Annotated in this window: 35 protein-coding genes (1 of these 35 running past the window's edge); 4 read left to right on the forward strand and 31 right to left on the reverse strand. The window is 42.6% G+C overall.

All coding sequences use genetic code 11. The annotated features are described in order from the left end of the window. Nucleotides 1–474 precede the first annotated feature (474 nt). From T344_RS0113715 to T344_RS0113745, 7 genes are all read right to left on the reverse strand, one after another. Entirely contained in the window at nt 475–1,587 is a 1,113-nt protein-coding gene (locus tag T344_RS0113715) for a DUF4432 family protein (RefSeq protein WP_027629186.1), read from the reverse strand. Then, a complete protein-coding gene (gene pgmB / locus T344_RS0113720; protein WP_004628884.1) occupies nt 1,580–2,275 on the reverse strand; it encodes a beta-phosphoglucomutase in 696 nt (231 codons plus the stop codon). The genes T344_RS0113715 and pgmB overlap by 8 nt, the downstream gene beginning before the upstream one ends. Before the next feature lie 16 nt (nt 2,276–2,291). After that, on the reverse strand, nt 2,292–4,556 hold the full coding sequence (locus T344_RS0113725) for a glycoside hydrolase family 65 protein (RefSeq protein WP_027629187.1): 2,265 nt from the start codon (nt 4,554–4,556) through the stop codon (nt 2,292–2,294). Between the two features lie 34 nt (nt 4,557–4,590). Then, complete coding sequence (locus T344_RS28255) at nt 4,591–5,412, reverse strand: carbohydrate ABC transporter permease (RefSeq protein WP_242842086.1); 822 nt, start codon at nt 5,410–5,412, stop codon at nt 4,591–4,593. A 23-nt stretch (nt 5,413–5,435) separates the two neighbouring features. After that, nucleotides 5,436–6,308, reverse strand: coding sequence for a carbohydrate ABC transporter permease (locus tag T344_RS0113735; protein WP_004628764.1), 873 nt, complete (start codon nt 6,306–6,308; stop codon nt 5,436–5,438). A gap of 88 nt (nt 6,309–6,396) precedes the next feature. Continuing rightward, nucleotides 6,397–7,740: an ABC transporter substrate-binding protein gene (locus T344_RS0113740; protein ID WP_027629189.1), complete on the reverse strand. Its 1,344-nt coding sequence runs from the start codon at nt 7,738–7,740 to the stop codon at nt 6,397–6,399. Nucleotides 7,741–8,026: 286 nt separating this feature from the next. Next, entirely contained in the window at nt 8,027–14,977 is a 6,951-nt protein-coding gene (locus T344_RS0113745) for an S-layer homology domain-containing protein (protein WP_027629190.1), read from the reverse strand. Between the two features lie 502 nt (nt 14,978–15,479). Between T344_RS0113745 and T344_RS0113750 the strand changes: the two genes are divergently transcribed. After that, entirely contained in the window at nt 15,480–17,315 is a 1,836-nt protein-coding gene (locus T344_RS0113750; protein ID WP_034861519.1) for a sensor histidine kinase, read from the forward strand. Then, nucleotides 17,308–18,912, forward strand: a complete 1,605-nt coding sequence (locus tag T344_RS0113755) for a response regulator (protein WP_027629192.1) — start codon at nt 17,308–17,310, stop codon at nt 18,910–18,912. Before T344_RS0113750 ends, T344_RS0113755 begins: the two co-directional genes overlap by 8 nt. Nucleotides 18,913–19,089: 177 nt before the next feature. Here the strand turns inward: T344_RS0113755 and T344_RS29785 are convergent, their stop codons facing one another. The 9 genes from T344_RS29785 to T344_RS0113805 form a co-directional block, all read right to left on the reverse strand. Further along, nucleotides 19,090–24,066: a chitobiase/beta-hexosaminidase C-terminal domain-containing protein gene (locus tag T344_RS29785; RefSeq protein WP_051571864.1), complete on the reverse strand. Its 4,977-nt coding sequence runs from the start codon at nt 24,064–24,066 to the stop codon at nt 19,090–19,092. 165 nt (nt 24,067–24,231) lie between these two features. After that, nucleotides 24,232–25,920: a glycoside hydrolase family 13 protein gene (locus tag T344_RS0113765; RefSeq protein ID WP_027629193.1), complete on the reverse strand. Its 1,689-nt coding sequence runs from the start codon at nt 25,918–25,920 to the stop codon at nt 24,232–24,234. Between the two features lie 112 nt (nt 25,921–26,032). Beyond that, nucleotides 26,033–27,349 (reverse strand): ABC transporter substrate-binding protein, encoded by a 1,317-nt coding sequence (locus T344_RS0113770; RefSeq protein ID WP_027629194.1) that lies wholly within the window; start codon nt 27,347–27,349, stop codon nt 26,033–26,035. Between the two features lie 157 nt (nt 27,350–27,506). After that, nucleotides 27,507–29,114, reverse strand: coding sequence for a response regulator transcription factor (locus T344_RS0113775; protein WP_027629195.1), 1,608 nt, complete (start codon nt 29,112–29,114; stop codon nt 27,507–27,509). Nucleotides 29,115–29,191: 77 nt separating this feature from the next. Next, nucleotides 29,192–31,024: a sensor histidine kinase gene (locus T344_RS28265; protein WP_034861523.1), complete on the reverse strand. Its 1,833-nt coding sequence runs from the start codon at nt 31,022–31,024 to the stop codon at nt 29,192–29,194. A 261-nt stretch (nt 31,025–31,285) separates the two neighbouring features. After that, complete coding sequence (locus T344_RS0113785; protein ID WP_027629196.1) at nt 31,286–32,116, reverse strand: carbohydrate ABC transporter permease; 831 nt, start codon at nt 32,114–32,116, stop codon at nt 31,286–31,288. Continuing rightward, nucleotides 32,116–32,994 carry a carbohydrate ABC transporter permease gene (locus T344_RS0113790; protein ID WP_027629197.1) on the reverse strand — a complete coding sequence of 293 codons (879 nt, stop codon included), beginning with the start codon at nt 32,992–32,994 and terminating at the stop codon, nt 32,116–32,118. The genes T344_RS0113785 and T344_RS0113790 overlap by 1 nt, the downstream gene beginning before the upstream one ends. Before the next feature lie 492 nt (nt 32,995–33,486). Further along, nucleotides 33,487–33,735: a sporulation transcriptional regulator SpoIIID gene (gene spoIIID / locus T344_RS0113795; RefSeq protein ID WP_004631103.1), complete on the reverse strand. Its 249-nt coding sequence runs from the start codon at nt 33,733–33,735 to the stop codon at nt 33,487–33,489. Nucleotides 33,736–34,069: 334 nt separating this feature from the next. Then, nucleotides 34,070–37,150 (reverse strand): alpha-mannosidase, encoded by a 3,081-nt coding sequence (locus T344_RS0113805; protein WP_027629198.1) that lies wholly within the window; start codon nt 37,148–37,150, stop codon nt 34,070–34,072. Between the two features lie 433 nt (nt 37,151–37,583). On the opposite strand from T344_RS0113805, the gene T344_RS0113810 reads away from it, so the two are divergent. Then, nucleotides 37,584–38,447, forward strand: coding sequence for an AraC family transcriptional regulator (locus T344_RS0113810; protein ID WP_027629199.1), 864 nt, complete (start codon nt 37,584–37,586; stop codon nt 38,445–38,447). A gap of 325 nt (nt 38,448–38,772) precedes the next feature. Here T344_RS0113810 and T344_RS0113815 read toward each other — a convergent pair whose 3' ends face one another. The 9 genes from T344_RS0113815 to T344_RS0113855 all read right to left on the reverse strand — a co-directional run bounded on the left by T344_RS0113815 (nt 38,773) and on the right by T344_RS0113855 (nt 47,608). Then, the gene (locus tag T344_RS0113815) at nt 38,773–39,360 is read right to left on the reverse strand and encodes a chromate transporter (protein WP_027629200.1); all 588 of its coding nucleotides are present in this window, start codon (nt 39,358–39,360) and stop codon (nt 38,773–38,775) included. Continuing rightward, nucleotides 39,361–39,924: a chromate transporter gene (locus T344_RS28270; RefSeq protein WP_084331226.1), complete on the reverse strand. Its 564-nt coding sequence runs from the start codon at nt 39,922–39,924 to the stop codon at nt 39,361–39,363. An 87-nt stretch (nt 39,925–40,011) separates the two neighbouring features. Next, entirely contained in the window at nt 40,012–40,806 is a 795-nt protein-coding gene (larC, locus tag T344_RS28275) for a nickel pincer cofactor biosynthesis protein LarC (RefSeq protein ID WP_034861527.1), read from the reverse strand. A 187-nt stretch (nt 40,807–40,993) separates the two neighbouring features. Beyond that, a complete protein-coding gene (locus T344_RS0113830; RefSeq protein ID WP_027629201.1) occupies nt 40,994–42,427 on the reverse strand; it encodes a lactate racemase domain-containing protein in 1,434 nt (477 codons plus the stop codon). A gap of 78 nt (nt 42,428–42,505) precedes the next feature. Continuing rightward, nucleotides 42,506–43,138, reverse strand: a complete 633-nt coding sequence (locus T344_RS0113835; RefSeq protein ID WP_027629202.1) for a sulfite exporter TauE/SafE family protein — start codon at nt 43,136–43,138, stop codon at nt 42,506–42,508. A gap of 65 nt (nt 43,139–43,203) precedes the next feature. Further along, a complete protein-coding gene (locus tag T344_RS0113840; protein WP_027629203.1) occupies nt 43,204–44,133 on the reverse strand; it encodes a triose-phosphate isomerase family protein in 930 nt (309 codons plus the stop codon). Nucleotides 44,134–44,155: 22 nt separating this feature from the next. Continuing rightward, a complete protein-coding gene (locus T344_RS0113845; RefSeq protein ID WP_034861531.1) occupies nt 44,156–45,502 on the reverse strand; it encodes an L-fucose/L-arabinose isomerase family protein in 1,347 nt (448 codons plus the stop codon). A 30-nt stretch (nt 45,503–45,532) separates the two neighbouring features. Next, nucleotides 45,533–46,387, reverse strand: a complete 855-nt coding sequence (locus tag T344_RS0113850) for a class II fructose-bisphosphate aldolase (RefSeq protein WP_027629205.1) — start codon at nt 46,385–46,387, stop codon at nt 45,533–45,535. Between the two features lie 33 nt (nt 46,388–46,420). Continuing rightward, nucleotides 46,421–47,608: a 6-phosphofructokinase gene (locus T344_RS0113855; protein WP_027629206.1), complete on the reverse strand. Its 1,188-nt coding sequence runs from the start codon at nt 47,606–47,608 to the stop codon at nt 46,421–46,423. A gap of 236 nt (nt 47,609–47,844) precedes the next feature. On the opposite strand from T344_RS0113855, the gene T344_RS0113860 reads away from it, so the two are divergent. Further along, nucleotides 47,845–48,699, forward strand: a complete 855-nt coding sequence (locus tag T344_RS0113860) for an AraC family transcriptional regulator (RefSeq protein WP_034861535.1) — start codon at nt 47,845–47,847, stop codon at nt 48,697–48,699. On the opposite strand, the gene T344_RS0113865 is transcribed toward T344_RS0113860, so the two are convergent. The 6 genes from T344_RS0113865 to T344_RS29790 form a co-directional block, all read right to left on the reverse strand. Next, a complete protein-coding gene (locus T344_RS0113865; RefSeq protein WP_034861537.1) occupies nt 48,694–50,703 on the reverse strand; it encodes an alpha-L-arabinofuranosidase C-terminal domain-containing protein in 2,010 nt (669 codons plus the stop codon). The genes T344_RS0113860 and T344_RS0113865 overlap by 6 nt on opposite strands. A gap of 102 nt (nt 50,704–50,805) precedes the next feature. Further along, complete coding sequence (locus T344_RS0113870; protein WP_027629209.1) at nt 50,806–53,151, reverse strand: family 78 glycoside hydrolase catalytic domain; 2,346 nt, start codon at nt 53,149–53,151, stop codon at nt 50,806–50,808. Between the two features lie 89 nt (nt 53,152–53,240). After that, entirely contained in the window at nt 53,241–55,496 is a 2,256-nt protein-coding gene (locus T344_RS0113875) for a glycosyl hydrolase family 28-related protein (protein ID WP_027629210.1), read from the reverse strand. Nucleotides 55,497–55,500: 4 nt separating this feature from the next. After that, entirely contained in the window at nt 55,501–56,385 is an 885-nt protein-coding gene (locus T344_RS0113880) for a carbohydrate ABC transporter permease (protein ID WP_027629211.1), read from the reverse strand. 9 nt (nt 56,386–56,394) lie between these two features. Further along, on the reverse strand, nt 56,395–57,306 hold the full coding sequence (locus tag T344_RS0113885; protein WP_027629212.1) for an ABC transporter permease: 912 nt from the start codon (nt 57,304–57,306) through the stop codon (nt 56,395–56,397). A 76-nt stretch (nt 57,307–57,382) separates the two neighbouring features. Continuing rightward, nucleotides 57,383–57,671, reverse strand: the end of a protein-coding gene (locus tag T344_RS29790; RefSeq protein ID WP_027629213.1) for an extracellular solute-binding protein. The gene runs 1,337 nt beyond the window's last position; 289 of the gene's 1,626 nt are visible here — the last part of the coding sequence; the start codon falls outside the window, past its right edge; its stop codon occupies nt 57,383–57,385.

A 57,671-nucleotide genomic window follows, 5' to 3' on the forward strand; every position in this document is an offset into this window, starting at 1 on the left:
ACCGTTTTGCAAGAGCCACTTTCGCTGCTGCTAATATACATCTGGATGCTTGGATCAAACACAAATCCTTTAGTATTCTGAGTCTATTGCAATAGTACAAGAACTTTTCAAACAGCATTTAAAAATCTTTGAATTTCAAAGGTTTATTTGCTGTCCCAAAAAATCTGGGCTCAAAATTACACAACTATTAATTTCTCAAGGTACAATGCTTTTTCTACAAATAGCTCCATTTCACAAAGAAAATGGAGTGAAGTATTGGTTTTTCTCGAAATTACCAATTACTTTTCGAGAGTATTCTTAATATTTACTTTTTAAATGGTATAAAATTATAATATCTCAAGTCAGATGACTATGAATATGTTAACATAATTATATAACTCATATTTAGAGAACAAAATCAGAATGTTCTTACTTTTCTTGTGTTATTTTTACTTGTTTTAATTGTATTCCGTCAGCGGCTCTCCTTGCCATGCACTACCTGCCTGCCGCTTCGATCAGGTCTTCCAGCAATAGAATTGATGAAATGTTTGAGGCTGCACCGATAATAATCCACGAATCAGCTTGTTCATATGGCTCCAGATACGCCAGTTCACCATCGATGGCTTTCTGCCTTAAGGAATTGGGCCTTGTCCTGCATGGTTCCAGAGCATACATGGGAGTCTCATCGGCTCTTTTGGCAATCAACGACCTGGGAAAGCTCTCCAATGGTCTTATAACAAAAGCAGCTTTATCTTTTTCGGCATTTACTATCATTTCAGCCGTCATTTTGCCGCTTTCCTCAATCAAATCCAGATAACCGTTGAGCTCTTTGACCTTTTCCAGGCAATTTACCGGTTCAGGCACATACTGATAGCACCTTATGGGCTGGAGAGGCAAACTGAAGCCGTATATCTCAAAAGGATCCTTTTCTTTGGGTGCCGAATCCCTGAGCAGCATTTTATCCACGGCAACAGGCAGAATATACCTTCCTCCCTTTGAAACAAACTCTCCGGCCGGCTGGATATGAAAACCGTCATCCAGCGGCTGCCTTTCACCGGTTAAATTCCTTGTGGAATCTTTTCGGACTATGAGGGGTGAGTTGTACCTTGTGAGAATTTTGATATTTTTTTCATAGACAGGTTCTGCCCGGTAACCCTTTATGGGAACAATACCTTTCAGACAAATCTGCTCCCCGTCCCATGAAATACTTATGGATTCCAATATTGTCCTTGAATAGGAGCCTGTCCCGTGTACAGTCCTTACCTCGTCGGGAGTACCGAAAACTTCTGGTCCCAGGGCCGCAACAGCGGCATAAAAACCCTTTTCCCAGCCTCCATTTTCGTGAAGGTTCACATTGTCCGGATGAAGAAGATATTCCTCTCCCCTGTCCCAGGTGATTTTTTCCTCACCCAGGAAGATTTCTCCCATATCCATACCCCTTTCGGGAATAGCCGTAAAGGTCAATAATCCGTTGGATATACGCAGGATATTGATACTGCTGCCATACCTGTCTTTAAATATCCTCTTTTCAATAAAACCGCCATGAGGCAGTTCTCTCCGGGCACCTGCCGCCAATTCCCCAAAATGAATTATATTTTCCTTACACATGACCATACTCCATTGCACAGGTGTCCTTCAGCTCAATGCAGCTTAACAGGATTACCGGTTCTATTTCCGGAAACCCGCTCACAACGATTTCGGCTTTTTGCAGGATGTCTCTTTTTCCTATTCCTACAACTCTCATGCCGGCCCGCTTTGCGCCTTCCACCCCCGCCTGTGCATCTTCAAATACAAAGCATTCGGACGGATCGATCCCCAGCTTTTCCGCCGCCTTCAAAAACACTTCGGGATCCGGTTTTGCCTTTGAAACACTGTTCCCGTCCACAACAGCATCAAAGAGCTCTGTTATGTCAAGCTTTTCAAGTATTATAGGGGCATTTTTGCTGGCCGATGCCAGGGCAGTCCTTATGCCTCTGCGTCTCAGATACTCCATGAAATCCCTTGCCCCGGGCAGTATATCCGCCGGGGTCATTTCATAGAGATATTCCTTATACCATTCATTCTTTTTAGCAGCCAGTTCCTCTTTTTTCTCCGGGGATAAATTTGTACATCCACCCACTTCAAGGAGTATTTCAAGAGATTCCATACGGCTCACGCCCTTCTGCCGCTCATTATCCTTTTCTGTAAATTCAAAGCCCAATTCCTGTGCCAGCCTTTGCCAGGCAAGAAAATGAAATCTTGCCGTATCCACAACCACGCCGTCCAGGTCAAAAACGGCCGCTTTAAATGGCTTCATGTGTTACCTCCAGTTCTTATGCTTCAAGTTGATCCTGCATTTCAAAAATCTCGTACTTTTCTTGTGTAATAGCAGCCTTATACCATTTGCCATGCCATGCCAGAGTAAACTCAAGCTTTTCCCATTTTTCGGGGAGATGCGGCTCCAGACGTATTTCACTGCACCACATGGCGCTCTTCAAGCCTGCAAAACCATATACAATCATCTGCCACAGGCCTCCGCAGTTGGCAATGTGAATACCTTCGGCAGCTCCCTTTTTTTCAATGGACATGTCGGTTTCCATAACTTTTTTAAGGAATTTTCCGGCCTCCTCCAGCCTTCCCAGCCAGGCTGCCGTGATTCCGTAAACCGATGCCGAAAGCGATGAGTCGTGAGTGGTGATGGGTTCGTAGTAGTCATAGGAAGCAGACAGCTGCTCCCGTGTGAAATCCTCGGGATAAAGCATTATCAATTGAAGTACATCGGCTTGTTTTAAAGCCTTGGAACGGTAATTCCTCTCCTGGGATATAAAGTGTCCGAAAGGCCTTGTCCTGTCCTTCCAGATGGTGTCAAAATCCAGATCGGCATAATCCTGAAAATCTTCCGACTGGGGAATTATCCGGGTATTTGCATCAAAAGGAATTTTCAATTTCTCTCCCACATCCTTGAACCGCACTAAATCCTCCGGTGTGAGAGCAAGCCTTTTTTCAATATCCCTGTATTTATTTGCATCCTGTTTCCTGACGGTTTCCAGGTATTCAACTGTTTTTTCCAGGCTGAATTTAACCATCCGGTTGGTAAATGCATTGTTCCTGGTCATGGGCAGGTATTCATCCGGACCCATAACGCCCAAAAGCTCATAATAGCCATTTTTATTGATATCCACCCGCTCAACCCAGTACCTGGCGGTTTCAACCATTATATCGATGCCATGATTCCATATAAATTCCAGATCCCCGGTACCATTTACATAATGGCACAACGCGTATACAATGTCTGCCGTAATATGTATCTCATGATCGGCATATTGCCAGCATGGGCATTGCTCCTCTCCTGAAACCGAAGACTCCCAGGCATATCTTGCCCCCTGGTAGCCGTAAGCCCCGGCATTTTTACGAGCCCCCTCCAGCGTGTTGTACCTGAACATTATCAGGTTCCTGGCAGCCTTTGGATTTGAATGGATAAAAAATGGCAGCATGTTTATTTCGGTATCCCAGAAATACCGGCCAAAATATGCTTCACCTGCATATCCCTTGGCACATATGGCAACCCTGGGGTCATTTTCACAGTTAGACCGGATCAGGTGATATATGGATGTACGCAGCGCCAGCTGCGCTTCAAAATCTCCGGTAATTTTTATGTCACTGAATTTCCACTTTTCGCTCCAGACTTTCGCATGATTTTCATAGAGCTTTTCCCAACCATTAGCATCGAAAGCCCTTAAATATTTAAGCCCTCTCTCCAAAAGCTCTCCGGCCTCATTGTCCCTGCCGGTTACAACTGAAACTGCTTTCTGAACCTCCAGACAATCTCCGGCTTTTAAAAGCTTTGATCCCGAGTAAAAAACATTTTGGCCTTTCTGCTGCCTGCTCCATAAAATATTTTGGGAGGCCTTTACACTGTACAGCATTAAAATCCTGTCCCCGCCATCGGTAAGAGTTTCTGCCGAAATACAGCCGGTCTCAGGTTCTGCTGTCAATACCTCCCGGAAATGGTTGTAACCGTTGGTCCTTACGCCGGCATCTATTCCGCAGGCAATATCAACAACGCCCTGTCCCGACAGTGCTTCAATACCGAGCTGCTGCAGGCACAGATGCTCATGGGACATACTGATGAAGCGCATATATGTAAGCCTCAGACTCAATCCGGCTTTTGTTTCCCATATGAGGGTCCTGTAAAGGCAGCCGTTTCTCAAATCCAGCCATCTTCTATATTCCTTGACATTACTGAGTTTCATATCCAGCTTTTCGCCGGCAATAACCAAATTCATACTTAGAAAATAAGGAAGATTAATTATTTCTTCTTTAAGCAGCGGGTGCTTACCAACGACACCGGGTATGAAGGTGCCCCATTTGGATTCGGGATGCCTGGGCTTTTCAAGTGTGACATTTGCCGGCATCCGCAGGTATTCTTCATCCTGGGCTGCTCCTTCAAGCCCTTCTTCAAAACTCCCCCTGACATGCATATAGCCGTTGCCCTGGGTAAAAAGTCCTTCATAGTGCTTGGTGGTTTCACCGCTGAACCTGTCTTCTTTTATACACCATAATTCATCTATATCAAGCAATTGCTTCCCTGTATTCATTAAAATTCAATCCTTTTTCAAATAATGAAGTTTTTCAGCCTTTTACGGCGCCTGCCGCCAGTCCTGATACAACCTGCTTCTGAAGCAGCATATAAACGATTATGCTTGGAATGATTACAATAACCGTAGCTGCAAACATTACACCATAGTCACTGGCAAACTGGCTTTTAAAGTAGTAGAGTGCCAGAGGAAGTGTCCGGCTTTTGTTACCTGTTGTGAGGGTAATTGCAAACTGGAATTCATTCCAGCATAAAAGAAACTGCAATACGGCTGCCGTTCCAAACCCGGGCTTTGCAATTGGAAGAATGATTGAGACAAAGGTCCTGATGAAACCCGCCCCATCCAGGCTGGCCGATTCTTCCATTTCCTTTGGTATTGTCTGAAAATAGCTTGAAATTATATAAAGTGATGCGGGAAGCCCAAACCCTGCATAAACAATAATCAAACCAATCAGTTTGTCATACAGTCCCAATGTATTCACTGTCAGATACAATGGCTGCAGCATTGCGGCGCCAGGTATCAGCAGAGATAATGAACAGATACCTACTATGGCTTTTTTTCCTTTAAAGTCAAACCTTGCAATAACATAGGCCGACATCCCTAAAATAATCAGATTCAATATTGTACCGAAAATACCTACGATAACACTGTTCAGGTAAAACTGTGTCAATGGTGCTATTTTAAAAGCCATCAGATAATTTGATATTTTGAAGCTTTGCGGCCATCCAATGGAATAATTGAGAATCTCCGCATTGGTTTTGAACGAAGATATGAACACCCATATAAACGGTCCGATTGACAGAACCATTATAGTTAAAACAAACAAGTATTTTAAAATTGATAAAAGAAATTTCATTCCTTTCAAGCAAGTCACTCCTTTCATGTATCAGAATTGCCTATTTTAAAGATTCTCCTGTAGAGTAGTACCAATACAATTCCAAATACAACAAGGAATGTACCAACAGTATTTGAGTATCCGAAATTATTGTCCATTAAAGCTGTCTTATAGATATACATTGGAAGATTCATTGTCTGATTTCCAGGCCCTCCGCCTGTGGTCATCATGATGATATCAAGCTTTTGCAGCATACTTGTACCCGACAGAATTACACAGGTTCCGATAATGTTTCTGAGCAGCGGCAGTACAATATACAAATTTACTTTTATTTCGCTGGCACCGTCAATCCTGGCCGATTCGAAAAGTCCCTCCGGAATTGCCGCTATTTCAGCCAGAACCAGAATGGTAACTACGGCGGCATAGGGCAGCCAGGTCATGGTTACCGAAAAGAAGGATGTCCTGTAGTCCATAAACCAGTTTTGTGAAAAATCCTTAAAGCCGAATAACCTGATAATACTGTTTATCGCGCCAAACTCAGGATTCAATATGCATAAAAACAGCATTCCCACGGCAGCTCCCGAAATGATATTCGGTATCATAAATACCGTTCTTGCAAACTTCCAGTAAAATTCCTTCATATTGAGAATAATGGCGAACAATACACCAATAAAAACATGAGCAGTGGACTGCAATATAATCCATATAACGGTATTAATCAAACTCCGGGTAAAATCCGAGTCATCGGTAAACATTTTTATATAATTGCTTAAGCCGATGAAAACAGGTTTTGTTCCGGTGGCCCATTCTGTAAAAGAAGTACCGGCAAGTATAACAATTGAAACTGCATAAACTACTACAAACAGTATAATTGTCGGAATCAGGAATAAAGCTATGTAACCTTTATTTTTCGCCATTTCATCATCTCCTTAAATGCAATTCTCCCCGGAACCTTCCGAGGAGAATGCATTACAACTTCTATTAAATATTCAGCATTCATTTAAGTTATTTGTTCTTTGCAGCCACCTCAGTAAGCTTCTTGGCAAACTGTTCGGCAGTCAGCTTATCGAAAGCCAATTCCGGATATAAATTCTTCCAGGTATCAGTTACATTTGGGAATACAATAGTGTCAAAGTACTGGTACTTCACTTTTGCACTATTTCCTACATCAATGGTCTCTACAAATACCGGATATTTCTGTTTGAATTCTTCCGAAGGCTGTACCTTGTCTGAAACGGGTAACACGTTACCGAGTTCCAGTGCTATGGATTGCCCTTCGGCGCTGGTCTTGTACTTGATAAATTTAGCTGCGGCATCTTTTTTATCCTGGGCATCCGAACCAATCATGTACCCGACTTCATAGGACAAAAATGCTCCGCTTCCAGGGTATGCGGCAACACCCACCTTCTTGTCGAAACCCTCCGGAGACTTGCTCTTATCACTGAAATCACCGATCATCCAGGGACCGTTGGCGATAATGGCAGCTTTTCCCTGTTCGAAATTATTTGCCGCATTTGCATATACTGCTCCTATGGCATCCTTTGTTGTGTACTTCTTCAGCATTATCTGTATTTTCTTCAATCCTTCGATCATTTCGGGAGTTTCAAAACTTGCAGGATGAAGAGTATTCATAAATTTATTTCCGGCTTCTCCGCTTGTACCTACAATTGAGGAAAGCATAAGGTTGGTGGTCCATGCATTTTCACCTGTCATCAAAGCCAGGGGGGTAAAACCTGCCGACTTTAATTTGTCGCAGTTGGCCAAAAACTCATCCCAGGTTTCAGCAGGTTTTATGCCTGCCTTTTCAAACATCTCCTTATTGTAGAAATACCCTATAACCTGTTTTTGATCACTGATGGACCATACCTTTCCGTCACGTGTATTTGCGGCAATTGCTTCATCGCCGATATCAGCTTTCCATTCTGAATCCTTATCCAGATATTCATTAAAAGGTGTTGCCAGATTGCCTTTTATCAATATTTCATTTATTCCGTTTTTACCCATGACAACATCGGGAAGATCCCCTGAAGCAGCTAAAATTTTCATCTTGTCGTTATATGCCGTATCGCTTGGAATCTCTTCTACCTGGACTTTTACTTCATTACCGAACTTTTCATTAAACTTTGCGATCTGCTCCTTCTCGAAAGCAGCAGAGTAATGGGTACCTACCCTGTATGTAGGATATTTTATTGTAACCGGGCCCTTTGCCTCTGCACCGGTCTGTGCACTGGTTTGTGTACTGGTTGATACTGCGGCGGATGTTGTGCTCTCGGAAACTGTATTTGTACCGCATGCAGCTAAAGAAGCAACCATTAATGAAGCTAATAATAAAGCTACAGGTTTTTTCATCTCAATTCCTCCTTGTATGTTCAAATCATTCACTAGTAGCGCTACGATTACATTATAAGATGCCGGGCCAAATAAGTTAATTTATTATTTGTACTTGTTTTTGTAATATTTCTAATTAAATTCCTCTATGCCGGAAGATTAACAGTTAAATTCCAAATTAATTGTAATATCTTTACTATTGTATGATTTTTTTGACTTCATATTTTCTATAGCCAAAAAGTGCACCTCAATATAATAGAAACATTTGGTTTACTATCATTTGGGTGCACTTTTCAGTTCAGGTTATTTATCTGGAAAGCAGGTTATACAGTACCTGTACAGCCTCTGCCCTTGATGTATCTTTTTTAGGCTTCAATTTATTGTCATCTCCCGAAACAATACCTGCCTCAACAAACAGCCTCATTGTATCTTTTGCGTAACCGGATACATCCTTTGAATCGCTGAAGCTGTCAAAGTTTCCTGTTTTTGCAGCCGGTAATTCACCAAGTATATCCAACACACGATAGAGTATAAGAAGCATATCCTGTCTGCTTATAGCAGCATTCGGCATGAATTTGTTATCTCCGGTACCTGAAACCAGACCCAGGCGTTTTGCAGTACCCAGGTAATCAGAATAGTATTTGCTGCCGGCATCTGCAAAGTTGTCGGTTACCGCCCTATCAGCCTCAATTCCGTAAGCGTTCATTACCATTATGAGGAAGTCAGCTCTTGTAACTTTATTTTGAGGAGCAAAACTGCCGTCCCCCACACCATTTACTATACCTCTGGCCGACATGAATCCCACCGCCCTGTCAAACCAGTCCCTGGATGTAACATCGTTGAATTCAACCTCATTATAACCTGCGGCATACTGTGAACTGTCAGCGGTTATAAAATCAACCGTGCCTGTCACAGGATTATATATACTTCTGACAACCTTTGAGTTTCCGTCATTGTCTATTTTGTATATTATGATAGAGTTATACTTCTCATTGGGTTTTGGAGCATATGGTATACTTATCCGGGCAGTTCCTTCGCCAAGCTCTGATATAACTTTATCACCAGCCTGGACTGAGAAATTATAAACCGGCCGGTCACTCACTTTGGTCTTTATTTCTTCCGGCAGCAAAGAATCCTCCGAATTTTTCAGGATAATGCTTACTTTTCCGGATGCAGCAGAAGCACTGATCGAAGCTATTGCTTTTGCATCTAAAATAACACTTCCGATTCCTGTACTAAGCTTAATAGAAGTTCCAAGGGTTCCGGCTATTTCTTTAAGCGCATCTGCTGGGAATCCTACCTCGACAGATTTTGTATCTTTTGCAGAGTCGAGTTTTATTTCAACAATAGCTTTCTGTCCGTTGATTTCAGCTTCTCTGGCTTTTTCTGCAAGACTATGGATAGCAGCTTTTTCTACATTGGCTACGGCTTTTCCCGATTCATTGCCGGCTTTTATTGAAATGGTTAGTATTGTTTTATCACCGCTTATAGATGAACCAATTGGATTTACAGTCGTTTCTTTATTTCCCGAACCGGTATTTCCAGTATTACTTCCGGTACTGCCGCTGTTGTTGCTGCCGTTGTTTCCGGTATTGCCTCCAGGCTGATCGGCAGGAGTTATGGTAATACTTAAAGCTTTACTTTCACTTAATACGGGATTGCTGCTGTCCCGGACCTTTAAGCTGACACTAAAGGTACCTGCTGCAGTTGGAGTACCTTCTATCACCCCGGCATTTGTAATTTTCAGTCCCGACGGAAGTCCTTCAGCACTCCAGGTGTATGGCAATGTTCCGCCTGCTGCGGCTAATGCACTTGAATACGCCGCCCCAACCTTACCATTGGGTAATGATGTTGTATCTATTGACACCGAGCTTCCCAATAAATCTTTCAGCACAATAGTAACTTCCTTTGTTTCTATCGGAACTGTAACAATACCATTGGCATTGTCCGCTTCTCCGGCAGAAACCCATGAGATATTGTCTACCATGGCTGGCAGTTGAATACTCCATTGTTCTGCAGTGCCTGCAGCTATTTTGGAATTTTCCCTATTGCAGTTCATGGTAATTTTCAGTTTGCTGCCGTTTCTTTCAATTGTATAGCCTGCTCTGCCGCCTTGAAGAACCGGATAATTTTCTACTGCCGCAACTATGTTGTTTTCCCTGGTGGCATTTGTTACCCATTCTTTTGGAACACCACGGCCGATAATTATTTCTGCATTTTTGTTATCATTAAAAATTCTTTCGGCTATAAGTGCATCATACAAGACTTTGGATGCTGTTGCCTGTCCCCACATGTGCTGGTTGGAACCACCGCCTCCTGCCGCATTATCACGGTTCCAAAGCGGAGTTGAGGGATCCTGGTCGGGATAATTTGTGGGTCCTACACCTTCCCACCAGCCAAAGGGCGAGCCCATGGCACTGTTTATCTGAAATTCATAAGCTTTTATTCCCATATCCCTGTAAGCTTCACCACGAAGTGCGGCAATACCGTATCCTGCATTGTAGGCACTTGAATACCAGCCATGAGGATAACCTCCAAAATTATAAGGTGAAGCTTCCGGCAGGCTTTTACGCCTTTCAATGCCGTATGCATAAGTCTGGTCGATCATATCTATATTGGCTCCTGCCCTGGTTTGATCTGCACCATACAGATACCCGTCCCAGGGGAATGATCCGAATAACAGCATTGATGCCCAGTTTGCATCTCTGATATCATTACATCTGTTTTTAGTGTTGGGTTCAACTATTGAAGCCGGAATATAGTTTAAGTTATTACTGCTGATTGTATTTTCAAGTGTCTCGGTTACTGCTTTTAACAAACTGTCGTATTCGGCATTGGCCCACTGAACTTCTGTTAAATAATAGTCTTTTTTGTTCGGGTCGGTTTCCTTTAAAGCCAATTCATTACAAATATATTTATACGCTGTAAGCCCCATAAGTGCGGCCTGGTCGTCAACTGTCCACTGGCCGTAGGAATCAATGGCCAGAGTGCTTTTCATAATTCCGTCATGGTTTGCACCTGTACGGTCGTCATGAATAGAATGAGCCATTTTTTTAATTACTCCTTCAAATTTTCCCTTTATGTAATCCAGATCTCCCGTTTTGCTTAGATATACGGAATATGCCCATGGCAATTTCCAGTTTGCATCCCAGTATAAATCGGGATCTACCTTACCGTTTTCAATGTTTATACCTCCGGTCATGGGAACACTTTCAAGATAATTTTTTGCGTCCTTGAAATCACCGGCTGTAATAAGGGACTGCAATATTCCGATTGTGTCATGTGAAAACAACCTGTCATAGCCATTTTCGCCAACATGCAGGAATGTGTCGTCTTTGATAATAAGAGTATAGATATAACCTGCCTTATATGCGTTTACCAGACTGTCCCTATTTTTTGCATCCTTGCTGTTGGGCAGCCTTATATCTATTATTCCTGCAAGTCTGGTATCCCAGTAAGTCTTCATGGCAGCATAGTTATTTTCAAAAATGCTGTTTTTACCTGTATCTGCGACACTCCTTGCGGCTTCAACGATCTTTTGGTCAGTGGGGAATTCTGCCTTAGGAGATACTTCATGTTGATTCCCTGTATGTCCTTCATTTTCAAATCTATCTGCTTTAATTGCATATTCTCTTACAACTGTTTCTCCGGCATTAATGACAAATGCAGATTCAGCTGCTTCATTCAAAGGCAGTAATTCCTTTGAAACAACAGGAAGCAATCGTTTCTCACCTGAATTGTTTGTGGCCGTCATTTTTGCATATGCAACTTCCACAGGGTTGCCATCAATGATATGCTTATTGGCAAACTCTTCAATTTTATATGTAACATTATCTGTCGTATACTCACTTACATAGCAGGGCAAATATCCGTCCCTGTTGTACCAATCGATTGAAACACCTTTTTCCTTAAGGCCTGCCACACCGAATCTGATCATCAGGTTTCCCCTGCTGGCAAGCTTAAAGGAGCCATCAATAAACGCAATGGGAGCATTCATATCACCTTCAAAACCAAAAGAACCGGTTAATCCGCCGTCTGTTTTTGATGAATATTCTCCTGATACCTGAAGCTTTGCAATAGCGTTCAGAACATCGGCGTAGGCCTGCAGCTTTTCATGATCGGAAGCAATGCCGCTCAATTGTTTTGCATTTGCAAGTGCACCTGTCAATACTGCCACAGAAGCTTCAGTGTAACCCTTAACCGCCACATTATCAAAACTTGAAACGAAAGCATTAAAATCAGATATGTTTATATTTGTAACCAAATTATCTTTTGCGGCTTGAAGTTTTCCGGCTTCAGCATCAATTTCCTGCTGAGTGGCATCGAAGTTATCCAGGCAGCTTCTTGCGGATTCCGCAGCACCCGCCAAAGCCAGCCAGGATTCCACCGTATAAATTTTTTCATTGTAGTTGCCTGTCTCGGATACCAAAGCCTCCAGTGCGCTTCTATCAACACTTACTTTTTTTATAATTTTCATCAAACCTGTTCCAAGCCATGCTTCAGCTACAAAATTTCCTGAAACGGTCTTACCGTAAAATTCATTTTTTGTATAATAATTTTTAGGCATGACTGTCCAGCAATATATACCGTCCTGAAGAGCAGTCTGAGTTACATCAATTGCATATCTTTTATTTGCGCTTATATCATAACCAAGCTTGACTGTGGTTAATCCTCCGCTTACAACAGCTTTTTTGCCGACGGTAGTTTGTGCAAGTACAGCTCCGGTGGGCAGCCCATTGCTATCCGCAGCATACAGCTTTACCACCAGATCACTTCCGTCATCCGATGCCTTCGTCAATCCAAGCTGAACATATTCCATCCTGAAAGCTTCACCGGCTGTAAAGGTCTGGTATCTGTCCTGTTGATCATTGAGATGACCCAGGGCATAGCTTAAGCCTCTCTGATCGCTTGTGTAGTCTATCATCACATTGGTGTCCTTTTTTACAAGCTCACTCTGGGCTTGACCAAGTGCTGCTTTTGCATTATCAGCCTCTGCCTGTGTGGCGTCAATTTTTTCAAGAATTGCCTTTGCCGCAATTTTTGCATTATTAAATTTGTTCCATGAAGCATCTGTAAAATAGCTTTTGGTTATTCCGTCAAATTCATCATAAAGAGCTTGTAAAGCTGATTTGTCCGCAATTTCTTTGCTGCTTACTGCTATATTTGACAGTGAGGAGTTGCCATCACGTGCATTTTTATATTTTTGCACACCCTCAACCCTGAGCTCCTTATTTGCAGGAACAACCACCTGATATTTGAATACCTGGGCAGTACCGCCTGCCTCCATATGTTTGGCAGCGGCATATTTGCCATCCAGAAAGAAGTTTACATCTGCTTTTGCCTGCCAGATACCCGTACTGAATACCACGGTTGTTTGAGTTGGCTGTGCTGCTACCGAAAAGTTCCAGCCTACATTTTCATTGCAGGCGCCGGGATTTCTATCCTCCGGTAAAGGCAGGAAAACACCGAAGCCGGTATCATTGGCCAAGGATTCATAACCTGTCATTCCATCCGTCCATGATGCAGAAGCATGGTTGGCATCACCATTAACCTCTTTTCCCTCAGGAACAGTATTCACAAGTGCGCTGAACGAAATTGCGTTTTGAGTATTCTTCCTGATCTGTATAATTCCGTTCGAACCATTTCCTTTCAAATGCAGCCAGTCAATATTTCCAACTGCAGTCAGATCAATGGCAAACACACCACTCATCTGGCTTTGTGTAATGGACAGTTCATTTGTATTGTACTCAAGGGCACTCTGTGCCTGTACCAAAGCGGTTTTTGCGCTGTCAATTGCAGACTGCGCTGCAGCCGGATCGTCAAGAACAGCTTTTGCAGCAGTTCTTGCATTATCAAAAACCGTCCATGTCGTATCTGTATACGAGCCCTGAACTAAATCCTTAACTTGATTATATAAGCTCTGTAAAGCCGTCTTATCAATAGCCGTTTCACTGCTGACCGCTATACCTGAAAGTGAAAAATTACCCCACTGGGATAAAGTCTCCTTTTGTATTCCCTCAACCTTCAATTCTGTATTTGCAGGTACTGTTACCTCATATTTATATACCTGGGCGCTGCCACCGGCAGATATGCTTTTGGTATCATACAGCGCACCATCCTTATAAAATTTTACATCTACTTTTGCCTGCCAAAGTCCCAGGCTGAATACTACCGTTGATTCCTTCGGCTGTGCCGCTGCCGTAAAAGTACAGCCCACGTCATTCCCCCAGACAGCCGGGCCTCTGTTGCTTGCCGGGAAGAAAACACCAAATCCGGTATCCTTGCTGCCGGTTTCATAGCCTGCCATACCGTCATACCAGCTATAGGACATACGGTCTGCGTCACCATTGTTTTCTTTGCCCTCAGAGCCGGTATTTGATAATGTACCAAAAGAAATTGTACCTGGAGAAGCTGCTTTCCTGATATGTACGATATTACCGGAACCGTCTCCCTTCAAATGCAGCCAGTCAACATTTCCGGCAGATGAAAGATCAATTTCGGCTTCACCGCTCACCTGGTTTTGCAAAATATTAAGTTCTTCGGTACTTCCCGCACCGGCAGTACCCACAGCTATGTTTGATATTGAAGAATTGCCGTCCTGCCACAAGATATCTGTTTGAATGCCTTCAACCCTCAGTTCCCTGTTTGCAGGTACCGTCACCTGATATTTAAAGGTTTGTGCGCTGCCACCGGCAGATATGCTTTTCACATCGGCCGGCATACCATCCATGTAGAAGTTTACATCCACATTTGCCTGCCAAAGCCCTACAGTGAATATTACCGATGTTCGGACAGGCTGCGGTGACACGGAAAAATTCCAACCGACGTTATCGCTGCAAGTGCCGGCACCCCTATTGCCTGCCGGTGGTAATAAAACAGCAAACCCGGTATCATCGAAACCTGATTCATAGCCTGCCATACCATCGGTCCAGGTGCTGGCTACACGGTCTGGATCGCCATTACTAACCTTGCCTTCCGGGACTGAATTTGGGAGTATATCAAAGGATATGGCACCCGGAGTAGTTGCTTTACCAACCTGTATAACACCTCCTGAGCCGTTGCCCTTAAAATGCACCCAATCAATATCTCCAGCCTGTGTCAGATCAAGATCATACTGACCGCTCACCTGGCTTTGATCAATAATAAGGGTTGCATCACTGCCGGCAGCATATGTCATTCCGCCCTGAAGTACAGCTGAAAGTAGCATGCAAACACATAATGCTGCCGAAACCATTTTTAAAACAGTTCTCTTTAACATTTTTTCCCTCCGTTAAACTTTTTTAAATACCTTATTTTTATAAAATGCTACATTTAAGTATATTGTCTATCTTGTATATAGTTAATGAAAATTAAGTACATGTTTTTGTGATATTTTGCTATATTCAGTCTTTAGATCAGCCCAATAAATTCAACTTGTATTATCTTGAGAATTCTTTAGTTTTTTTTACTACTTATGAATTTTTAAAGGAATTTGTTGGGTTATGTTGAACTGGCATAGTTATGTTACATAATTTTAATTTAACCTGTTGTACTAATTGAAATTTTGTATTGCTTTACAGATAAATTTAATTAGGATCAACTGGTACGTAAGTACAACTTCATTGTAATATCTTTACTATTGTATGACTTTTTTTACTAACTTTTTCTTTATTAAAGGATTATAAAGTATTTTGTTGAATTATGTAGAATTATATGGTCGTTATATTATACAATAATGTATTGTGTAATTCACATGCTGATAAGGAGTTGGAAAATTTCTAATGAGTAAGCTCAAGAGACTGTTTAAGCCCCGACGTAAATTTCAAATATTGCGATACATTCAAAGAGCACCCATAAGGCACAAGATCACATTGGCCATAGTTCTTCTACTTCTGCTCCCCATGTCCATTGTCGGTTTTTATTTTTATTGGAACATGGCAGCAGTACTGACTAAAAATGCCAATGACAATCTGAGCCAGCTTATACGGCAGGCAAATGAAAATATAGAAAATTCCTTTAAGATAATCGACACAACCTCACTTCATTTTCTCTCCAATAAAAATATAAGAGCCTGGACTTCAGGCGATACGTCTTTTGATGGAGATTTCTACAGCCTTTTCATCAATAAGAGTCTTATTGAAGAAGACCTCAGGTACAGCCTGATGTTTAACAATGCCTGGGATATGAACCTTATCTCCACAGCCTACGTGTTTTTGAATGAGGACACCTATTGCTCCATATTCAAATCCACACCCAATATCGACCTGATAAACAACAATAATATTAATGTTTTTAAGAAAATCAGCGGGAGTAAAATCAGGGGCAAGACAATACTTCCGCCTTCTTTAACAGATAGAACCATCTATTTTACCCGCATTGTCACCAACATTAATAATCCTAAACAAAGGCTGGTTATGATTTTCGGAATCGAGGAAAATGAACTCTATAAAAAATATGCGGAGCTTCTGTCATTTGAAGGTTCAATGGTATATATCACCGACGACCGGGGCGCAATCTACTCCAGCTCGGACAGGAACCTGCTTGGAGGCACCGTTGCTTCCTCCATTCTCAATCTTAACAATGACACCGACGTTTCCGAGGTCACATTGGGAAATACCACCTATCTGGTTGCCCATAGGAAAATAGGTGACACCGGCCTTAATTTTATCGCAGGAATTCCCAGGAACCAGGTTCTGGCAAAGCTGTCGGACAGTATGAGAAACTACATAGCAATTACCTTTGTAATCATATTTGTATCCGTACTCGCAGGAATTCTGGTTTCACTCAGGTTCACGCGATTTATAAGGGACCTGCTTTCTGTCATAAATAAAGTCAAGGTAGGGAATTATGAAACTAAAATGCCGGCTTACAAAGACCGTGAACTTAAACTGCTCAGCAATACCTTCAATAATATGACCGATGAAATAAAGTACCTTATTAATCAGGTATATGAAAAGCAGCTGCTTTTAAAGGAGACAGAATTCAAGTTCCTTCAGTCCCAGATGAATCCGCATTTCCTTTTTAATACGCTCATTACTATAGGATACAAAGCCAGACTGTCAAAGGATGAGACCATATATAAAATGGTGACCTCCCTTACCGAACTGCTCCAGGCAGGCATCTATACAAACAGCCGGGCCAAGGTTCACATAAGACAGGAGCTGGAATTCATTGAGTTTTACCTTTACCTGCAGAAGATGAGATTTGAAGACAAATTGGAGTATATCATCCATGTTTCCGACGAGAGCATTTTAGACCTTTTGATCCCCAAGCTGAGTATTGAGCCGCTTGTAGAAAATGCGGTAGTCCACGGACTGGAGGAAAAGATGGGAAAGGGCACCGTTGAACTGAACATTTACATGGAAAATGAATCGGTATATATTGATGTCACCGATGACGGTGCAGGTTTCGAAAGTTCAAATATCAACCTTGACAACTGTGAAACTATCAGCATGCGCAAGAAGGGGCACAACAGCATCGGCCTTATCAATACTCACAAAAGGATCAGACTGATATATGGAGAGCCTTATGGTATCCGAATTGAAAGCCGGATCAACAAAGGCTCAAAGGTAACTGTACATATTCCCGCAGACAGGAGTGAAATAATAAATGTATAACATTATGATAGTTGACGATGAGCCGGTGATCAAGCAGGGGCTCTTATACTTTGTCAATTGGGAAGCACTTGATTGCCGGGTGGTTTGTGATGCTCAAAACGGAATTGACGCAAAGGAAAAACTCAGCTCCCATTCTGTGGACATTGTACTGACAGATATTAAGATGCCCGGAATGGACGGCCTTGAATTGTCAAAATATATCCATGAAAACTATCCCGCTGTCAAAGTTATCATACTTACTGCCTTTGCAGATTTTTCCTATGCCCAGACCGCCATAAAATACGATGTGATAGATTTTATCATTAAAACAAATCCTACCGAGAAAATACCCGACGCCATTAATAAGGCAAAGGCCCTGATCAGCCAGGAAAAGGATAAAGATGAGAAATTAAAGCTCATGGAGCAAAAGGCCAATCTGCGGTTGTCGGAAATCTGTGAGAAGTTTTTCAAGGATGTGTTTAACGGAATCATTATGGACGATATGCTCATTCAAAGCAAATTGACCGAGCTGGAGATAAAAATTGAAAATTATTTTATTGTTCTGTTTGACATTCACAGTGTTTCAAACGAAAATTCCCTGATCAGCCCGGAGGACTATAACAAATTCATGCACTCGGTGAGCAATCTTCTTTCAATGGCTTTTAAAAACTATCCTCACTATACGGTGGCAGTTGACAGAACTTTGCTTGCGGCTATAATTTCCTTTAAAAGCCGCAATGTCCCCCTCTGCACTCAAACCCTGCTCATGACCTGTAACGAAATTCTATCTATGGCCGATAGTTTCATGCGTTTTACCATCAGTATAGGGATAAGCCAAATGCAGCAAAACATCCCGGCTCTGTCTGTTGCCTATCAGGAAGCAAAGGATGCACTTAACGGCGGTTTTTACAATGACAACCACGTTTCTGTTTTTATGCCCAACACGTCACCGGTCACCTCATCACCCGGACAGCCCCATTATTTCGCTGAAAAGATTGTGGACAGCCTCCAGCTGCAAAATCCCTCAGAGGCATTAAAAAGCCTTGAAAACCTTTTGGAGGAATACAGACGCAACAAGGAGCCCATAGAAAATATAAAGGTATCCTGCATGCTCATCGCCTCCTATTGCTACAGGCTTCTCGCAGGTTTCAGGCTGTTCACACCCGAGCTTTCCGACAGAGAGCCTGAAATATACAAGCGGATACAGTCAAGCAGAAACATTCAAAGCCTGTCAGCTATTTTAAAACAGTTGATAGAAAGCATTTCTAAGGTTGTAGTTACCAATGAAAATAAATTCAGTTATCTTATAAAAGAAACTCAAAAATATATAAGGGATAATTTCCACAAGAATATCAGTCTCCAGACCATAGCAGATCATATCCATGTCAACAGCAGCTATCTCAGCCGGTTGTACAAAAAGGAAACCGGCGAATCCATTGTGGATGCCATAAACAAGTACCGGATCGATCACGCCAAAAAGCTTTTAAAGGATCCGGCCAACAAAGTGTTTGAGGTTGCATGTGCCGTAGGTATTGAAGATCCTGCCTACTTTACCCATGTTTTTACAAAGTATACCGGAATGAGCCCCAAGGAGTATAAGGCAAGTAATATCAGCTGATGACAGGTGCATAAATTATCTTTTGTACTGGTAAACTTGCCTGAAAAAGCCGGCTGCTTTGCGCTTCCGGCTTTTCATAGCATACGGTGACCTTCCTGTTAAAAGGCCCAATTCCAATGTTAGTTAGTTGGAACCGGGCCTTTCTTTCATATAATTCTGTTATTAGCTGTTACATGATTACTTATTGTATATTTTATATAGTATGGCTGCGGTTTCGGCTCTGGTAATGTTTTGTTTTGGATTGATATTACTGCCCGAGCCTACAATTATTCCACTTTTGACTAATGCAGCAACACTGTCCAGCGCATAGCCCGAAACTTCCGAAGCATCCCTAAACTTTGCGATATCTTCCTTTGTTCCCTTTTCCAGACCTTTATCGGCAATCTCCATTGCCTTAACAATCATTTTCATTAAATCCTGCCTGGTAATGCTTTTCTCGGGCGCAAACCTGTTATCACCTACTCCATTGGTTATTCCGAGGGCTTTTGCTATGTTTATTTCTTCCAGGTACCTGCTATCGCTTGTATCATCGAACCTGCCGTTTGCCTCGGTGTTCAGACCAAAAGCCCTTACCAGCCATGCGACGCTTTCCTCCCTTGATATTGCCAGATTCGGTGAAAACTCTTCCTCTGATGTTCCTTCTGCAATACCTTTTGCAGCAAGAGCGGCAATGGCAGCACTGTACCATTTGTCGCGGGATACATCGCTAAAGGTCTTATCAGAGTACCCGACCGCATATTTGCTGAAATGAGTGGTTGTAAATGTGATTTTGCCTGTTCCGGTATCATACCTTGCATTGGGCACAGTATTGATATTATTATTTCCGTCAATGTAATAAACGACTATTTTGTCCGGATTTTCCAATTCCCTGGCAGCCGGTGTATATTCCATGGACACCTTTACAGGAGCCAGAGGATTGTTCCATTCGATATTTTTGCCGTCTATAGCCATATATAGGTTTATTACCGGCCTGTTACCTATGATATCCCGTATTTTTTTATCCAGTTGATTATTGTTTACAGGTTCAAATATAATTTCTACAACCTTTGAATCCTTTGCATCCGCCTTTTTTATCATATTTGACGGAACAGTCAATTCAGCAACAGGAGTCATTATTTTTATATTGCTTTCAGACTTTGCAGATGCAACCTTGCTTACAGGGAGCTTTTGTACATACTTTAAGGCATTGGGCTCCTTTTTCATTTCGACAATTACGGTTTTTGTACCGTCAGGGGCCTTGACAGCCTTTTGTAAAGCCCTGTCCAAATCACTCTCCGATATTTCATTCACTACGGCACCGTTTACAACTTTGGAAGTGTTTTCAATCCTTGCATTGCCCTCAGGTGTAACTGTAATAATTGTCTCCTGAACGGTGCTTCCTCCACCGTTCTGCCCGCCTGGAGTACTTCCACCCGAAGTACTTCCTCCACCGGTTTGGCCGCCGCCTGGAGTACTTCCGCCTCCGGAGCTTGTGTTTATAGTATAGCTGAAGGTTGCAACTTCACTGTTATCCATGCCTTCTTTAACAGCAATTGCTTTAATTACCGTGCTTGCGTTAACGGCTATCGGATTAATATATATTGCACTTGCTGTTGTTGGTTCACTGCCATCCGCAGTATAGTAAATATTTGCGCCGCTTGTGGCACTTGAGAGCGTCACTGTCTGTGCTGAAGTGTAAGTTCCTCCGGCAGGTGACGCTGCCGGTATTTGAACCCGCCCGATCTGCGGTACATCAATTGTATAGCTGTAAACAGCTACCTCACTGTCCTCCATGCCTTCCTTAACAGCAATTGCCTTAATTACCCTGCTGGTATCAACAGTTATCGGACCGGTATATAACTCACTTGCCATGGTCGGCTCACTGCCATCCGCAGTAAAGTATATACTTGCGCCGCTTGTGGTGCTTGAGAGTGTCACTGTCTGTGCAGAAGTGTAAGTTCCTCCGGCAGGTGACGCTATAGGTATTTGAACCTGCCCGATCTGCGGTATATCAATAGTATAACTGTAAACAGCCACCTCACTGTCTTCCATACCTTCCTTAACGGCAATTGCTTTAATTACCCTGCTGGTAGCAACAGTTATGGGACCGGTATATAACTCACTTGCTGTGGTCGGTTCACTGCCATCCGCAGTATAGTAAATACTTGCGCCGTCTGTGGCACTTGACAGCGTTACTGTCTGTGCCGAAGTATAAATTCCTCCCACAGGTGAAGCTGCCGGTGCCTGGACCTGCAGTGGCCTGACCTGCAAACCGTTTATTGCGGCATTCAGGTTATTAAGGGCCGCAGTTACTTCTTCCTGTGTTGAACCCTTGTTGTCACTGACACTTACCGCTGCATTTAATGCAGTTTGCAATAAGGACCAGGATTCAGGGGTATAATCTTCTTCTGTCAGAGCTTGCACTTCACTGATTTTGTGTATTAGCCCTGTCTTATCTGCCGGAATAATTATGTAATCTATGTTGGCGGCAACATCACCCGAATCGTATTGTAACTTGATGCTTGCCCCGGCAGGGATATCAACATTAAGGGTTTTTTCAGCGTATTTGCCTGCGCCGTTCCAGCCTCCTGTATTCGTGAAGGTCACATCCTGACTGTCAACTCCGTTGATATAAAGGCTAAGCTTCGGATTGCTTTTACCGGATGCATACCCTATTATTATATTGTTTGTCGGTGCACATTTTATAAGTTCGAATGCCGCTCCCACATGGTCTATGCTTCCGGCTATAAATCCGCCTGATGCATACGAATCTGCCTGTTTATATGCTGTTCCGTACATCTTTCCTATTTCTGCTTCTATTTTTCCTGAATAATATCCGGGATACAGCTGCAATCCATCTATCACAGCCTGTAAATTGCTTAATGCCAAATCTGCCTCTTCCTGGGTAGGAATTGCTGCGGCAACACCGGCGGCCTCAGTTATTGCCGCTTGCAGGGTTTTCCACGCCGCTGCGGTATAATCCTGCTCAACAAGCTCTTTCGCATCATTAATCTTCTGTGTAAGTGCTGAAATATCAGTATTTGTTAAACCGATGTAATCTATGTTTGCGGCAACATCTCCTGAATCGTACTGGAATTTTATAGTTGCACCTTCTGGAATTACTACGTCAAAGGTCTTTTGTGCAAAGCTGCCGCCCCATCCTCCGGTTTTGGTAAAGGTCAGATCCTGACTGTCTACTCCGTTGATATAAAAACTGAGCTTGGGATTGTCCAGGCCGGATGCATAAGCTACTATCAGCCTGGTTGCCGCACCGCAATTTTTCAGTTCAAAGGCCGAACCAACATGGTCTATACTTCCAACCATAAATCCTCCGGATGCCCCGGAGTCTGCCTGACTGTATGCAGTTCCATACTTTTTGCCTTTTTCGGCTTCCACTTTTCCGAAATACCGAACAGTTACCAGGCTGTCCACTACTGCTTTAAGAGCGTCGACTGCCGTATCCACCTCAGCTTGTACGGCATCTGCCCTGTTATAAACCTCAAGTGCGGCATCTATGGCCGGTTGCAGTAAATCCCAGGTTTCGGGCGTATAATCGTTTTGTGAAAGACTCATTGCACTGTTTATGGTTTCTGCAAGAATTGATTTATCTGCTTCCGCATCTGATATAAACCTTATATAGTCAATATTTGCGGCGGCACATCCATCATCATACTGGATTTTAATGCTTGCACCCTCCGGAATACTTACATCGAATATTTTTTCAGCATATGTGCCATCCCAGCTTCCTGTTTTATCAAAGTTCAACTCCTGACTGTATACTCCGTTTATATACAGGTTGAGCTTTGGATTGTCCAAGCCCGAACAGTAACCTATTGCCAGTTTCTGCGAGGCAACACAGTTTTTAAACTCAATTGCGGATGCCGAGGTAGTTTCAGTTGCTGCGTGATCTATACTTCCCGCAACATATCCGCCTGAAGCAGCATGGTCAGCCTGTTTATATGCAGTTCCATATTTAACACCGCTTTCAGCCTCAACTTTTCCGGATAAATACCCGGGCTGTGATGCCAACAGGCTGTAGCACATAAGAGTAAGTCCTGTGGCATTTGCCGTCGGTCTTACAGTTGTTCCGTCATATGGCGTATTCCAATAGGGAGCTGTGAGGTCGTCTCCGCTTCTGTTATTATAAGCGGCCTGAGCATTTTTTGTTAACCAGTCGGTATACTGTGTCTGTCCGCCAAGGGTGATGAGCTTGTATATTCCGCGCATTAAAATACCTCTGAATACAATCTCATAGCTGTTGGTTGGATCCGGCATGTAAAGTCCGCTGCCGCCCACATCATCTTCATACACTACGATTTGGTCAGCTCCCGTTGTGAAGCGTTTTTTTGCGAAATCAGCCGCCTTGCAGGCGTCTGCTATATAGCTGTTATCTTTGGTAAGGTCATACAGGTATGACGCAAGTTCAATGAATATTCCGGCGTTATAGGTGTAAAGATTATCATCCCAGCCAAGCTTACCTGTTGTTATTGAGTTTTCTATACCTCCATCGGGGCGCATAAAACTTGCCTTTACCCAGTTGTATATGTCAATAGCCGCTTCCTTATAAGTTCTGGAGACACCGTCTGCATCAGTGACCTTTTCATCAGGATAGTACTTTGCCAGCTGGGCGGCAACAATAGCCCATCCATTGGTGGGCACATCCTTCTGATTCTGCACACTGCGTTCACGCCACATTCCGCCGCCCCAGGTGTCATCTACGCTTGTTTTATAAAAGAAGTCAAAGTGCCATTTGGCCTGATCCAGCATATGCTGATCGCCGGTAATGGCATATGCAGACATTGTAAACTGCGACTGCCATGAGTAATCATCATTCCAGTCACCTTCACTTGCTATCCATGATTGCGGATTTCCATATTTATTTGCCGTGTGGTTATCCTCAAACCAATAAAATGTTTCGCTTATTTTATCCTTGTTCTTGCCCGTCAAATTATAGTATGCGCAGAGCAATTCACGGGAATAGGCGGCTTCCCAGAAATGGGAAGTATAGATATCCCCGCTTCTATAATGTGTGTTCAAGAAAGCTTCCATGCATCTTTCTACATCCGGCTGGTTAAAAGAATAAGCAGCCATTGTGGTGACCGGAAGGCTTAAGCTGAGGATACATGCGGCCAATATTACCGCCAGCAGCTTAATAACGCCTTTCTTTTTTAACATAGATATTTCCTCCTTTGACAATTTGATTTGATACTTTGATTTACCATTGTCTGTGCAACAATGCAGTCTGATATTTTGATCGTATTATGTAAATATAATGTTACATTTATTGTTTATAAAAATTAATGTAATTTTGTAGACACTCAAAGGTAAAAATGTGATATTTTATTGCAGTCTGTAAACTCTGGCTTCGTAAGGCATTAATACAAAGTCCCCGGCCATGCTTACATCAAATGAGTCGTAATTCGCCAAAAGCAATTGGGCTTCCTGATACTTTGGAACAGCTTTTATATCAAATTGTGATGTTTCCTTTGAAAAATTCATTATTATCAACACACAGTCACCCTCCAACTGTCTGATATATGAAATTATTCTGTTGCTGTCTTCAAGCAACGGAATGTATTGGCCGTAAATCAATACCGGATTTTCCTTTCTGAGTTTTATGAGCTTTCTGTAAAAATTTAAAATGGAGTTTTCATCCTTTACTTCATTTTCAACATTGATATACCGGTGGTTGGAATTTACTTTTATCCATGGAGCCGCTGAAGTAAAACCGGCATTTTTACTGCCATCCCACTGCATTGGAGTGCGTGCATTGTCCCTTCCTCTTCTGTGGATCAGCCGCATTATCTCCCTTTCATCTTTTTGCCTTTCAAAGACCATTTCCCTGTAGAAGTTCAAGGTTTCTATATCCCTGTAGTCATCAATTGATTTGAAGGCTGCATTTGTCATACCTATTTCCTCACCCTGGTAGATATACGGAGTGCCTTCAAGGGTATGAGTCAGGGTGGCCAGCATTTTAGCACATTTTTCTCTGTAAAGCCCATCATCTCCAAACCGGGACACTGCTCTGGGATTGTCATGATTGTTCAGGAACAGGCTGTTCCACCCCTTCCCGTGCAGCACTTTCTGCCATTTTGACAAAATTTCTTTAAAATCGGTTAATTTCCAGTCAACAACATCCCACTTTCCGCCTTTACCCGTATCTATTCCCATTAATTCAAACTGGAATATCATATTCAGCTCATTTCTTGACCCATCAGTATATAAAAGACCTGTCTCGGCGGTAACATTAACTGTTTCCCCAACTGTCATGCAATCATACCTGCTCAATACCGTTTTGTTCATCTCTTGCAGGATTTCATGAATTCCAGGCTGATTGGCATATAAATCCTCATCAAAAACATATTTTTCTGTTGTTGAAACAGCCCTTTCAGAGTTTCTCAAACCCTCGGGTTTACTCAGCAGATTAATGACATCCATCCTGAATCCGTCTATACCCTTATCCAGCCACCAGGTCATCATATTAAATATTTCTTCTTTTACCTCCGGATTCAACCAATTTAAATCCGGTTGTTTCCTTGAAAACAAATGAAGATAATATTCATCCGTCGTTTTGTCATATTCCCATGCAGAGCCTCCAAAATACGATTTCCAATTGTTTGGTTCACTTCCGTCCCTGCCCTTTCTCCAGATATAATAATCCCGCTTGTCACTGCCGATGCCTGCTCTTGATTCAACAAACCATTTATGCTCATCGGAGGTATGATTTATTACCAGATCCATAATAATTTTCATATCCCTTTTATGGACTTCTGAAAATAAAGTTTCCAAATCCTCCAATGTTCCGAATTCCTTCATAACTCCATAATAATTTGAAATATCATATCCATTATCATCATTTGGGGATTCATAAACAGGACAAAGCCATATTACATCAATCCCCAGATATTTCAAATAATCCAGCTTGCGGATGATACCCTTCAAATCACCTATTCCATCGCCATTCGAATCATAAAAACTTCTGGTATAAATCTGATATACAATTGCCTCTTTCCACCATTTTTCACTCACAGTTTTGTCCCCCAATACCGGTAAAACTTTTCCAAGAAAAACATACATCCAGAGAGTAGTCTACCCCTGGATGTATTAAAGAAAATTCTCTTTGCCTTAAGGCCAATGAGTATTACTTTGCTGCACCTAATTTAACCCATGCTTTCTGTATCTCGTCTATAGCCTGTTCCCTTGTTTTTGCTTTTTCTATGTATGATTGCATTATTTCGCCAAACTTCTGATGGAAACTGTCAAGAGAATAGTTGACAGGAGCACCCGACGAGGGGGTAGTCTTTGTCAATTCAGCAAATGCCTTTGGCAGCTTCATGTCAGGTGCCGCAATATCCTTAACCGGTCCTATAACCTTGGCAACTCCGCCAAACCAGTTCTTTCCGTAATCAGATGTATATAACCAGTTAAGAAGATTCTTTGCATCTGTTAATACCTTTGAATCTTTATTTACTCTTAAACATTGTGCCGAGCCTGCACATACATTTGCTTTGCCGGCATCCTCGCTTACAGGATACAACATCACTCCGAAGTCAAAGTCCGGAGTTATCTTTGTAACGCCTGATTCAATCCATTGACCCTGACCGGTGATCATTGCAGCCTTGCCATTTGCGAAAGTACCAACCTGAGCATTGAAATCACTTTCCAGAGGCTTTGGAGTACCATATTTTACTGTCATATCTATGAAATTAAAATAATTCATCAGGGTCGGATGCTCTTCAAACTTTGTAGTTCCGGCGATAAAGTCATTTACCAGTTTTACAGAATCAGAGCTTTCTCCGGCAATAAAATGCTGGAATATGTGCTTCTGGACCCACCATTCCTTATATCCGTTTGAAAATGGAGTGATGCCCTTTGCAGTCAGCTTCTGGCAAACAACATCCAACTCGCTGAGGGTTTTTGGCAATTCAGTTATTCCTGCTTCCGCAAACAACTTCTTGTTATAGATTAAGGGAAAGGTATCCATTACCAGCGGAGCTCCCATTAATTTGCCGTCATAGGTCATGTCTTTCTTTACTCCATCCAGCATGACACCCGCCAGGGGCTCATTTGTCAAATCTGCCGAGTATTCTGCATAAGCTTTTAACTCTCCGCCTGCTGTTGTCATAAAAATGTCAGGAATTGTTCCGGCTGCAATTTTGGATTTTAAGACAGTGGGGTAATCTGCCTGCATTACCTGAAGATCTATAGTTACATTGGGGGCTACCTTTTTATACTCGCTTACATATGCATTATATGCATCGGTATATTCTGCCTGACTTTGCAGAATAGATATTGTTACCGGTTCAGCCTCCTTTGATTCCGCAGCTGCTGTCGATACAGCCGATTGTGATGTCTGTGCAGCTTCAGATGTACCGGAAGGTGTGGATGAACTGCCGCAGCCACTGGACATTCCGGCCAGCACCGCCACGCATACACCCAAACTTAATATTTTTTTCATCTTTGATTTCCTCCTTATAAAATGTAATTTGGTATAGTTACATATTAGCGAGATATCCGTATGTATAAAATATATATAAGTGATATTTTAGTGGTAAAAATGTGTACAATGTATTCTACCCTCTATTGACAATGTACAATACGTTTTTGAGAGGGTATTAACCAATTAAAGTATTTCTATAGTCAGAAGGAGATATTTTGAAAAAATTCCTGAAGGCCTTGCTAAAATAGTTATTGTCACTGTAGCCTAACATCTGGGCTATACTTTGAATCTTTATATTGGGATCTGCTATAAGTTCCCGGGCTTTTTCCATTCTTACCCTGAGTACATATTCGTATATTCCGCAGCCAAATTCATTTTTAAATAATTTCATCAAATACTCCCTGCTTAAAAAGTACTTGTCGGTAAAAAGAGAAATTTTTATGTCCTGGTAATAATTATTGTCGATATACTCCTTAATCTCATAAATATTGAGATTGTCATTTTTGATCTGCTTCCTTGCCAGATTGTAAAATAATTCTGTTATATCAAGCAAATACTTTTTAAACTGATCAAAATTGCAGACAGTTTTTGAAAGGTTTTGAAAGTAGGATAAGAGTTCGTTTGCTTCAAACCCCTTGACCATTGAAAAATTGTTTAATAAAAGCAGGAGTTCATCAAATATCCTGTTTGCATCTCTCAGACTGAGATATCCGGCTTGTTCTATCCTGTCGGCAAGTTCATTGACTATTCCCTTGGTATATGACAGGCTTCCGCCTTCAATTGCGTTAAAAATAAGATCCTTTTTCCCCAGCAGGGATACATTTTTTGTGTTCGCGTTTTCCGGCACAACATTTGAACCGCTTTCAATTTTATTCAAAATATTGAAACCGTTTATACTTTTTTCTGCCTCTAAAAACGATTCCTTTAATGAATCTATTCCTTCAAAAAAGCCGCCGACACCTGCTATAATTACTAATTCAAATAATTCCTTAAGCTTTTTCCTGGACTTTTGTATCAAATGAAGATAATTGCTGCTCAGTTTTTCATTACAGTTATTTTCTATGGAAATTATTGCTATCATCTCATTTTCAGCCTTGGGATTTATCAGATTGAAACATTCAACCTCATCATTAAACAGCTCATTAATGGCATTTGAAACAGCAAACTGCGCAAGTCCGGTATCTCCGAAGTACTTCTCACTGACTTCCTCATAATTCATTATTCTGAAAATCACTATGGAATAATATTTTTTTCTGTTTCCGTCATCTATGATTTCCTTGTATATTTCACTCATCTGCCGGCTGATGCTGCCTTCAATGGCAGTAAGATAGACCTTTTCCTTTAAACTGGGCAGGGATAGGTTAAGCAGGATATTTTTATCTATATACTGACTCTGCGTTTTTCTTTTATTTGAAATAACATCAACAGCTTTTGCCAGTGCACCGTTGAGCTCATTTCTTTTAATGGGCTTTAACAGATAATCGATAACTTTGGAGTGTAGAGCCTGACGTGTATATTCGTAATTGTCATAGCCGCTGATGACAATTACAGCCAGGTCAGGATACCGGCTCTGAACCATACGGAGTAAATCCATACCATCCATTCCCGGCATTTTCATATCAACCAAAATAATATCCGGCCTTTTTTCTTCTATAAGTCTTACTCCATTTTTTCCATCCCATGCCTCAAAAACCTCATAAATATTTACACTATTCCAGTCAGCCAAAATCTTTATTGCTTCTCTTGCCGGTTCTTCATCATCAATAATTAAAACTTTATACATACTAATGCCCTTGCCCGGCATTTTTCAATCTTCATGACAGAAATGGCACGGGCTCGGTACCTCCTTGATACAATATTTTAATTATATTTCTCAACCTTATTCCCACCGTCCGGTATAATAAAGCTTATCGTAGTTCCCGTACCGTCAGATTCGATATACAAGCTGGACTTTCCCTTATATAGCAGGTGCAGCCGGGTATCAAGATTTTTTAAACCGATTGCTTTATTCTCATTCTGCCCATTTTCACTGTCCATATAGAATCTGATTTGCTTAAATCTTTCGGGCGATATTCCCGGTCCATTGTCACTGACCGAAATCAGTATATCATTACCTTCCAGATATGCTTTAATTATTATAGCCACTGATGTAAAGCTTTTTTCCAGCACGTGCTTTATGGAATTTTCAACAAGAATTTGTATGGATATCTTTGGTATGAGAACATCCAATACATTATCATCCATTTCATAGGTTACCGTTAGCCTGTTTCCGAATCTGGCCTTTTGAATAATAAGATAATCATCTATATATTTAATTTCATTTTCAAGTCTGACAAGGTTTTTTCCGTTTATGGTATATCTGAAAGTTGAAGCAAGAGCATCTACCATATCGCTTATATGAAAGGCTTCTATTTTTAAAGCAGTGGTTGATATGGCCTGCAGCGCATTGTATAAAAAATGAGGATTGAGTTCTGCTTCCAATGCTTTCAAAATAGCATTCTTTTCTTCAAGCTTCGTTTTGTATTCCTCATTAATTAAATCATTAATTTTGGCTACCATAAGATTGAATTGTATTGTCAGTTCCGCTATTTCATCATTGCCTTCAACCTTTGCCTCCAGGTCAAATCTGCCCTCGCTGAAGCTATGCATTTTTTTAGTAAGCTTTTTAACCGGCTTGGTTATTGCATTGGCTGACAGGACAACCAATATAACCGAGATAACCAGAATTATACAGCCTACAAATGTTCCCAATGACCTGTTAGTCTGTGCCGCACTGTATATTTTCTTATATGGAATGAGTTTAACCAGCCTGAATTTCATGCTGTCCGAAGCGTTGTAAATGGTCAGGTAACTCTTATCCTCACTTTTCCAGTCAAACATATTTGTACCCTGTTTTTGAAGTCTGGCTTTAAAATCCGGCCGGTTAAAGTATTTATAGTTGTCTTTATTGTTGGAATAGAAGGTACTGCCATCTTCGCCCATGAATATAAGCTGCTCCCCGTCTGTAAGAGAAGTATTCCTTATTATTTCATTCCATGTACTGTAATTGCAAAAGAAGGATAATACGGCATATGGCTTTTTGTCTACAATATTTTTAATTGCTCTATGATATGCAAAAAAACATTTTTCCTGATTAATCGAATAGGTTCTTTTTTTTGCCAAAAAAAGAGATTCAATATAAACATTGTTCTTGCTTTTTATAGTCCTGATATACCAGTCTTCGTTGGGAACATCAGTATTATAGGCTTTTCTGACCTTTAAAACCATTCCGTCCCCTCTCGTTATGTAATAATAACAATTCTGCTCAACTATATACAGGCAGATACCTTCAAAATCATTACGGGAATAAAACATACTTCTGATATAGTCTTCCAAATAGACTTCTGCCGATAATTCATCCGTTACCCCCAACAGGGCATTCATAATATTGTCATACTTTATATTCGGCAGGGACACCTGGTTAATATCATTGAAATAGCTTTCAATATTCTTGTTAATCAATGTTAGATTGTCTCTGTTTCCATCAATGATATTCTTAACCGATTCTTTTTCTATTATTTTATAGGAAACAAAAGTCAATGAAATTATTGTAAGTATAATTATTGCAGAAAAAAGAAGTACCAGCTTGTTGGCAAGCTTTTTGAAAAACAAGCATTTTATTTTATTCAATACTATATAAACTATATTTTTCATATTAGTTTACATCCCTCTTTGTCAACACTGACAAAATACTACCCTCTATTGACAATGTATTGTACATTGTTAATAGAGGGTAGAGTCATTGCAGTTAAAACTACGGTTGAAACCTTTATTTTTTAACCGTACGACTCTATAAAAATAAACATCATTCTACATATTTCCCCTTAAATAATATGATATTTCGACAAATTATTCAACTTTAATATCTATCCGTATGGTATTCTGCCATTGAAGTCAGAAGCGGTCAAAAGTTGCCTATCCCTTGACTGCACCGGCTGTAACACCTTTAACAATATTTTTCTGCATTAATATAAAGAATAAAATTGATGGTATCACAGCAAGAACAATAGCCGTCATGGTATACTGCCAATCGGTTACATACTGTCCAATAAAGGTATATGCAGCAAGTGTCAGGGTTTTTGACTCCTTTGTCCCGTTAAGGAATATCAGCGGCAAAAGGAAGTCATTCCATACCCACATTACGTCTATAATAATAATTGTACTTGTAATAGGCTTCAGTAATGGAAATATTATGGAATAAAACATCCTTAGTGTTGATGCTCCGTCAACTAGGGCACTTTCATCAATTTCTCTCGGAATGCTTTTAACAAAACCATGGTACATAAATATTGCGGTAGGTGCCGCAAAACCCCAGTATAGTGTACCTAATCCCCAGATATTATTTGGTAATTTAATAATATTTAAAAACTTTATCAAAGTAATCATAATTGTTTGAAAAGGAATCAGCATTGGCGAAATACAAAAAATATATATCACCCAGCTCAATCTGGTCTTTGTTCTGGACAGCATAAATCCTGCGAGGGAGCTGAAAAGGATTATTCCTAAAATGGCCAAACCGGTCACTATAGTATTGTTCAAGAACAATTTAGGGTAGTTGATATTATTCCAAACGTAAAAATAATTTTCAAAATGCAGAATTGCAGGAAATGCTGTAACGTCTGTCATCACTTCTTTAAAACTCTTCAAAGAATTCAGCAATACCAAAAATATAGGGTATAAAAATAATATTACAGCCGCCAGCAGAACCAATTCCATAACTATCAAGCTTTTTTTACTTTTATTCATTATATTTCAACCTCCCTGCTCTTGAAGAATGTAACCTGTACAAGCGTTATAACCAGTATGGCTACAAAGAGAACAAGTGCTTTTGCGGTTCCATAGCCATAGGTGTTATTCTGAAAGGCTTCTTTATAAATATCATATGTAATACTTGTAGTAGCTCCTCCAGGTCCGCCATTGGTCAATGAAACAATAACATCAAATACCTTGATGGAATTTGTCAATGCCAAAAATACGCATGAAGTTATAGAAGGCATTAAAAGAGGAATAGTTACACTGAAAAACCTCCTTACGCTGCCTGCCCCGTCAACAATTGCCGCCTCAATCAGTTCATAGGGAATAGACTGCAGACCTGCAATATATATAACAATATAGAACCCTATAGACTGCCATATGGAAACGAATAATATCGACCAAAAGGCCAGCTTTGCGTTACCAAGCCAACTCCATGAAAACATGTCCCAATTGGTAATTTCTCCAAGACTCTGGAAGCCTTGAATAAATATAAATCTCCATATGAAGCCTACAATTACCAGGCTTAAAATATAGGGAATAAAAAATCCCGCACGGAGAATGTTTGTGCTATGCAGCTTCTTGTCAAGCATCACAGCTATCAATACAGCCAGAACGTTAATTATAAGGATAAACAATACCGAGAACTTTATGGTAAATACAGCTGAGGATTTAAATGCAGCGTCTTCGGTAAATATTAATTTAAAGTTTTCTATTCCGACAAACCTGGCTGCTTTGCTAATACCGTTCCATTCAGTAAACGAATAAGCCATACTCATAACAAAAGGAATATATACTACAAATGAAATAAGAACCACCACCGGTAATACATATATAAGATACTCAAATTTACCTATGCCTTTTTTAAACATACGTACCTCCACTTTCTTAATTTAACTCGTTGTGCCGGTTATTTCATATTTGCTTTACCTGTGTAATTTTTTATATCAACTGGTAACTTCCGTACTAACTTCATGAAATAGGGCGCACCAAAAACAATTTATCGCAATTCTTTTTAACTGTGCATCTTATTTCATGAAGTTGTCCTCGCGTTACCAGTTGATTTCAATAAATCTATCTGTAAAGCAAAACACAATTTCAATTAGCAACACGTTGATTTATATTTATTATCCAATATGGATGAGATATGGAGAATGTATATTCGTAACATGGTATAGGTAAAAAAGTGTACACTTTTTACTGCGGAAAGGGGATTCCCCTTTTCAAACCCTGTGTATAGGAATTTACTGTTTGGAGTTTTCTGGTGCGTACGCTCAAAAAGCCAGGAGCTTTTGGCTCCCGGCTTTTAAACTTTGTCCTCTATGTAAATTTTCTTTTTCAGTGTAAACTTCATCTATATAAAATTACTTACCCTGATATTTTGCCTTTGTTGCTTCTCCGCCCCGTATATGCCGCTCTGCCTTATTCTCCTCGAGAATGACCCTGACATCGTTCATAAGTGTTGGATTTATTTTCTCTAGTCTTTCAGTAACATCTTTGTGTACTGTGCTCTTGCTGATCCCAAACTTTTTAGCAGCAAATCGTACTGTTGTCTTTTTCTCGATAATATAATTCGCGAGCTCCAAAACTCGTTCTTCTATATATTCCTTCAACCTATACCCCCCTTTGATAAGGCAATTCTGGGAATGATCAGATAATAACACCTGCTTTTCAGGGATTGGTTCATTATCCGTCATTCCAGTGTGCAAAGTAGGCAAAGTCAATTACAACAAGCCCGGTCAGCAATGCGATTTTGCTGTAATTGACTTCTAAAGCTACACAGGCAACGTCTACAGTGTATATATATGCCTTAAGGGGTAGTCTTATGATTATAACGCATAAGTTCAAGAGAAAATTTTTCGGCTGGGAAAAATTTTCTCTCCTGAAGTGCGTTTTAACGAAATTGAGGAACATTTATTTATATTTTTTTATAAAATTTCTGTTATTTTAAACCGATACTTTCAGTGTTTGTATTTCAAAAGGTTTGAAGGTCAGAATTCCGGTATCACTATCAAGGCTTTCCTGGTCCGTTTCCTTCTCCATCAGGTCTACAAGCCTGATATCCCTTGTTTTAAATCCAAAGTTAACCTTTGTACTTATACCGGTACCATGGCATTCATACATTCTTATTATTAAATCATCACTGTCCTCACATTTTTTGACCGATTCCACAATTATATTCCCGGCCTCCACCGTAAGAAGTGATGCAGATTTTACAGCAGGGTTTGCAGAAATTGTTTTAAGCGGTACATTCAGTTCGTAACCGGCTTTGACAACACCGCCCCGTATATAGTCTCCCTTGTGCGGGAACAGGGAATAGGTAAACACCTGCCGGCCCAGGTCTGCTCCGGTGCCGGGAAAACTGGTGCTCCTCAGCAAATTCAGATCCAGTATGTTGTCCAGAACTTTATGTCCGTACTTACAGTCATTCAAGAGTGCAACGCCGTAGTCACCCTGTGAGATGTCCACCCACTTGTGGGCATAGACCTCATATTTTGCCATGTCCCAGGAAGTATTCCTGTGTGTGGGGCGCTTTATATTTCCAAATTGTATCTCACAGGTGGCCTCTTGTGCATAAACATTTACCGGGAAGGATGTCCTGAGCATTTTGGAATTCTCATTCCAGTCCACAGCTGTTATGAAATCAATCTGCCTTTTGCCCAATGTCAATACAACTTTCTGCTCGAGGATGGATTGTCCCGATGGTGTCCTGAAGCTGCTTTCTCTTATGATCTGCGGACCGTCGGTATAAACGCTGCTGTCTATAAGTGTCAGCAGCTCACCGGGTTTTTCATCATAATATACGGGGAAATCCCAGGCATCGCCCTTATCTTCGTATAGCGCCAACCCGTTGGCCACAGCCCCTTCAGGTATAATGTGACGCTTTTCGGCTTTATCGTATATTGATTTTATAAATCCGTTCTCCGAAAAAACAATTGAGAAGATATCATTTTCCATCACATCACCCGTACTGAGCAGCTGTCCTCCCGAATACGCCCCGGCAGCTTCTCCGGCAGTATTTCCATTCCCTGCGTTTAACGGTACAACCGCATATCCCATGGGAGGCACCTTTGCCTTGCACCAGTTTCCTTCATGGGAAATCCATTCCTCCCGTTCCCAGGATAACGAATTGAATACCTGCACATGCCCTGTATCTCCGGAATTAGTACCGGCGTGCTCACCGGATGCCTCTCCTGTGCACAGTGACAGATACCTTTTCCCGGTCTCAGCTTCTACCTGGCCGAGCATTGAGGCATACCTCTCCAGAGATTCCTTATAAACCCTGCCTATGGAGGATCCAGGCAGAATATCATGGAACTGATATAAAAGCATCTCCTTCCAGGTTTTATCCAGGAGCTCTGCGGGGTAAACTTCCCCGGTTATTTCACGGCCTTCCTGCTTTACCATGAACAGCACCGAAGCAAATTCCAGTTCACGCAGCGCCAGCTCAAGTTTCCTGTTGTATCTTTTGTTCCTGCTCTGGGTGGTATAAGTGCCCTGGTGGTATTCAAGATATAGCTCTCCGCGCCAGGTCTTTAGCATAGGAGATGCTTCTTCAAGCCTGTCGAAAAATCCCTGTGCGGTTCCCTGGGTTACCGGAGCCAGACCGTTCAGATCCCGTTCCCTCTTCAGCCTCTCCAGATGCTCCTCTCCCGGCCCTCCGCCGCCATCTCCTATCCCGAACAGCAGAAGGCATTCATCCGAAACACCCTTGTCCAGGAATTCCTGTTCGGAGAAAGCGACAGCTCTTGGTGCGGCAGAGCTGTTATAGGTTCCTTCGGGCGGCATATGCGCCAGAATCCGGCTGCCGTCAAGGCCCTCCCACCAGAAGGTATGATGAGGATGCTTGTTGAACTTGCTCCAGGAAAGCTTGATTGTCATAAAATAATCCACGCCGGATTTTTTCAGTATTTGAGGCAGCGCAGCAGAATATCCGAAAACATCGGGCAGCCACAGATTTCTGATATCCTGTCCGAATTCCTGCTGAAAGAAACGCTTTCCGTGAAGTACCTGTCTTATCAAGGCTTCTCCTCCCGATACATTTGTATCTGCCTCCACCCACATGGCGCCCTGGACCTCCCAGCGACCCTCTCTGATACGCTGTTTTACCTCTTCATAGAGCGCAGGATAATATTCCTTGACCCATTGATACAGCTGTGCCTGACTGGCTCCGAAGATATATTCCGGAAAACGTTCCATATTTCTCAAGGCAGTAGAAAAAGTTCTGGCACCCTTGCGAATGGTTTCGCGGATGGGCCACAGCCATGCCAGATCAATGTGGGCGTGCCCTATTGCATTAATCCTAAGGGAAGGATCTCCGCCTTTTTTATTGAGTTCAGCGGCCAGGATTGCTCTGGCCCTTTTTGCTTCTGCATTGTCATACTTCGTTAAAATATTTGCCGCTTCATTCAGGGCTCGCAGAATGCCATGGTATCTGGCCTTATCTTCTGGCAGCTGCTGCAATAAATCCAGCAGTACCTCAAAGTCGTAATAAAGCTGCTCCATTTCCTTATTGGCAACAGCAATATAGGCATCTTTTACAGTCCCGCTGTCCTGATATTTTCCAAAGAGATCATTACAGCCTGCATCGGCCCAGATCTCTACTTTGTCACCTGCTTTTAAAGGCCTGTCAAACCGGTAAACTATTTTTCCCGGCCTTCCCAGTGAATAATCAAATTCCGAGGAGAAATTTGTTAGGCCTCTTACCGGATTTCCGGCATTGTCCACTACACAAAGCTCTCCATTAATGTCAATGAGTAAAATAATTTCCTCATCATTGGCTCCTGTTTCAGACGCATCGGGTACGGCCCCTGTGAAATGAAACCAGCCGCAATCCCATAAATTTCCCCAACTTTGGCCGATGGCAACATCCTTTTTTACACCCGACATTCTATCCTCAAAGGTCACGGGCTCCGGCGTGATCCAGACCGAAATGTCAAGTTCTGAAATCCTTTTATACATTGCCGACTTTATTTGTTCGAGTACTCCGGGCAATCTGTCTTTCATGTTTTTAAAATAATATGGCATATTGACCTCCATAAATAAAAAATTATCTTTATAACAATCTTAAAAAATATAAGACATTAAGTCATGTCAAAATTTTATTAAATATCTCAAAATTTAATATTTATAATTCATTGTTATATTTGATTATCGCAAGACAGCCGCAGCATTCATGAATTGACTAAAGATTAGCTTTACCTTATAATTTAACTCATAGTGCCTTTTAAATTAACCTTTAACTTTGCAATTGAACAGTTTAGGCCCGATTATACTGGTACGCGAGGACAACTTCATGAAATAAGATGCACGATTAAAAACAACATTTTATGAAGTTAGTGCGGGAGTACCAGTTGACATAAAAAAGATATTTAGGTAAAGCAAAATTTAAATTAATTAGCATAACAAGTTAATTTACGAAGGTAGAAAGCTTTATTATTATTTTGTTTAAGGTGAGCACATGGAACCGAATTTTGTCTCGTATAAGGAATGGATAAGTGAGAACCTCCCCTTTGCACTCAGGGTGGACTGTTTAAATTTTCATGTATTTCCGCACTGTCACAATTACATAGAATTTAATTTTACAGTTAAAGGTCAGGCAAAGGAAAAAATAAACGGCATAGAGCATACTCTCAAGCCAGGAACCTTTACACTGTTATTTCCTCATCATATCCATGAGATTGAGACTTCTCCCGAAAATCCCCTGCTTATGTTTGTGGGCAGTATACGGATAGAAAGCTTTTACGACAGGAAGGGGGATTTCCTGGCATTGACCGAGCTTCTGAGCAAAGCAGCCTTTGATAAAATCCCCTATAACTATTTTAATGAGCAGGTCACCGAAGAAATTACAAATATATTGAATTTTATGCTGAAGGAGCTTTCCGACAGCAGGCTGTGGAGCACGCTGATGTTTAAAAGCAAATTGACAGAGCTGCTGATTACCTTTGACAGAAACAGGTCCAACAGCAGCTTTACCGAAGTGAAACAGACACTTTGTCAGAAGAGCGGAGTCTGGGATATTATTACCTACGTTTCACAGAATTATTATAAGGAAATTTCCCTTCAAAGCCTGTCAGAAAAATTCCACATGAGCATTCCCCATATAAGTTCATCCTTTCATCAGCTCCTCGGGGAAAACTTCCACCGGTACCTTGAAAAATTGAGACTTGCGCAGGCTTGTGATCTACTGCTCTCAACAGATTCTTCAGTGCTTGACATCTGTTTTGAGACAGGCTTTACCTCCTATAAAACCTTTTCAAGGGTATTCACCAAAAATTTGAAGTTAAGTCCGACGGAATATAGGAAGCTCAAGCTGAACCATTAATCAGGTAATTGGGGGAGCGGTGTCATACAGGGGTACGCTTCAAAAAAACGATATCAATAGTGTGCGAGGCTGGTATCCATCAATTGGAAGCCCGGTTAGAAGAGCTTGCTTGAAATTTGTAGACTTACTCCAGGTACTTCGTGCCGGGAAATTGACAGGATGTCAATTTGAGCAGTACGCGAGACCCGGATGGTCGAGTCGCTGCGACGGCTAAGAGGTGCTTGGAGTAAGTCATACTATTTCCGGCAAGAACTTCGTGGGCAATCAATTGATGGATACCGGCCGGGAACACTATAATTTTGCAGGCATTTGTTTTTCAATCATATTAGTATAAAAAAACTCCTAAAACTCCTGCGGCCAATATCAGAAATATGGGCTGTATTTTTGTTTTAATTAATATGAGGAATGTAGCGGCAATGAGAAGCAAACTCTTGACTTCCAGCAGGTTCACTCCTGCCGCTGTTATATTCCAGCCGCCCGGAATAAGAGTATTTCCTGATGCCAGAATCATACCGTTTTTTATTGCAAGACTTACGGCAGCATACAGGATTATTCCGGTTATAACCGGTCTCAAACCGTTTAAGGCAGCCTGCACCAACGGATGATTATACGCTTTGAAAAAAAAGGTGGCTACAACAATAACTATTACGGCACAGGGAATTGCTATACCAAGAAATGATACGACAGCTCCCGGAAATCCCGCCACCTTGTATCCAAATCCTACGGCGGCATTTACCGCTACGGGACCGGGCGCCATGCCCGCAATGGCAATGACATCCGTCAACTCGGCTGCAGAAGCCCAGTGGTTTGCTTCAGAGACTTTTACCATGCTGGGAATCATTACATACCCTCCGCCAAATGCGAAGGCACATAACTTTACAAACATGATGAACAATTTAAAAAGGACACCCATTTACAGCTCACGTCCTTTCTTTTTTTCCTTGATGCAATTAAGTGTTTTAATCCAGTGGATTACCAATCCGCACACTATACCGGCGATAATTAAAGGTATCGGATCCAGGTGCAAAAACAAAGAGGCTGCAAAGGCGGCAGCAGCAATAACGACACTGGCTAAATTATTAATTGCTGTTTTACCGATTTTATATGCGGCATAGAGAATTAACCCCACAACCACGGGATATATAGCCTTGAAAATGGATTTGACGGCCGGATATCCGCTGATCCTTGTAAACAGAACCGAAAGTGTCATAACGATCACCACAGACGGAGTCACATTTCCAAGCAGTGCGGCAATAGCCCCCGGAATACCTGCCACCGAATAACCTACGAAGGTTGATGCATTAATAGCAATAGCTCCCGGCAATGCCTGGGCCACCGAAAAAATATCAATTATTTTTTCCCTTTCCAGCCACTTTTTGTTTTCTACAACCTCCTGCTCGATCAAAGGTATTATTGCATAACCTCCGCCGAAGCTCACAGCACCTAATTTAAAAAAAGCCATGTATATTTCAATCAACTGCTTTAGTCCAGCTTTCAGAATCTGTCACCTCTTTTATCTGCATACAGCCTTGCAAAATTATTTAAACTTCTCGGTGGAACAAATTTAGATGTTACATTCCCCCAGTACCACCCTCAAAATTCCCGGTATCTCCATTTCTCTTTTTCCAGAGCCGTATCCAACCTGTATTACCGACATGGCAGGTACACTTCCGAAAGCTTCGGCCAGAGTTGCGATTATTGTTGCTCCTGTAGGTGTGATCAATTCATTTTCAACCTCAATGGTATGAAAGGGTATTGAGGCCTGCGTCATAATTTCCATGGTGGCAGGTACCGGAACGGGAATAATGCCATGCCTGCAGGTGATAAAACCTGTTCCGTCGTGCAGCGGGGAACTCATTATCCTGTCGGGATTCAATATATCTATACAGACTGCCGTTCCGATTATATCCGCAATTGAATCCAATGCCCCAACCTCATGAAAATGTATATTTTCCATTGTGGTTCTATGCACCTTGGCCTCGGCCCTGGCCAGCCTGTTGAACATTGCCTTGCTGAGACTTTTAACTCGCTGGGACAATGAGCTATTGTCAATAATCTTTTCAATATCGAATAAGTTTCTATGTTCATGGTGTTTTTCGTGATCATGCTCATGATGAGGTTCATGATGATGCTCATGGCTATGTTCATGGGAAGGTTCTTCATCCTCCAGTATCACATTTACATCGGTACATCCGATGCCATTTTTGTATACTGTTGAAAATTCAAACTTCAGCCCTTCAAGGTTAAGCTTGTCCATTTCCTCCAGAAACCTTTTATGGTCTATGCCCAGGTCTATCAGTGCCCCCAGGGTCATATCACCGCTTATTCCCGAACAGCAGTCAAAGTATAAAAGCTTCATATGTATCTCCTCTCCGGACCGTTTTGTGATGGTATTTATAATTAAATGGTTAAAAAAAGACTGGTTCAAGAAAACCCTTGAACCAACAAGATAAAAACAGCATTAGCAGGTGTATATTTAAACCATGCCTGTCACTTTAAGATAATATAAGATCATATGGTGCATGCTGCCAGGCATGGGCTTAAATCTATTGTTCATCCTTCATTCCAAGATGTACGGCAGTGAGCTTGAAGGTTTTTGGCAAAGCCAGGATATTGGGATTTTCTCCCACATATTTTCCGGCATCCTTCAGAGCTTCTTCAAAAGTGGCTCTGGTCTTCATGCCCATTCCTCTTGCCAATCCAGGCTCAATGGCTCCAACGATATAAATGGCGGAACAGTTCATTTCAGCTATATGTCCGCAGGATATCATTGAGAATGCATGGTAGGGGTGATATCCGTAGTTGAAGCGGTATTTGTCAATATACTCCCTGCTGTTCGAGAAATATTCTCCGTACTTCTCCAGGTCGGGCAGAGTATTGTGATAATCCTTTTGGAACAGCTCATACAGAGCCCTGTATGACGGGAATTCTTCATCGTGGAAGTAGCCGTTGCATATGGATGAGCATATGACCACACAATTATCCTTCATAACTCTCTTGTGCCGTATAATCTGAGCAGATATGGCCTGGAGCATAAGCAGAGGATTTGTTCCCATTCCGTTTCCGTAATGGAAGGCCTGGGGCATGCCAAACACCATGATATCATATTTCTTTTCAGCCCAGGCTATGTTGGTTCGTCTGTCACACACCTCCCAGGACAGCGGCTGTATTTCTCTGGCATAACCTGTAAATACTCCGATTTGTCTTGAGTTGGTATCAAGGCAGGCATCACAGGTAAAAAATTTCTTACCCATGCATTTTTCCATGTGCATGCCTATTGAGTCAAATTTGCTTCTCATGAGGCTGTCCTTGCTCACAGGTGTGAAGTCCTTCCGGTGCATAACATGGGGCACATGATGATGCATGATGGATTTCCAGTGTGTAATACCCGTTGTACAGTGCTTGTAGCCTCCGGAATAACCGCCGTACGGATTGCCCATTGCATGTCCTATAAGTATGGCGAAGTCGGAATCGTATACCTCTTTGTTCATGATTACTCTGTTGTTCATTTCGTCATAACCCAGGTCCACCAGGTTGTCGTAATCTTCGCTGTCATGGTTGACTATCTGGTTTGACCACCAGAAATCGGTAAATACCTTTGCTCCCAGCAGGCTTTTGATTTCCTCACGGGTATTTTTCCTGTGAAGACCATTGCTGCAAATGAGTTTGATATCCTTTTTTTCCACTCCTGCCTTGTACAGTTCCTCCAATATTATGGGAATTGCCACTTTCCTGTGGGCAGTTTCCTGAAAGCCGCCCTTAACCTTGTCTGGGAATACGATTACCACCTTCATGCCTTTTTTTACAGATTCTGAAATAGGAGGCATTCCTATAGGGTTTAATATGGATTTTCTGGTCTCTTCCTCAATATTTTCAATAAACGGCGGGTCGGGAACCGTCTCACCCGGTATGAATACATCTGTACTATCCGGCAGTTCGGCTTCCATCAAGCCCTGTCCATATTCGAATGCAATTTTCATTTTATCCTTCCTCCTTTTTAATAAGTTTTGGTTTCAAGCCTGTTTATCAGAGTCTTATCCCTGCTCCTGACCAGTTCATTACCTGATCAAAAGTATTGTTCCAAGAACAGCCATCAGTATGTATACGGATTTTTTCAGAACATCCTGTGGAAGCCGGATAAATACTTTCATTCCCAGTACCGTCCCTGAAATTATGGCTGCAATGCATACAGCGGCATATTTCATCACTCCGGGCTCTATATTTCCGTACGCCTTATGCAGAATTACCGTTACGCCTCCGGCTATCATAAAGGAAAACTCCAATGCCGCCTTATATTCCATCTTTTCCTTGACCGTATTGAGATAATATATTACCAGCGGAGGCCCTCCAATATTGAACATACCTGAAAGCAACCCGCTGACGGCTCCAAAAGTTATCCCGTTTATTCTGCTGTCCCTGATAGACAACTTTTGTGCCGGGCTTTTTAAAAACATAATTGACAGCAGTATGATGATTAAGCCCAGTACCTTTTTCAGCAGGTTTTCATTGCAGACTGTAAGCAGGTATACGCCCAGAGGCATAATCAGAAGGGATGAGAGGACCGCCGCACTTTTAAGGGGCATGAACATTGGGAGCAGTGACATCACAAACAGTGAAAAACCAAAGCTTGCCGATCCCTGGATTACACTTCCCACAAAACAGATTACAAACACCAATAAATAGGTTTCCATTAATATGCATCCACTTTTTATTCAATCTTTATTTCAATTAATAATCAATTTTTTATTTGATGTATTTATTCAATATATTTATCAATGATGATCTTCAGATCTTCCGGGTAAAAGCCTATTTCACCGGTGAATTTTGTCAGGGCAACCAGCCCTCCGTCTATACTGCCTATCTTTGAAATGGTTCCGGCATTTTCTTCCTTTAAGCCTCCGCCATATACTACCGCCGGTTCAAATCCGAAATGCTCCTTGACCACCTGCTTGATATATGCCGAAACAAAGCTTATATATTCAGCTCCCGGAGGAGTTTTTCCGGGTCCTATGGCCCAAATTGGTTCATAGCCTATTACCACGGCATCCTGGCATTGCTTTGCTTCCACTCCTGCCAGCGATCTTAACAGCTGGGCTTTTAAAACTGCTTCGATTCCCGGTTTTTGTTCCTCAAAACTTCCTTCGCCTTTTTCCTCGGCAGTTTCACCGATACATACCAGTGCTTTCATTTGCGCATCAAGTGCACATAATACTTCCTCGTTTATGAGCCTGTCCACAGCTGCATTTGCAGAATTCCTTGCCTGCTCCTCCCGAAGAACAGCCGGATCATAATGGGCCATAATCCCAAATTTATCCCTACGTTCCTCAGAGTGTCCGATGATTGCCCACTGGCATCCCATATTGCTGACAGCCGCAGCAGGACGGTTTGTGGTAAACGCCCCGAAATTTCCGCCCTTTGCCACATTTTCCCTGAATACACCCTGGCAGCCGATTTTTACGCTTTTTGTATCGTTTACGGCATAGCCGGCAAGCTTCTCCCTTGCTGTGATCAGCAGGTTCTCCTGGAGCAGGAAGCATACTTCAACAGCTTCATACCTTCCAATTCCCAGGCTTACGCATTCACCGATTATCCATTCGATCCATTCCTTGGGGTCATCCTTCTGACATATGCCGCCCAAGCTTTTTGGGATCTCAAAACGTTTTAAATTTACAAATATCTGTTTCATTTTCAAGTTATCCCCCATTTTTTCAGACTTCGATTACCTCTATATCCAACAGCTTGCACATAAGGCGCATTTCATCGGCCACATCCTCCCAAACAAGGCTGTAGTGGTGCGGAACTCCTTCTTCTGCTATCCTGTACAAAACCTCGCGGACAGGAGTCTCCATTTTAACATTTACCATCACACCCTTGGTTACAACCTTTGTAGGTACTGCCTCGCCTTTTGCAAGGAACAGCTTGTAATGGTCTCTGATCTTGCACATTCTTGCGATTGTGACCCTGCCTGGTTTCAATGCAGTGTAGAAGGCCGTTCCCTGTCCTGCCAGGGGGTGGTTGGACAGCTTGATGGCACTTCCGGGATCCTTCAATTTTCTGCCCGCCTGACCGCAATGCCAGAATAATGCGGTATTTTCCTTTTCATCGATATTGATGAGGTCACTCATAAAGACTGTGGTATCAGTCAGGTAATTTTGTATGAGCATGGCAATGGTAGCATCCATGTCTCCCTCGCAACCGATTATAAAGCCCTCATCGGCCATTCTTGACAGTACGGCACACGGCGTGGTTTTCAGGACTCCCATTTCGGGCCAGCACTTGATGATACCTGCATTCAGCCCCTGCTCCTCGATCAGGTTCCTGAGTGCAAGATACAATCTGGAATGGTTTTCGAGATATTCGTCGGATATTTCAATGGTTTTGATTTCACTGCGGATTTTTTCCATATCCTTTTTAACTTCCTGGGCATCAATTGCTGCCATGCTGTCAAATATGGGTTTTAAATCAAACTCTTCAATTTTGATGCCGAAAAGTCTTCTTATCAATGTTTCATCAAAGGTTGAACTGTAGAAGGCAGTGGGCCTGTATCCCAAAAGTCCCAGAAAAGTCTGTCTGAGCCTTTTCAGGGTATTGTAAACTCTGACATACTGTCTTACTTCCCTTGCAGTTCTTTCATCGGTATTGCTCCCATATACAAAATGGAATTTATGTCCCAGTCTGTGCATTGCAGCCGCATTCATGGTCGCCGCAACCAGACTGTTTGCCATGAGTCTTCCGCCGTCGAAGGGTGGTTCGTATGGTGCCCAGATAATTACGGGTACCTTGAGCTCTTCGCCTATATATGTAGCGGCATAATCACCTGTAAAGGCACCGAGTACGAGAACAACCAGGTCTACGGATTTGGTCCTGAAATATTCCGTTGTATCCTCTACATCCTTATTATTTATTGCTATATTTTCAGTCTTGACAATATTTATTCCGGAGCAGTTGTCTTCAAGCCACTTCCCATATTCGGCATGCCTGCCGGTGGGCAGCTCACGCGGCCATCTGCCTGAAACGGTAGTTATTAAACCAACATTAAGCTTTTTTTGTTCCATGATTTTTCCTCCTGTCAGCGATTAGATTACCTATGCTTTGTTTGCCGAACCCGAAAGCTCGATTATTTCCTTGATGGTACCTTCCAGCTTCTTTTCTGCAAACTGTGATATCTTCCAGGAATGTCCCTGGTGATCAAGAGTGTCTATGCCTTCCTTGTAGAATTCCACGTATTTATGTCTTACAAGTGTACCGAAGTTTATCTTGGCAACACCTGTTTTGATTGCCTCCCTGACTGTCTCATCGGGCATTCCGGTACAGCCGTGCAGTACAAGCGGAATATCCGTAATATCCCTGACCTGTTTCAAAATATCAAGACGGATCAGCGGTTTGCCCTTATAAAATCCGTGTGCATTTCCTATTCCAACGGCAAGCATATCAGGTGTACATAATGAAAGGAATTTCTTTACATCCTCAACATTGGCTATATTCTTGTTGTCCATTACAGCTCCGGCGCCATCAAGCCTTACAAGTTCTCCGACTTCGGCTTCAACGGGCACTTCAAAGGATTTGCAGGCTTTTATGACTTCATTTGTATGCATCGCATTGTCTTCAATGGATTCTGCAGAGCAGTCAAGCATAATTGAAGTAAATCCGTATTTCAGTGATCTCATACAGGTATCGAAGGAATCCCCGTGATCCAGATGTATGGCTACAGGTACTGAAACCTTGTTTGCAAGCCATTTGCACACCTCAGCAAACCAGTCGTCTCCTGAATACTTTCCTGTAGCTACATAGTGGGCCAGTATTATTGGAGACTTCATTTCTTCTGCTGCATAGCAGACTGATCTGATAATGTCATAATTTCCGCCCTGGGTGTTTATGGCCGGAACTGCATAACCTCTTTTTTGAGCATCCAATATCATTTCTTTACTTGTAACCAACATATTATTTAACATCCTCTCTAATAATTTTTATGTTTAAAGTTTTGGAACACTTATTTTGGATAATGCCGCATATTTTGGAAGCGGAGCTCCTATAAGGGGCGTACAGTAATCAATGAATTCCTTCCTGATCCCGTTTCCTCTCTCATTTATCCACTCAAGGGGGAACTTTCTTTCGGCATTTGCAACTTTTTCAAGGGGAACCAGCTCAAATTCATAGCTGTAAGGCTTGCTTGAAGTTCTCCTGATTGCTGCCATAAAGCCTGTTTTGCCCTCCACCGCAGCTTTAACGGCAAATGCACCTGCTCCTATTGCTTCCTCCCTGTCAATGTCTGACTGCATGGGGATGGATGCTCTTCCAAGAAGCCCGGGTTTTTCGGCCCTTGATTTTATACTGAGCCTGTTTATGATTTTATCCGACAATGCCTGGGCAACTCCTCCCGGAACCTTGTGCCCGAAGCCGTCCACCAGACCGGTATCGGCAATGGAAACCCCGTTTGCATCCACCAGGCCTTCGCTTGCAACTACAAGAACTCCTTTTGTCTTGGAGTGCCACATCCTGACATCTTCAAGAAATTCCTCCTCGTTAAACGGTCTTTCGGGCAGATAAATAAGCTGAGGCCCCGCTACTGTATCTGTTTTTGCAAGTGCTGTGGCTGCCGCAAGCCAGCCTGCATTTCTGCCCATTATTTCAAGCACTATAACGTGAATGGGAAGCGCTTCTACTTCTTTTGCAAGCTCCATGGCCGATATGGCGGCATATCTTGCGGCACTTCCGAACCCGGGGCAGTGATCGGTAAATTCAAGGTCATTATCTATGGTTTTCGGAATGCCGACAACTTTCATGTCGTAGCCTGATTCCCCGGCAAGCAGGGCCACTTTGTTGCAGGTATCCATGGAATCATTTCCGCCGTTGTAAAAGAAATATCTTATGTTGTATTTTTTGAATATTTCCAAAAGAACAGGATAGTCCTTATCACTTAATTTTCTTCTGCAGGAGCCTGTTGCCGATGCAGGTGTATAGGGCAGCAAATCAATGTTTTCCTGGGGTTCTCTTCCCAGGTCAATGAATTCTTCCTTAAGAACTCCTTCAATTCCATATCTTGCACCGTAAATACCCTTAATCTGCGCGTGTTTTTTAGCTTCGGTTATTACTCCGTATAAGGATGAATTAATAACTGCGGTTGGACCGCCGCCATGCGCCACAAGCAAATTTCCTTCCATTTTTCCGCCTCCCGAATATATTCATTATATTGTTGCGTATTTAATTGACTTGATACAAGTATAAGCCTATAATTATATTAAATGAATGCATAGTTTTGCCGTTTATATACACAATATTGCTGTTTGAACAAACGGCAAGACAGTTAATTATAGGAATCAGAGCCTGCCTGGCATCCCGGTTTGGATGGAAAAGCGCCCGGATTTGGATGGATTTTAGGTGCGGAGGAATTAAGCTTATGATTGATATCTCAGGCCATTTGAGAGATTATAAACAGGAATGCGGATTTGAGGATAAAGATAATTTTCTCACTGTTAATTGCTGTGGATTTCAGAAGTTTATAACCAAAAATTTTGCCAGGCACCGTGAAAAGGGGCGGCTGGACTACCAGGCAATATATATAATAAAGGGCAGGGGCTGCTACAAGGTTGACGGCGATTTTGTAAACGTTGAAGAAGGGAATGTCATTATATACAAACCCGAAGAGGAACAGCACTACATATATGACTTTACCCATTGCCCCGAGGTATACTGGGTTCACTTTACAGGTTCCGGAGCGGCTTCATGTCTTGAAAATACCGGCCTTACCGGAAAAAAGGTCTATAATATCGGCTTAAGCAATACCTGCATTGAACTCTATAAAAAAATGATAAATGAACTCCAGATAAAAAGATCCCTGTTTGATCAGATTTCAAACGGGATGTTGATTGAGCTGCTGTCACAGATGGGAAGACGGCACAAGGAATTGTCAAACGGTACAAACCGCCTGAAGGATGCCAGCCTGCAAAAAGTCATAGAAAATATGCACTCCAGCTATAACCTGCAGTGGACGGTCAAGGATTTTGCCAGGGAATGCAATCTGAGCACCTACAGGTTTATTCACAATTTCAAGGAGTATACCGGAATGTCTCCCATTGAATACCTCACAAAAATAAGAATAGACAAGGCCAGGGAATTACTCCTGGACTCATCTCTCAACATAAGTGAAATATCAAATGTTATAGGCTATGAAAACCCTCTTTATTTCAGCCGTGTTTTTAAAAACTCCACGGGGCTGCCTCCCAGTGATTTCAGAAAGGAGGTCCATTCATAGCAGTATTTTAAAATCAATTGCGTATACCGAATGGGCCTTAAGCACAAAATGCGGGCCTTCCGCCTTGCTTGTTTTTGGCTTGATCCTTCCGGTATCCAGGGCATGGTTGATATCTCTGTAATGCTCTCCTGTCAATTCCCACATTTCAACCTCTTTACCGGAGTTAAAACCCTCCAGCTCAATATGGACCTCAACATCCTCAAGACTCCTGTTTGCCGCAAACAACGTCAGTATATTTCCGGCCCTGTTCAGACAGGCCACAGAATCAATTACCGGCAGGTCTTTCAAGTCCATATTGTTATCTTTGACCTCTACCGAATATTTTTCGCAGTTAATATCTGTATCCACCATATACGCAATATCTTTTTTGGCATATATCTGTAAAATGTAATAAGCGGGAGTACCGTAAACAACAGTGTCCTTTCCGCTCCATCCTGGTACTCTTCCCTTCGATTGATCCGAACAGCTGTCTCCCACCCTGATGCAGCCTCCGGTCCAGCCGTTCACCAAATCGGAAAAATTGGTTATGGCCACCATGCCGCTGTTTCTTATAAACTCATTCAGATTTGCTGCCACAGCCACTCCTGCCTCAAGCGTATGTTCATCCGGCAAACCTTTACGGACTGTGTTGGGCAAATACATTGTGTTATATTCCGTTATTGCATATTTGATATGCCGATAACCCGGATTGTTTTTTATAATCTGGTCTGTGGCGCCAAGAATATGCCGTGTTACCTCGGGGAAGGAAACGATGGCTTTAAATTTTTCCTCGTCACTTGAGCCCTTGTCCATGCCCAGCCGCCCATAACCGTGGTATATGTGTATTGCCACGAAATCAAGATATTCTCCTGCGCTTTCAAGCAAGGTGCCGTTCCATTCAGGCACCACATCCCCGCAGCCTATCAGCAGTATACCGGGGTCGGCTTTTTTCATTGCCCTGGAGAACTCAGCACACCTTTTTCCGTATTCTTCGGCATTGCAGTGTCCAACCTGCCATTCCCCGAATATTTCATTTCCTACCTGCCAGTATTGCACATTGTAAGGCTCCACGTGTCCGTTTCTGGCTCTGAGTGCTCCCATGGGGGTGCTGCTGTCTCCGTTGCAGTACTCTATCCATTGCGCAGCCTCCTCCGGTGTTCCCGATCCTGCATTGATACATATCATAGGTTCTGAATCCAGCTTCCTGCACAATTCAATAAATTCATCGGTGCCGAAATACTTGTTGGACATGCCTCCCCATGCTTCATTGTACATGTTGGGTCTCTGATAAAAGGGCCCGACTCCGTATTTCCAGTGATATGCGCTTATTACGTTCCCTCCGAAGCGGAGCATACGCGGATTTAAGGCTTCGATGTATTCATACACCTCTTTTTTCACATATGCCACATTGTCAGCAGGAAGCATGGATATGTGGTCAATCCAAAGCATGCCGGTGGATACCGAATCCCGCCACGGATATTTTTCCGAGTCCACGCCAACCCTGAATTCGGCATTGCCGCAGTCCTCTGATATTTCCAGCCTGCATTCACATTCCTGCCAGTCATGGCCGGGCAGTTCAACTACGGTTCCTGCAAGCCTTTTGTTCTCTTCGCAATCAAATATTTCAATATTAATATTGTCCAGCTCGGGAGAGGATCTGGCATACATTTTAATAATGTATTCAACATTTCCTTTTACCGAAATTCTCTGAGCTATTCCCGAGTATGCGCAGTCATCGCTGACCATGCTGATTTTCTGACTGTTGCCTGAGTGAAGATAAGCCGCGGGCTCCAGTGCATATTTTGTATTTTTGCCGTTGGTCACGGGATACCAGGGGCCAGAGACACCTCTATGGCACATGTCCTCCTCCTCAAAATCCATATCCTTCAGAACATATGCCAGCATGCCATCCATAAAATCCCGTATATCCTCGATGAAATGTGAAAATATGTACGGGCTTATTTCATTATCCGCTTTTTTTGCGCCGTTAACTTTTATTACTGTATTTTTAAATATTGTTATCATCCCCTGTTTTAATTATATTTTATCTTTTAGGATACAGTCTGCCATTTTCCCATTCCATGGGAATAACTGCGGGTCTGGCGTAGGCCCGAATCTACTGCATATTTAACTGATTACCTCTACACCTTCCGGAGCATTTATAATGAAACTGCCCTTTTCCCACTTCACTGCAATATTACCCTGGGGTATGGGACATTCTATGCGGTAGTCGGTACCGATATCTTTGGGTTTAAGCTTTATCTTCATACAGCCGGGCTCCAATATTTGCAGGCCGATGGTATTTTGTATCATAAACTGGGCAGGTCCCGCAGACCATGCATGGGATATGGAACGCATAACACTGGTATAATAACCAAGCCTCCAGCTTCCGTTCATTCCCCATTCCTCAAAGGTGGATGCCGCACCCTTGTCGACCATCCATGCACACCAGCGTTCATGGATGATTTTGTACGCAAGGTCGTGATGGCCGGCAAGATCAAGCGCCCTGAGAGTAAATGCGGCTGCAAAAGGTTCTGCCATGGTAAATTCCTGTTTCTTTTCTACAAATAGGTGATTGATGACAGCCTCCGCCTCATCTCCCGTACACAGACCCCAAAGTATGGCAGCCATGTTTGAATGCTCACTTACACGCCGGGACAAGCGTCCATTAAAATTGGCATCCACATAGCAGCCCTTCTCATTGTCAAAGAATCTGGAATTAAAGGCTGCCTTTATACCTGCACGTATATCCTTAAGTACTCCTGACATATGTGTGTCGTTCATCAGCTCGGCCATTCTTATCATTTTATCTGCCACACCATAAAATTGAGCATTTAAGAATGCATTTTCACCGGCAACATAACTTTTCATCCAGTCCACGCCATCAATAAGCGCCCAGTCAATGAATGCCTTATACGGCAAATTACCCAGCAAGCCATGTTCATCCAGCTGGTCTGCAAGGGCGTACGCAAGTTTGCATACATGAGGCCAGTACCGGTGTATCCATGCCATATCTCCTGTATATTCATAATGGTTCCATAATGCGTCTGCCCACCATAAGGAGTAATCTACGGTAGATGCTCGCCAGTCACCGTTGTCCCAGCTTTGAGTGGTAAATTTTATAAGTCCGTGAGGTAATTGAACCAACCCCGTCTGGTGCAAAAATTTACCCGGAAGTTTTGTGTCGCCGAAGCAGGCGTAAATGCCTCCCAGCAGCACTGCGCAGGTATCGCCGCACCATTGGCTTTGTTCACGCCATGGTGTGTCCATAATATAGTCGTTGCTGCACAATCTCAGTGTATGCCTGCATATACTGAATAATTTGTCCAACCGGTCATCTCCGCTTTTAAAGGAGCCCCTCAGCTGATATGGATATGTGCGGCTTAATGCGTGCAGGGAATATACCTTTATGGGACTAAAGCAGTCCCTGAAGCGCAGTTTGACAAATCTGAAGGATTCCCATGCAAAAAATCGGTACTGCTGCCTGCCTTCTCTCAGTATATACCGGCTTGAGCAGTGAAGGGTTTCGATGCTGTTTACGAAATGCCCGTCTACCAGGCGTTCGGCATAGCCAACATCTACCATGGCCCCGCCGGGACCTTCCATATCAAATTCAATGTATCCCGTCATTACTTTTCCAAAGTCCAACACAATACAGGGATCGTAATATCCATCCATTAAAAAGGTATGGCTTTGGTGGGCTGTACTGCTGCCAAAACGGGAAGCTCCGCTTTCCCCCAGCAAATTCTCTGAGAACTCAACCAGGCTGTTTTCCACAGGTTTCCCGGCCAACGAAAGCGCTATGCTGAGATCCTGTCCGCGGACACGGTTTTCAAGTGACAGTGCCTCTTCTACATAACATATGGAATGGGCATAAACTTTTTCCTCTGGCAGAAACGGAATATCGCGTTTTATCAAGGGCAAGGGTGCTGCTGTTTTTGCCCTATTCCAATAGCTGCCGTCAAAGCCCGGCAGCGTCCAGCCTTCGGGACAGAGCCGTGCATCGTAATGCTCCTGATAGCTTACATTGCTGTTTTGGCGGTCATGCTGTGTGTCGCAGCTCCACATGGGAGCACGTAAAACATGCCAGCTTTCTTTACCGCTGGAAAGCAGCACCTTGTTATGCGCATCTGTAATCCATGCAATAAAGCATGCATCCTGGCTGCCGTTCATGTTTTGAACCTCCGCAGCCAGGCAGTTTTGCCGGTCTGCCGAAATAAAATCCTCTGCCGTGTAGCTGTCCAAAATGTTGGCATACGGTGCTGCCGGCGGCGGTCCCTGTCCGATCAGGCGTCCATTGAGGTACAGCCGGTATTTTTTTATTGCCGAAACATGCAGGGTAAACGGCGGATGAAAGCCTTCTGAAGAAAACTCCCTGCGAAAAAGGTAGTAGCTGTTGGCTGAAGGCTTCTCTTCATCCGCCCAAATAAATTCTGCCGCCGGACAGACATACTGTAAAATCTTGTCAACCATATTGACCTCCATGAGCCTGAATTTCCCTTATCCCATGGCAGATGCTCAGAGCATCATACCGTGCAGGAAAATAGTTTATCAACGTTAACTTAATCCTTTAATTCCCCGATCTTGTACAGACAAGGGCGTTCCCATTCAGGTGTGGTAATTATGTTTCCCCCAGGTGTTGTTTCGGTGAGCATATGCCAGTCTCCGGCCGGATACCATGTTCCGCTGAAATATCCCGGGCCGTGTCCGGTAAAGTTTATACGGTAGTCGTTCATCAGCGCTATGGTAACATTGGTACTATTTTCGATATGGTACAGCGAACCTCCGGGATAAGTGGATGCATCCCCCCCGCTGCCAAATATGGCAATGTTGTCTGAATCACGTATCAGCACATTGGGAGTATTACATTCGCTCTTTAGATTATATATCCGCACATTGCTTGCATTAATAATTTCCATTTCATATTCGGAGCGTGAATGCTCAGGGTTACAGGCATAAATGCTGAATGGGTTTTTGGTGCCCTCTATGCGCAATATGCGGTATCCTTCTCCGCCCTGTGTTATATCACACCAGAAGTTGTACCAGCGTCCTCCGCCATTGCCGCTTACAATGATCCATGGATGATGCCTGTCTTTTGTAAGCCATGTAATGCGATATGCGGGGTCCATATAAAACGTAAAATTACGAAGGACAGAATTGCCTTCCACACGCCAGTGCAATGCATATACCATGGGTAATTCTCTCGCGGTTACCAGACCGCAATAAGCCAGAATCAGCTCTGCATTTGCAGTATCAGGCGTATCCAGAGCCGGTATGGGTTCATTGACCTGACCAAAAATACCTTCAGGCTTTTGAGTGACTATAATTTGTGAAAGATTTTGCGCTACACCTATTAAACGTGTATTGGCACGCAGTTTCAGTGTTCTTGTTATCCGATAATAGCCTTTGGGCAAAAACACCGTATCACCGGCATCAATTGCAGCCTGCAATGCATCGGTATCATCCCCGATACCGTCACCGGCAGCACCATGACATCTTTTAACATCCCACTGCAGTACATCCTGCCAAAGCGGCAGATGGTAAAGATGCCTTTCTATAAGGTTTTCAGGCGGTTCAGCGTTCAGTTTCATTTTTGCGTAGGTGCAGGTGTCAAATTTTTTTCGGTCCACATACACCGGTGCTGTATAAATGCCTCCATGATCAGGCATTGAATCAATACCATGGGCAAATTCCTCTACCTTGCACCACCCGGCCGGATTTGCCTCCAGCTTTGTTCCGTCGGGATTGCATACCGCATGAGATGCATTTTTTACATATACATTACGCAGGTAGACACTTTCACGGCTGCTTACCGCCGCTTGAATCCCTCCCTGTTCCGGCGGGTTGTCAAATTCAATGGTACTGTCTATCATGGCAAGCTGTCCCTGCTGGATAAACATGTATGTACCGCCATATGAAACCACCGGGGGTCTGGGTGAGTCTGTAAGAATTCTGCAGCCGACAAATTCCACACCCTGTTTGGCGCCGGCTACAATGGCATGATTCCTCTGATGATCAAACACAAAACCGGACATTGCTGAGCCGGGAGTACCTTTTGATATATCAATACCTATACTGCCGCCCCTGATAATATTCTGTGCATGACTTCCGCCGTTGCCGGCACAGCCCCAGATTCCGCACCAGCCATCGCCCGCATCAATCACGCAGTCCTCAACAGATGCACCCTGGGCAGCATAGCACCGTATGCCGATGGCGCCATGGTTTCCCTCACCGATTACTATGTGCAGTCCTGTTACCATATTCATAATGCTGGCAGGAGCGGCATTGTTCTCGGAGCTGTGACCAAAGAAAACATCAATTACAGGTCTATGTGTTTCAGTATAGGTAAAACGTTCGGTATTGGGTGCCAAAACTATTTTGGGGCGCAGGATCTCTCCGTTGGAATCAATATTTCTTTGCCCCGTAATAACCACCGGAAACATACGCGGCACAGTGCGGTATTCATCGTAAGGATAACCTTCCCACCAAATATATTGCTGTGCATAAAGAGTATCGGTTACGGTATAAGTTCCCAGCGGAATATAGCATACAAGCTGATAACGCTGTGCCGCAGCAATGGCTTCATTCAGCGGGGCAGTGCTGTCCAGGACACCTGTGTTATCCGCGTTGAAAGGAGGTTTTGTAACGTCCAGCAGTCCCAATGCCTGCAGCGGCTGTTCCTCCAGGGAGAATGGATTTTCAAAGCGGATACCTCCGGCATACGGTTCCAAATCCGGCTGCCGGCTCACAGGAACCGGGCCTTCGTAAGTTTGCTCCGGATATGGAAAAGAATATGTTATTTTCTTTGTAAGTTTCATTATTTTACTCCTTTACAGAGCCAATCATAACTCCCTTGGCAAAATATTTTTGTAAAAACGGATAAATAAACAAAATAGGCAATGTAGAAACTACTATGGTACAGTATTTCAACAAGCTGAGAGTAAGCGCATTATTCACATCTTCTCCCCCCGCCGCCGTTACATCCATCATACTGCCGCTCAGCAGTATTTCCCGCAAGAAGAGCTGCAGAGGATACTTTCCCCGTTCGCGAAGAAAAATCATGGCATTGAACCAGGAATTCCAATGCTGCACCGCGTAAAACAGTATAATTACTGCCATGGTACTTTTAATTACCGGTATAAAAATTCGGAATAAGATTCCAAAGTCGTTGGCACCGTCAATTTTGGCTGCATCCTCAAGACTGTCCGGTATCTGAGCCATGGAGGTACGCATAACTATTAAATTCCACGTGTTGATAGCCACCGGCAAAACAAGCGCAAGACGGGAGTCATAAAGTCCGAAGCCCTTAACTGTAAGATAAAAAGGTATAAGGCCCCCTGAAAAATACATTGTAAAAACCACTCCCATGGTTAAAATACGGCGAAGGTAAAAACCTTTCCTTGAGAGCACATAAGCTCCCATGCTGGTTAACAGAAGGTTTACTGCCGTACCCACAATTACATAAAAAATTGTGTTTATATAGCCTTTTCCGATATTCGGATTGCTCCATACCATTTCGTAGCCGGATAGAGAAAACCCTTGCGGAGCAAGAAGAACACCGGTATGCTTGACCAATTGGGCCGGATCGCTAAAGGAAGCAAAAACGACGTATACAATCGGGTATAAGAATACCAGGCTCAATACTCCCAAAAGCAAAACATTAAATAAATCAAATATTTTCTCAAAACTGCCATGTTTTACCACCATGTCATCACCTCACCACAAGCTTTCGCCGGTAAACTTTTTGCACAGCCTGTTAGCAATCCACAAAATCGCAAAATTAATTACCGAGTTAAACATTCCCACAGCTGTACTGAAACCGTAATCCATATCCAAAAGGCCGCGGCGGTACGTGAAGGATGATATAATATCAGCCCTTTCCATGATTGTGGGATTATACAGCAGGATAACCTTTTCATATCCAAGGCTCATAATATTACCGATTCTCATAATAAACAACACAATGATGGTAGACATCAAGGAGGGAATCGTCACGCTTAATATCTGCCGGAAACGGCCGGCGCCATCAATGGTGGCCGCTTCATACAGTCCGGGATCTATGGAGGATATGGCCGAAAGATAAACTATACTGCCCCATCCGATGGTCTGCCATATATCGGTAGTTACAAATAACGGCTGGAACATTTTCGGCTGCATCAAAAAAGTTTTGGGCTCGACTCCGATATAACTCAGCAGCTGGTTAACAAGCCCTGTGGAGGAAGTAAAATCGCTTATAAGCCCGCAGACCACCACAAGTGATATAAAGTGCGGCAGATAGCTTAAAGTTTGTACTGTTTTGCGGTATGTTTTCCATCTTATTTCATTGATCAGAAGAGCCAATAGTATGGGGGCAGGAAATCCGAATACAATCAATTTAAGACTGAGAAAAATTGTGTTTCGCAAAAGTCTTGTAAACTGGTAGTCATGAAAGAAATTGATAAAGTTTTGAAAACCCACCCATTCACTGCCCAAAATACCTTTGGCAGGAGCATAATCCTGAAAGGCAATAACCAGACCTCCCATTGGCAAGTAGCAAAAACAAATATAAAATGCTGCTACAGGGATGGCCATAAGGTATATATATTTGTTTTTTATTATATCTCGCTTTAAATTTTTTAGTATAGACATTGCGACCTTCTTTCCCCTAAATGCTGGCGGAGTGAAGCGGATTTACTCCGCTTCACCTCCACATTTGTAAGTAAAATCAGCGTTTTAAATACCTGCCGAGTGCGTCCTGATAAATTTTTATGGCGTCATTGATACCCATTTTATCCATTTGTTTTACGTAGCTATCAAATTTATCAAGTGATTCTGCGCCCATAATGAATTTGAGTACCATTTCATTGCGATAAACATTTGCAGTACTCATTATGCTGGAATAAGCTTTTGCTTCATCCGCAGTAAGAGTTACCGGCGGCATGGCCAAATCAGCAGTGCACTGCTCGGTCCATGCGATTTTCTGTTCCATTACCGCAGGTTTTCTCAATGTACCC

It is taken from the genome of Ruminiclostridium cellobioparum DSM 1351 = ATCC 15832, assembly GCF_000621505.1.
Taxonomy (GTDB): Bacteria; Bacillota; Clostridia; order Acetivibrionales; family DSM-1351; genus Ruminiclostridium; species Ruminiclostridium cellobioparum.

What these genes read in the sequence shown, in the direction of transcription:
- T344_RS0113715 (WP_027629186.1), bottom strand. Translation starts at nt 1,587, where the DNA reads ATGTGTAAGGAAAATATAATTCATTTTGGGGAATTGGCGGCAGGTGCC.
- pgmB (WP_004628884.1), bottom strand. Translation starts at nt 2,275, where the DNA reads ATGAAGCCATTTAAAGCGGCCGTTTTTGACCTGGACGGCGTGGTTGTG.
- T344_RS0113725 (WP_027629187.1), bottom strand. Translation starts at nt 4,556, where the DNA reads ATGAATACAGGGAAGCAATTGCTTGATATAGATGAATTATGGTGTATA.
- T344_RS28255 (WP_242842086.1), bottom strand. Translation starts at nt 5,412, where the DNA reads ATGAAATTTCTTTTATCAATTTTAAAATACTTGTTTGTTTTAACTATA.
- T344_RS0113735 (WP_004628764.1), bottom strand. Translation starts at nt 6,308, where the DNA reads ATGGCGAAAAATAAAGGTTACATAGCTTTATTCCTGATTCCGACAATT.
- T344_RS0113740 (WP_027629189.1), bottom strand. Translation starts at nt 7,740, where the DNA reads ATGAAAAAACCTGTAGCTTTATTATTAGCTTCATTAATGGTTGCTTCT.
- T344_RS0113745 (WP_027629190.1), bottom strand. Translation starts at nt 14,977, where the DNA reads ATGTTAAAGAGAACTGTTTTAAAAATGGTTTCGGCAGCATTATGTGTT.
- T344_RS0113750 (WP_034861519.1), top strand. Translation starts at nt 15,480, where the DNA reads ATGAGTAAGCTCAAGAGACTGTTTAAGCCCCGACGTAAATTTCAAATA.
- T344_RS0113755 (WP_027629192.1), top strand. Translation starts at nt 17,308, where the DNA reads ATGTATAACATTATGATAGTTGACGATGAGCCGGTGATCAAGCAGGGG.
- T344_RS29785 (WP_051571864.1), bottom strand. Translation starts at nt 24,066, where the DNA reads ATGTTAAAAAAGAAAGGCGTTATTAAGCTGCTGGCGGTAATATTGGCC.
- T344_RS0113770 (WP_027629194.1), bottom strand. Translation starts at nt 27,349, where the DNA reads ATGAAAAAAATATTAAGTTTGGGTGTATGCGTGGCGGTGCTGGCCGGA.
- T344_RS0113775 (WP_027629195.1), bottom strand. Translation starts at nt 29,114, where the DNA reads ATGTATAAAGTTTTAATTATTGATGATGAAGAACCGGCAAGAGAAGCA.
- T344_RS28265 (WP_034861523.1), bottom strand. Translation starts at nt 31,024, where the DNA reads ATGAAAAATATAGTTTATATAGTATTGAATAAAATAAAATGCTTGTTT.
- T344_RS0113785 (WP_027629196.1), bottom strand. Translation starts at nt 32,116, where the DNA reads ATGAATAAAAGTAAAAAAAGCTTGATAGTTATGGAATTGGTTCTGCTG.
- T344_RS0113790 (WP_027629197.1), bottom strand. Translation starts at nt 32,994, where the DNA reads ATGTTTAAAAAAGGCATAGGTAAATTTGAGTATCTTATATATGTATTA.
- T344_RS0113805 (WP_027629198.1), bottom strand. Translation starts at nt 37,150, where the DNA reads ATGCCATATTATTTTAAAAACATGAAAGACAGATTGCCCGGAGTACTC.
- T344_RS0113810 (WP_027629199.1), top strand. Translation starts at nt 37,584, where the DNA reads ATGGAACCGAATTTTGTCTCGTATAAGGAATGGATAAGTGAGAACCTC.
- T344_RS0113815 (WP_027629200.1), bottom strand. Translation starts at nt 39,360, where the DNA reads ATGGGTGTCCTTTTTAAATTGTTCATCATGTTTGTAAAGTTATGTGCC.
- larC (WP_034861527.1), bottom strand. Translation starts at nt 40,806, where the DNA reads ATGAAGCTTTTATACTTTGACTGCTGTTCGGGAATAAGCGGTGATATG.
- T344_RS0113830 (WP_027629201.1), bottom strand. Translation starts at nt 42,427, where the DNA reads ATGAAAATTGCATTCGAATATGGACAGGGCTTGATGGAAGCCGAACTG.
- T344_RS0113835 (WP_027629202.1), bottom strand. Translation starts at nt 43,138, where the DNA reads ATGGAAACCTATTTATTGGTGTTTGTAATCTGTTTTGTGGGAAGTGTA.
- T344_RS0113840 (WP_027629203.1), bottom strand. Translation starts at nt 44,133, where the DNA reads ATGAAACAGATATTTGTAAATTTAAAACGTTTTGAGATCCCAAAAAGC.
- T344_RS0113845 (WP_034861531.1), bottom strand. Translation starts at nt 45,502, where the DNA reads ATGGAACAAAAAAAGCTTAATGTTGGTTTAATAACTACCGTTTCAGGC.
- T344_RS0113850 (WP_027629205.1), bottom strand. Translation starts at nt 46,387, where the DNA reads ATGTTGGTTACAAGTAAAGAAATGATATTGGATGCTCAAAAAAGAGGT.
- T344_RS0113855 (WP_027629206.1), bottom strand. Translation starts at nt 47,608, where the DNA reads ATGGAAGGAAATTTGCTTGTGGCGCATGGCGGCGGTCCAACCGCAGTT.
- T344_RS0113860 (WP_034861535.1), top strand. Translation starts at nt 47,845, where the DNA reads ATGATTGATATCTCAGGCCATTTGAGAGATTATAAACAGGAATGCGGA.
- T344_RS0113865 (WP_034861537.1), bottom strand. Translation starts at nt 50,703, where the DNA reads ATGATAACAATATTTAAAAATACAGTAATAAAAGTTAACGGCGCAAAA.
- T344_RS0113870 (WP_027629209.1), bottom strand. Translation starts at nt 53,151, where the DNA reads ATGGTTGACAAGATTTTACAGTATGTCTGTCCGGCGGCAGAATTTATT.
- T344_RS0113875 (WP_027629210.1), bottom strand. Translation starts at nt 55,496, where the DNA reads ATGAAACTTACAAAGAAAATAACATATTCTTTTCCATATCCGGAGCAA.
- T344_RS0113880 (WP_027629211.1), bottom strand. Translation starts at nt 56,385, where the DNA reads ATGGTGGTAAAACATGGCAGTTTTGAGAAAATATTTGATTTATTTAAT.
- T344_RS0113885 (WP_027629212.1), bottom strand. Translation starts at nt 57,306, where the DNA reads ATGTCTATACTAAAAAATTTAAAGCGAGATATAATAAAAAACAAATAT.